49 protein-coding genes and 1 pseudogene (2 of these 50 cut by a window edge) are annotated in these 56,972 nt (G+C 68.9%); 33 read left to right on the top strand and 17 right to left on the bottom strand.

Translation table 11 applies throughout. From position 1 onward, the window contains the following. The 7 genes in view from DES41_RS19455 to DES41_RS19425 are tightly spaced (at most 43 nt apart) and all read left to right on the top strand, a layout consistent with a single transcriptional unit that may run on beyond the window. A protein-coding gene (locus DES41_RS19455; protein WP_114469305.1) for an acetate--CoA ligase family protein crosses the window boundary here: on the top strand, positions 1-409 show its end. Its footprint begins 1,733 nt before the window's first position; only the last 409 of its 2,142 coding nucleotides appear in the window; the start codon falls outside the window, past its left edge; it ends in the stop codon at positions 407-409. 8 nt (positions 410-417) lie between these two features. Then, complete coding sequence (locus DES41_RS19450) at positions 418-1,620, top strand: acyl-CoA dehydrogenase family protein (protein WP_114469304.1); 1,203 nt, start codon at positions 418-420, stop codon at positions 1,618-1,620. A gap of 2 nt (positions 1,621-1,622) precedes the next feature. Continuing rightward, positions 1,623-2,579, top strand: coding sequence for an acyl-CoA dehydrogenase family protein (locus DES41_RS19445; protein ID WP_114469303.1), 957 nt, complete (start codon positions 1,623-1,625; stop codon positions 2,577-2,579). A gap of 16 nt (positions 2,580-2,595) precedes the next feature. Then, a complete protein-coding gene (locus DES41_RS19440; protein ID WP_114469302.1) occupies positions 2,596-3,354 on the top strand; it encodes an SDR family NAD(P)-dependent oxidoreductase in 759 nt (252 codons plus the stop codon). 13 nt (positions 3,355-3,367) lie between these two features. Continuing rightward, positions 3,368-4,591, top strand: a complete 1,224-nt coding sequence (locus tag DES41_RS19435) for an SDR family NAD(P)-dependent oxidoreductase (RefSeq protein WP_114469301.1) — start codon at positions 3,368-3,370, stop codon at positions 4,589-4,591. Continuing rightward, on the top strand, positions 4,588-5,364 hold the full coding sequence (locus DES41_RS19430; RefSeq protein ID WP_114469300.1) for a carboxymuconolactone decarboxylase family protein: 777 nt from the start codon (positions 4,588-4,590) through the stop codon (positions 5,362-5,364). Before DES41_RS19435 ends, DES41_RS19430 begins: the two co-directional genes overlap by 4 nt. A 43-nt stretch (positions 5,365-5,407) precedes the next feature. Further along, on the top strand, positions 5,408-6,376 hold the full coding sequence (locus DES41_RS19425; RefSeq protein ID WP_245965778.1) for a Bug family tripartite tricarboxylate transporter substrate binding protein: 969 nt from the start codon (positions 5,408-5,410) through the stop codon (positions 6,374-6,376). 169 nt (positions 6,377-6,545) lie between these two features. Here DES41_RS19425 and DES41_RS19420 read toward each other — a convergent pair whose 3' ends face one another. From DES41_RS19420 to DES41_RS19400, 5 genes are all read right to left on the bottom strand, one after another. Continuing rightward, positions 6,546-8,780 carry a bifunctional diguanylate cyclase/phosphodiesterase gene (locus DES41_RS19420; RefSeq protein WP_114469299.1) on the bottom strand — a complete coding sequence of 745 codons (2,235 nt, stop codon included), beginning with the start codon at positions 8,778-8,780 and terminating at the stop codon, positions 6,546-6,548. 328 nt (positions 8,781-9,108) lie between these two features. Further along, positions 9,109-10,092 (bottom strand): Bug family tripartite tricarboxylate transporter substrate binding protein, encoded by a 984-nt coding sequence (locus DES41_RS19415; RefSeq protein WP_114469539.1) that lies wholly within the window; start codon positions 10,090-10,092, stop codon positions 9,109-9,111. A gap of 59 nt (positions 10,093-10,151) precedes the next feature. Then, positions 10,152-11,246 (bottom strand): Zn-dependent alcohol dehydrogenase, encoded by a 1,095-nt coding sequence (locus DES41_RS19410; protein WP_114469298.1) that lies wholly within the window; start codon positions 11,244-11,246, stop codon positions 10,152-10,154. Positions 11,247-11,533: 287 nt separating this feature from the next. Next, positions 11,534-13,270, bottom strand: coding sequence for an alkaline phosphatase D family protein (locus DES41_RS19405; protein ID WP_114469297.1), 1,737 nt, complete (start codon positions 13,268-13,270; stop codon positions 11,534-11,536). A 126-nt stretch (positions 13,271-13,396) separates the two neighbouring features. Next, on the bottom strand, positions 13,397-15,289 hold the full coding sequence (locus DES41_RS19400) for an alkyl/aryl-sulfatase (protein ID WP_114469296.1): 1,893 nt from the start codon (positions 15,287-15,289) through the stop codon (positions 13,397-13,399). Between the two features lie 186 nt (positions 15,290-15,475). Between DES41_RS19400 and DES41_RS19395 the strand changes: the two genes are divergently transcribed. Beyond that, the gene (locus tag DES41_RS19395; protein WP_114469295.1) at positions 15,476-15,682 is read left to right on the top strand and encodes a hypothetical protein; all 207 of its coding nucleotides are present in this window, start codon (positions 15,476-15,478) and stop codon (positions 15,680-15,682) included. A gap of 19 nt (positions 15,683-15,701) precedes the next feature. Here the strand turns inward: DES41_RS19395 and DES41_RS19390 are convergent, their stop codons facing one another. Beyond that, the gene (locus DES41_RS19390; protein ID WP_114469294.1) at positions 15,702-16,613 is read right to left on the bottom strand and encodes a LysR family transcriptional regulator; all 912 of its coding nucleotides are present in this window, start codon (positions 16,611-16,613) and stop codon (positions 15,702-15,704) included. A 310-nt stretch (positions 16,614-16,923) separates the two neighbouring features. On the opposite strand from DES41_RS19390, the gene DES41_RS19385 reads away from it, so the two are divergent. Continuing rightward, the gene (locus DES41_RS19385) at positions 16,924-17,517 is read left to right on the top strand and encodes an alpha-ketoglutarate-dependent dioxygenase AlkB (protein ID WP_114469293.1); all 594 of its coding nucleotides are present in this window, start codon (positions 16,924-16,926) and stop codon (positions 17,515-17,517) included. Positions 17,518-17,568: 51 nt separating this feature from the next. Then, entirely contained in the window at positions 17,569-17,889 is a 321-nt protein-coding gene (locus DES41_RS19380; RefSeq protein ID WP_114469292.1) for a hypothetical protein, read from the top strand. A 63-nt stretch (positions 17,890-17,952) separates the two neighbouring features. Here DES41_RS19380 and DES41_RS19375 read toward each other — a convergent pair whose 3' ends face one another. Together DES41_RS19375 and DES41_RS19370 are read right to left on the bottom strand one after the other, a co-directional pair. Beyond that, a complete protein-coding gene (locus DES41_RS19375; RefSeq protein WP_114469291.1) occupies positions 17,953-22,002 on the bottom strand; it encodes a diguanylate cyclase domain-containing protein in 4,050 nt (1,349 codons plus the stop codon). Positions 22,003-22,411: 409 nt separating this feature from the next. After that, positions 22,412-24,103 carry a sensor domain-containing diguanylate cyclase gene (locus DES41_RS19370; protein WP_170168229.1) on the bottom strand — a complete coding sequence of 564 codons (1,692 nt, stop codon included), beginning with the start codon at positions 24,101-24,103 and terminating at the stop codon, positions 22,412-22,414. A 492-nt stretch (positions 24,104-24,595) separates the two neighbouring features. Here DES41_RS19370 and DES41_RS39125 point away from each other — a divergent pair, with 492 nt between their 5' ends. Together DES41_RS39125 and DES41_RS19360 are read left to right on the top strand one after the other, a co-directional pair. Further along, a complete protein-coding gene (locus DES41_RS39125; RefSeq protein ID WP_114469289.1) occupies positions 24,596-25,015 on the top strand; it encodes a TraR/DksA family transcriptional regulator in 420 nt (139 codons plus the stop codon). A gap of 250 nt (positions 25,016-25,265) precedes the next feature. Next, positions 25,266-26,825, top strand: coding sequence for a cytochrome P450 (locus tag DES41_RS19360; protein ID WP_114469538.1), 1,560 nt, complete (start codon positions 25,266-25,268; stop codon positions 26,823-26,825). A 75-nt stretch (positions 26,826-26,900) separates the two neighbouring features. Here DES41_RS19360 and DES41_RS19355 read toward each other — a convergent pair whose 3' ends face one another. Next, a complete protein-coding gene (locus tag DES41_RS19355; RefSeq protein ID WP_245965777.1) occupies positions 26,901-27,452 on the bottom strand; it encodes a hypothetical protein in 552 nt (183 codons plus the stop codon). 58 nt (positions 27,453-27,510) lie between these two features. After that, positions 27,511-27,831 carry a hypothetical protein gene (locus DES41_RS19350; RefSeq protein WP_245965801.1) on the bottom strand — a complete coding sequence of 107 codons (321 nt, stop codon included), beginning with the start codon at positions 27,829-27,831 and terminating at the stop codon, positions 27,511-27,513. Positions 27,832-28,014: 183 nt separating this feature from the next. Here DES41_RS19350 and DES41_RS19345 point away from each other — a divergent pair, with 183 nt between their 5' ends. Then, a complete protein-coding gene (locus tag DES41_RS19345; RefSeq protein WP_170168228.1) occupies positions 28,015-29,394 on the top strand; it encodes an NAD(P)/FAD-dependent oxidoreductase in 1,380 nt (459 codons plus the stop codon). A gap of 159 nt (positions 29,395-29,553) precedes the next feature. On the opposite strand, the gene DES41_RS19340 is transcribed toward DES41_RS19345, so the two are convergent. After that, positions 29,554-30,072, bottom strand: coding sequence for a hypothetical protein (locus DES41_RS19340; protein ID WP_114469287.1), 519 nt, complete (start codon positions 30,070-30,072; stop codon positions 29,554-29,556). 314 nt (positions 30,073-30,386) lie between these two features. Here DES41_RS19340 and DES41_RS19335 point away from each other — a divergent pair, with 314 nt between their 5' ends. The 4 genes and pseudogenes from DES41_RS19335 to DES41_RS19320 all read left to right on the top strand — a co-directional run bounded on the left by DES41_RS19335 (position 30,387) and on the right by DES41_RS19320 (position 33,930). After that, entirely contained in the window at positions 30,387-32,390 is a 2,004-nt protein-coding gene (locus DES41_RS19335) for a S9 family peptidase (RefSeq protein WP_170168227.1), read from the top strand. Between the two features lie 212 nt (positions 32,391-32,602). After that, positions 32,603-33,110 (top strand): annotated as a pseudogene (locus DES41_RS19330) (PLP-dependent transferase); the annotation flags it as partial. 134 nt (positions 33,111-33,244) lie between these two features. After that, complete coding sequence (locus DES41_RS19325) at positions 33,245-33,526, top strand: AbrB/MazE/SpoVT family DNA-binding domain-containing protein (protein WP_114469285.1); 282 nt, start codon at positions 33,245-33,247, stop codon at positions 33,524-33,526. Then, positions 33,526-33,930, top strand: coding sequence for a type II toxin-antitoxin system VapC family toxin (locus DES41_RS19320; RefSeq protein ID WP_114469284.1), 405 nt, complete (start codon positions 33,526-33,528; stop codon positions 33,928-33,930). The genes DES41_RS19325 and DES41_RS19320 overlap by 1 nt, the downstream gene beginning before the upstream one ends. Positions 33,931-34,045: 115 nt before the next feature. Here DES41_RS19320 and DES41_RS19315 read toward each other — a convergent pair whose 3' ends face one another. After that, a complete protein-coding gene (locus tag DES41_RS19315) occupies positions 34,046-34,888 on the bottom strand; it encodes a PA4780 family RIO1-like protein kinase (protein ID WP_114469283.1) in 843 nt (280 codons plus the stop codon). Between the two features lie 257 nt (positions 34,889-35,145). Next, positions 35,146-35,811, bottom strand: coding sequence for a TetR/AcrR family transcriptional regulator (locus tag DES41_RS19310; RefSeq protein ID WP_170168226.1), 666 nt, complete (start codon positions 35,809-35,811; stop codon positions 35,146-35,148). 195 nt (positions 35,812-36,006) lie between these two features. Here DES41_RS19310 and DES41_RS19305 point away from each other — a divergent pair, with 195 nt between their 5' ends. From DES41_RS19305 to DES41_RS19295, 3 genes are all read left to right on the top strand, one after another. Further along, the gene (locus tag DES41_RS19305) at positions 36,007-36,927 is read left to right on the top strand and encodes an aminotransferase class IV (RefSeq protein WP_114469281.1); all 921 of its coding nucleotides are present in this window, start codon (positions 36,007-36,009) and stop codon (positions 36,925-36,927) included. A gap of 300 nt (positions 36,928-37,227) precedes the next feature. Beyond that, positions 37,228-38,916: a flavin monoamine oxidase family protein gene (locus DES41_RS19300; protein ID WP_114469280.1), complete on the top strand. Its 1,689-nt coding sequence runs from the start codon at positions 37,228-37,230 to the stop codon at positions 38,914-38,916. After that, positions 38,913-39,722, top strand: coding sequence for a carbon-nitrogen hydrolase family protein (locus DES41_RS19295; RefSeq protein WP_211333009.1), 810 nt, complete (start codon positions 38,913-38,915; stop codon positions 39,720-39,722). Before DES41_RS19300 ends, DES41_RS19295 begins: the two co-directional genes overlap by 4 nt. Here the strand turns inward: DES41_RS19295 and DES41_RS19290 are convergent. After that, positions 39,700-40,587 carry an AraC family transcriptional regulator gene (locus DES41_RS19290; protein ID WP_114469279.1) on the bottom strand — a complete coding sequence of 296 codons (888 nt, stop codon included), beginning with the start codon at positions 40,585-40,587 and terminating at the stop codon, positions 39,700-39,702. The two genes, DES41_RS19295 and DES41_RS19290, sit on opposite strands and share 23 nt — an antisense overlap. A gap of 132 nt (positions 40,588-40,719) precedes the next feature. On the opposite strand from DES41_RS19290, the gene DES41_RS19285 reads away from it, so the two are divergent. The 12 genes from DES41_RS19285 to DES41_RS19225 all read left to right on the top strand — a co-directional run bounded on the left by DES41_RS19285 (position 40,720) and on the right by DES41_RS19225 (position 53,477). Continuing rightward, positions 40,720-41,469 carry a RidA family protein gene (locus DES41_RS19285; protein WP_245965776.1) on the top strand — a complete coding sequence of 250 codons (750 nt, stop codon included), beginning with the start codon at positions 40,720-40,722 and terminating at the stop codon, positions 41,467-41,469. Further along, positions 41,466-42,911: an amidase gene (locus tag DES41_RS19280; protein ID WP_114469277.1), complete on the top strand. Its 1,446-nt coding sequence runs from the start codon at positions 41,466-41,468 to the stop codon at positions 42,909-42,911. The genes DES41_RS19285 and DES41_RS19280 overlap by 4 nt, the downstream gene beginning before the upstream one ends. A gap of 54 nt (positions 42,912-42,965) precedes the next feature. Continuing rightward, positions 42,966-44,558, top strand: coding sequence for an ABC transporter substrate-binding protein (locus DES41_RS19275; protein WP_114469276.1), 1,593 nt, complete (start codon positions 42,966-42,968; stop codon positions 44,556-44,558). 40 nt (positions 44,559-44,598) lie between these two features. Beyond that, positions 44,599-45,540 carry an ABC transporter permease gene (locus DES41_RS19270; protein WP_114469275.1) on the top strand — a complete coding sequence of 314 codons (942 nt, stop codon included), beginning with the start codon at positions 44,599-44,601 and terminating at the stop codon, positions 45,538-45,540. A gap of 25 nt (positions 45,541-45,565) precedes the next feature. Next, positions 45,566-46,456, top strand: a complete 891-nt coding sequence (locus DES41_RS19265; RefSeq protein ID WP_114469274.1) for an ABC transporter permease — start codon at positions 45,566-45,568, stop codon at positions 46,454-46,456. Between the two features lie 4 nt (positions 46,457-46,460). Beyond that, positions 46,461-48,128 carry an ABC transporter ATP-binding protein gene (locus tag DES41_RS19260; protein ID WP_114469273.1) on the top strand — a complete coding sequence of 556 codons (1,668 nt, stop codon included), beginning with the start codon at positions 46,461-46,463 and terminating at the stop codon, positions 48,126-48,128. Continuing rightward, complete coding sequence (locus DES41_RS19255) at positions 48,125-48,895, top strand: class II aldolase/adducin family protein (protein ID WP_114469272.1); 771 nt, start codon at positions 48,125-48,127, stop codon at positions 48,893-48,895. Before DES41_RS19260 ends, DES41_RS19255 begins: the two co-directional genes overlap by 4 nt. 213 nt (positions 48,896-49,108) lie before the next feature. Beyond that, entirely contained in the window at positions 49,109-49,882 is a 774-nt protein-coding gene (locus DES41_RS19250; protein WP_114469271.1) for a helix-turn-helix transcriptional regulator, read from the top strand. A 151-nt stretch (positions 49,883-50,033) separates the two neighbouring features. Further along, positions 50,034-51,050, top strand: a complete 1,017-nt coding sequence (locus DES41_RS19240) for a Bug family tripartite tricarboxylate transporter substrate binding protein (RefSeq protein ID WP_114469270.1) — start codon at positions 50,034-50,036, stop codon at positions 51,048-51,050. Next, entirely contained in the window at positions 51,043-51,966 is a 924-nt protein-coding gene (locus tag DES41_RS19235) for a PhzF family phenazine biosynthesis protein (RefSeq protein WP_342769670.1), read from the top strand. The genes DES41_RS19240 and DES41_RS19235 overlap by 8 nt, the downstream gene beginning before the upstream one ends. A gap of 304 nt (positions 51,967-52,270) precedes the next feature. Next, a complete protein-coding gene (locus tag DES41_RS19230; RefSeq protein WP_114469269.1) occupies positions 52,271-52,726 on the top strand; it encodes a DoxX family protein in 456 nt (151 codons plus the stop codon). 106 nt (positions 52,727-52,832) lie between these two features. Continuing rightward, positions 52,833-53,477: a response regulator transcription factor gene (locus DES41_RS19225; protein WP_114469533.1), complete on the top strand. Its 645-nt coding sequence runs from the start codon at positions 52,833-52,835 to the stop codon at positions 53,475-53,477. 23 nt (positions 53,478-53,500) lie between these two features. On the opposite strand, the gene DES41_RS19220 is transcribed toward DES41_RS19225, so the two are convergent. Further along, complete coding sequence (locus tag DES41_RS19220; RefSeq protein WP_114469268.1) at positions 53,501-54,214, bottom strand: response regulator transcription factor; 714 nt, start codon at positions 54,212-54,214, stop codon at positions 53,501-53,503. Positions 54,215-54,529: 315 nt separating this feature from the next. Between DES41_RS19220 and DES41_RS19215 the strand changes: the two genes are divergently transcribed. Next, positions 54,530-54,922 carry a response regulator transcription factor gene (locus tag DES41_RS19215; RefSeq protein ID WP_114469267.1) on the top strand — a complete coding sequence of 131 codons (393 nt, stop codon included), beginning with the start codon at positions 54,530-54,532 and terminating at the stop codon, positions 54,920-54,922. A 22-nt stretch (positions 54,923-54,944) separates the two neighbouring features. Here DES41_RS19215 and DES41_RS19210 read toward each other — a convergent pair whose 3' ends face one another. Continuing rightward, positions 54,945-56,525, bottom strand: coding sequence for an MFS transporter (locus DES41_RS19210; RefSeq protein WP_114469266.1), 1,581 nt, complete (start codon positions 56,523-56,525; stop codon positions 54,945-54,947). Positions 56,526-56,618: 93 nt separating this feature from the next. Then, positions 56,619-56,972, bottom strand: the 3' end of a protein-coding gene (locus tag DES41_RS19205) for an amidohydrolase (protein ID WP_114469265.1). It continues 1,545 nt past the right edge of the window; the window shows 354 of its 1,899 coding nt (coding positions 1,546-1,899); its start codon lies off the right edge, out of view; its stop codon occupies positions 56,619-56,621.

Here is a 56,972-nt window from a genome sequence, read left to right as displayed (position 1 = left end):
GGACGGCGTGCTGGTGGCGCCCATGGTGCGCGGCGGCGTGGAGTTGATCGCAGGCGTCTCGCGCGACCCGGTGTTCGGCCCGGTGGTCATGGTCGGCCTGGGCGGCATCTACGCCGAGGTGTTGAAAGACGTGGCCGTGCAGGTGGCCCCCGTGTCCGAAGACGAGGCGCTGCGCATGATCCGCAGCCTGAAGATGTTCGCGCTGCTGGACGGCGCGCGCGGCCAGCCCAAGGCCGACGTGGCCGCCGCCGCGCGCACCGTGGCCCGGCTCTCCGAATTCGCCTGCCGCCACGCCGCCGACGTGGCCGAGATCGACATGAACCCCATCCTGGTGCGGCCCGAGGGCGAAGGCGTCCTCGTGCTCGATGCGCTGATGGTTCCCACCTCCCGCAACCCTTCCGCCCACTGAAGCCGCCCATGCAAATGGACAAGAACCCGGCCATCCCCGACGCCGCCGCCGGCCCGGCCGTCTACCGCCAGTACGCGCGCCAATGGTTGCGCGCCAACCTGCCCGCGCACATGCGCGCCGACAGCGCCGACTACCGCACGCCCACGCTGGACGAATGCCGCGACTGGGAAGCGGCGATGTACCAGGCCGGCTTGGCCGGCATGACCTGGCCCAAGGCCTATGGCGGCCTGGGCCTGACGCTGCGCGAGCACCTGGCCGTCAACAAGGAAGTCGGTGCGCTGGCCATGCCCGAGAGCGTGAGCTCCATCGGCAAGGAACTGGCCGGGCCGATCATCCAGACCGTGGGCACGGAGCAGCAGAAGCTGCAGTTCCTGCCGCGCATCCTGTCCATGCAGGACTACTGGTGCCAGGGCTTCTCGGAGCCCGATGCTGGCTCCGACCTGGCGCGCCTGCGGACCAAGGCCGTGCCCGAGGGCGACAGCTGGCGCATCGACGGCCAGAAGATCTGGACCAGCGGCGCGGCCAAGGCGCACTACTGCCTGCTGCTGACGCGCACCGGCACCGTGGCCGACAAGCACCGCGGCCTCTTGATGTTCGCCGTGCCCATGGACACGCCCGGCATCCGCGTGGTGCCAATCAAGTCCATCGACGGCAAGGAGTCGTTCGCCGAGGTCTTCTTCGACAACGTGGTGGTGCCCGACAGTGCGCGCCTGGGCGCACCCGACGAAGGCTGGAACGCGGCCATCCGCGTGCTGTCCATCGAACGCGCGACCAACCGCATGTACCGCGCCTGGCGCTTCGAGTGCGAGCTGCGCCAGCTGATCGCGGCCTGCAAGTCGGACCCGCAACTCGCCCCGCTGCTGGACGACGGCCACACCCAGCGCCGCATCGGCGAGGTGGTGGGCGAGATCGACGCACTGAAGGGCCTGGTCGAACGCACGGTGCGCCAGATGGTGGCGGGCGAGAAGATCGGCGCGCGCGGATCGCTGACCAAGCTGTACTGGTCCGAATGCCACCAGGCCTTCGCAGCGCTGGCGCTGTCGCTGGTGTCGCACGTCACGCCGCGCTCCAGTGCGCTGGCGCAGCGCGCCCGCAAGCACTTCACCACCGGCTACCTGTTCGCCCGCGCCGAAACCATCTACGCCGGCACCACCGAGGTGCAGCTGGACATCATCGCCGACCGCATCATGAACTTGCCCAAGGACCTCTGACCATGTCGGACCAAGACCTCCAACCCGAAGAGTTCGCCCAGGCCGCGGCCGCAGCCATCGCCGATGCGCTGGGGCGCAGCGCGCGCGAAGCCGCCCAGGTGCTGGCCAGCGCCGGCCTGTGCGGTGTCTGTGCCGACGAAGATGCCGGCGGCCTGGCGCTGGGCACGGCCTTCGCGCTGCCCATCGTGGCCGAGGCCGGCAAGCTGCGCCTGCAGTGGCCGCTGCTGGAGACCATCCTCGTCGCCAAGGCGCTGGGCACGTCCCCGCTGGCAGAGGAGCTGGCCGGCGGCACACGTATCGCCACCTGGGCTTTGCAGGGCAGCCTGCAGGACGGCTATGCCGGCCAGGCGCGCCATGCCCGCACCAGCGACTGGGTGCTGGTGGCCGACGGCCAGGGCGGCGCGGCCCTGCTCGACCTGGCCACCGTCCAGATCGAGGACGACGCCGCGCTGGACCCGGAGCATCCGCAGTGCTGGCTGGGGCTGGCCGATGCCAAGGTGCTGGCCACGCTGGATGCCGCCACCTTCGGCGCGCTGCAGCGCGAGCGCGACATCCTGGTCGCCGGCTTCGTCAACGGTGCGGCCGAAGGCGCGCTGGCCACCACCGCCGCCTACATTGCGACGCGCGTGCAGTTCGGCCGCCCGCTGTCGGCCAAGCAGGCGGTGCGCCACCTGCTGGCGCGCATGCGGCTGCTGCAGGAGGCTGCCAACGCGGGCATCCAGCGCGTGCTCGATGCAGACGAAGACGGCCTGCCGCGCAACGCCCGGCCCGTGCTGGCCAACGCGCTGTCGAGCGCCGCCTTCGTGCTGGAGAAATCCATCCACCTGCACGGTGGCATGGGCTTCACCTGGGAGCTGCCGCTGCATGTGTCGCTGCGCGAGGTGCGCAAGTTCGACGCCGCCTTCGGCTCGGGCGCGCTGGCCAGCCAGGTCGGCCGCGACTTCATCGCGTCCGTGTGAACACCAGGGAACATTGATGCACCAAGACCTCTCGGGCCGCGTGGCCCTCATCACCGGCGCCGGCGCCGGCATCGGCCGCGAGACGGCGCTGCAGATGGCCGCGCGCGGCGCCATCGTCTGCGTGAACGACCTCAAGGAAGAACTCGTCGCGCCCGTGGTGGACGACATCCGCACGCGCGGCGGCCAGGCCTTCGGCGCGCCAGTCAACATCGCCAGCCGCGAAGGCATGCGCGAGGCCATCCAGCGCGCTTTTGCACACGCCCAGCGGCTCGACATCCTGGTCAACAACGCGGCCTGGGTGCGCTACCAGGCCATCCCGGAAATCATGCCGGAGACCATCGAGCGCATGCTCGACGTGGGCTTCAAGTCCGTCATCTGGAGCCTGCAGGAAGCGGTGGCCGTGATGGACCCGCAGCGCGGTGGCTCCATCGTCAACGTGGCCTCGGTCGCGGCGCTGCGCTCGGCCGCCAACTCGGTGGTGTATTCGGGCATCAAGGCCGGCATCCTGGGCATCACGCGCGCAGCGGCGGCCGAACTGGGCCCGCGCAACATCCGCGTCAATGCCGTGTGCCCGTCCGCCGTGCCCACCGAGGGCACGCAGCGCAACCGCAATGCCGAGCGCGACGCCAACCGCATCGCCCGCACGCCGCTGGGCCGGCTGGGCACGGTGCAGGACATCGCGCGCAGCATCTGCTTCCTGGCCAGCGACGAGGCGAGCTTCATGACGGCGCAGGCGCTGACGGTCGACGGCGGCATCACGCTCACCAACATCTGAGGCGGGCCGCCGAATGCAGACGGTTCTGATCACCGGCGCCGCGTCCGGCATCGGGCGCGACACGGCTCGGCTGTTCGCCGCCGCAGGCTGGCAATGCGTGCTGGTCGACCACAACGCCGACGCCCTGCTGCAGGTCGGCGCCACCCTGCCCGCGCCCGCTGACGGCGCGCACATGTTGCACGCCATCGACCTGCTCGCGCCGCAGCAGATCGCCCGGCTGTCCGCGGGCACGCCGGCGCTGGACGCCCTCGTCAACAACGCCGGCATGTCCGATGCGTCGAACACACCGCTGGCCCAGCAGAGCGCCGCCCAGATGGGCCGCCTGCTGGCGCTCAACCTGGCGGCGCCCGCCGCCGTGGTGGATGCCTGCAGCGCGCTGCTCTTGCCTGGCGCGCGCGTGGTCAACGTCTCGTCCGGCGCGGGGCTGCAGGCCATCCCGTGGCGCGGTGCCTACAGCCCGAGCAAGGCCGGGCTGATCGCGCAGACGCAGGCACTGGCGCAGGCGCACCCGGAGTGGTGCGTGACGGTGCTGGCACCGGGCTTCGTGCGCACCGAACTGGTGGAAGGATTGATCCAGGCCGGCCGGCTGCAGCCCGACGCGGCCGTCGGCAAGATTCCGCTGGGCCGCATGGCCGCGCCCGCCGAAATGGCGCAGGCGCTGTTCTTCCTGGCCAGCCGCGGCGCGCAGCCCTTGAGCGGGCAAACCCTGGCGGTGAACGGCGGCTCGTCCATCTACGGTGGCAGCCAGCGCTTCGCCCCGGCCGAGCTGGCGCCGCAGCCCCTGGACCTGCCCTTGCGGCTGGAGGTGGTGCGTGGCGACACCGCGCCATGGCAGGCCATCGCGCCAGCCAGCCCATCCGCCGCCCACTACGCCGCCTGCCTCGACCTGTCGCCGCTGCACGCCGCACCGGCCGGCCTGCTGCAGGCGGTGCATGCCGCCGCCGCCCGCTTTGCCGCGCACCACACGCAGCAGGCCAGCCTGACCGTCCTGCTGCCGCGCACGCAGGCCGCCCGCTGGCAGGACGCCGGCGACGCCGCCGCCGCCCGCATGCTGGTGGCCACGCTGGCCTGCGAATGGGGCAGCCGCGCGCTGCGCATCAACGCGCTGGAGGTGGCGCCGCAGACACCGCCGCAGTCCCTGCATGCGCTGCTGCGCTATGTGTGCGGGGCCGCTGCGCAATACCTGACCGGGCAGACGCTGGTCTGCCGGGCCACCGCAGAACAGGAGACGGCATGAGCACACACAGCACCGCAGACACCGCCACGCGCGAACAGACCAAGGCCTTCTTCATCGCCGAACGCGGCTACTGGCGCCCATGGACCGAGACCCTGCTCGACGTCAACCCGGGCTTTCTACAGCAGTACGCGCGCTACGCCGGCCACCCGGCGCGCACCGGGCCGCTGACACCGCGCATGGTCGAGCTCATCTACGTGGCGCTGGACGCCTCGTCCTCGCACCTGTTCGCCTCCGGCCTGCAGACCCATTTGCAGCGCGCGCTCGAGGTGGGCGCCACGCAGGCCGACATCTTCGACGTGCTGCACCTAGTGGCCGTGCAGGGCGTGGCCAGCGTGTGCCAGGCCAGCGACATCCTCGCCGAGTTGACCGGGTCGCCCGATGCGGCGCCCGCCATCGACACCCCGCTGCAGCAGCGCATCGACCGCGTCGGCCCCGCGCACGCCCTGCCGCTGGCCCAGCTTGCGCAGCGCGACCCGGGCTATGCCCAGGTGTTGCTGGACTTCATCGAGCACGGCCGCCCCGAAGGCGGGCTGACGCCGGCCGAGCGCAGCACCGTGCAGCTGGCCCTGCATGCCTGCTTCACCGCGTTCAACGCGCAGGCGGTGCGCCAGATCGCGGCCACCGCGCTGGCCCAGGGCGTGCCGGCGGCCGAACTGCAGCAGGCCATCCAGCTGGGCGCCCACCTGGCCGTGCACGGCACGGCCCTGGGTGCCACCGTGTTCCAGCAGGTCCAGGACGGCAAAGACGCCACTGCACCGGCAGCCGGCCGCTGACTGCGCCCTGCCCCACATTTCAAACAACCGAGGAGACACCTTCATGCGCATGCACACCTTCATCTCCGGCCTGCTCTTGTCCCTGGTCGCCACGATCGGGATGGTCGGCCCCGCCCAGGCCCAGCAACCGGCCCGCATCATCGTGCCGTTCCCGCCCGGCGGTGGCACCGACCAATACGTGCGGCTGCTGGCGGCCGAACTCACCAAGCGCGGCACGCAGGTGATCGTCGAGAACAAGCCGGGCGCCAGCGGCATCGTGGCGGCCGACCACGTGGCCCGCGCGCGGCCCGATGGGCAGACCATCCTGATGTCCTCGCTCGGCATCCTGGCCAGCAACACCGTGATCTACGACAAGCTGCCGTACGACCCGGCCAGGGACTTCGCGCCGGTCACGCAGATCGCCTACCAGCCCTCCATCCTGGTCGGCCGCATGGACCTGCCCTTTCAGAACATCAAGGAGATGGTGGCCTATGCCAAGGCCAACCCCGGCAAGATCAACCGCGGCTCGCCGGGTGCCTCCATCCTGACCAACCTGGCGCCCATGGCCTTCGAGAACATGGCCGGCATCAGCACCACGCACATCCCGTTCAACGGCGATGCGCCGGGGCTGCAGGCGCTGCTGGGCGGGCAGATCGACGTGCACGGCACCTCCATCACCGGCCCGCTGCAGCATGTCCGCGCCGGCAAAATGCGGGTGCTGGGCGTGATGGACAGCAAGCGCATGCCCCAGGTGCCCGAGGCGCCCACCTTCAAGGAACAGGGCTACGACATCGAGGCGCTGCTGTGGTATTCGCTCTCGGTGCCGGCTGCCACGCCGCGCGACACCGTTGACCGGCTGAACCGCGCGGTGAACCAGATCATTGCCGACCCGGAGTTCGTCACCCGTGCGCGCGCCATCGGCATGGAGCCGCGCGGAGGGACGCCCGAGGAGCTGTCCACGTTCATCAAGACGGAGTTCGACCGCTGGGTGCCGCTGCTGCAAAGCCTGCAGCTGCCGAAGCAGGCGCTGTGACGCAGGTGCCGGGTACCGCTGGCAAGCTCCCGCAGCGCGCGCAGTGCTGGCGCCAGGCGTTGGCTTCGTCGCCCGTTCGCGCGCGGATATGGCTGCAGGTCGCGCGAGGTTTGCATTCCCCCTCTCTCCTGCCGGCAGATGACTGACCGCTGCCCAAAGGCCCAGCGACTCAGAGACGGGTGCCGTCGGCATCTCCGGCGACGGTGATCGTTCCTTTGCCGCGGCGCTTGCCTTCCAGCATCTTGTGGTCGGCGCGGTCCATCAGTTCTTCGGCTGTCTCATCCGGAGAAGACAAGGCCACGCCCAGCGTCGCGCCCACCTGCGAAACAGCGCCGTTGACGACGAACGGCTCTCGAACGGCCAAGCTCACACGCTCGAGAATGGCCGACCATTCCTCCCCCTCGATGTTGGTCAGGATCAGGACAAATTCATCACCCCCGACCCGTGCAGCGGTATCGGATGCACGCACCTGTCTCAGCAGACGGCGTGCGACTTCCTTGAGCAGTGCATCGCCGGTTTCATGCCCAAGCGTGTCGTTGACAGCTTTGAAACCATCGAGATCCATGTAGCAGATCGCAACGCGTGTTCCCTCCCTCTGGGCCGTTCCAAGTGCTTGCACCAGCCGGTCCTTCAACAGCAGACGATTGGGCAGTTGGGTGAGCGGATCATGGAACGCCGCGTGTGCGAGATGGTCATGCGCCTCTCTCGCAGCAGTGATGTCGACGGCCAACACCAGGACGCAGTTCTCCGCAAACCGCACGGCCCCGAAATCGACCCACACTGCAGCACCATCCTTCTTGCGCATGCGCAACTGCGTGCGGTACTGCGATCCGCTCTGTAGAACGCTGTAGGCTTCTTTGCCGATGAAGTCATGGGTAGCGTCGTCCAGATAGATGACCCGGGTTGGCAATCCTGCCAATTCTCCCGATGCATACCCGAAGACGCGTTCAAAGGCTGCATTCCTCCAACTGAAATGCCGGTCCTCGATCTTGGCCATGCCCACCAGCTCGTTCTCCAACATCGCGGTCTGTTCAACCACGAGGCGCTTGATGTCGCTCACGTCTCGGGCGGAGCCAAAAACCAGGAGCTCTCCGCCAATGTTCACGGCCCTCATCTGCAGATCGACGTCGATGACGGTGCCGTCGTCGCGCCGGTGCTGGACGTCGACCCTCTGATGGTCCCTGTCCTTGAGCTTGGAGAGCCAATGGGTGACGCGCTCCCGGTTCTGGTTGGCGTCCCATTCCGAGATGTGCTTGCCCAGCAACTTCTCGCGGGTGGAGCGCAGCATTTCAGCGAAGGAGTCGCTCATTTCCACGAGCACGCCGTCGCTGTTGATGATGTGGATACCGTCGCCAGCAATCCTCAACAGGACGTTGGTGCGCTCTGTCTGGTCGGCCAGAGCTTGCAGGCCGTGGGCCACCTTGACGCCTGAGCGGTATGTCGCAAACGTCGCGAGGACGACGAGACACCACAAGAACCCAGCCAGCGCCGAGTGCGTCCACACCTGGTCGCGCCAGGCTTGGAAGAATCGGCTGTGACTGACGCCCGCATAGACGGTGAATGGCCAGTCACCGACCGCTCGGTAGGCCGTTGAGCGCATTTCACCGTCGATGGCAACCTTGGAGACGAAGAATCCACTGGCACTGTTCTGCGTCGCGGCGCGTTTCAATGCGTCAGAAACAGCCGTTTCGCCGACATCGGGAAGAACCAAGGCACCAGGAGAGTGGCGCGCCACAAGTGCCAGGTCGCGGGCGCGCAGCGTGACCGCATCCTTCTCGCCGAGGTCATACTGGCTGAACAACCTCTGGAAATGGTCCACGTTGACACTGACGTAGAGAATGCCGGCGAACTCTCCTTCGATCGTCAGCGGGCGGATGAAAACCAGGACCCAATTGCCCGAGACGCGCGAACGCACCGGCCCTGCGACGAGCGTCTGCTCACTTGGCCGCCGCTGCGCCTCCATGAAGTACGGTCTGTCCGATACGTCCATGCGCTGACCTGGCGGCAGTCCCGTTCCCCACTGGACCAGTCCGGACCTGTCGGTCAACCTGAAGGCCTCGGCTCCGGGCAACAGGTTCAAACGTGTTTGCAGTATTTCGTCGACCAGCGGCGTCGTTGCTCCAGCGCCCGGTTTGAGTCGCTGCACCTCATCTGCGGTTGCCCGCAGAACCGCATCGATCAGGTTGAGTTCGCTGCCCACGTTGGCCTGTGCGATGGTGGCAATCCCTTCCGCCAGGCTCTGTGCTTGTGACTCGTACGACTGCTTCGATGCGTTGTGCACCGCATACATCAGTGCCAGAAGAATCAGAGCAATGGCCACATTCGCGCCGACCAGCAGGGTGGATAGCTTCTTCTGCTTTTGCGAAAGGCGATCGACCAGCGCCTGTGGATTGGCTAAAGACATCGCAATAGTCCCCTGTCAACACTTCGCGGCATCAACGGCGAGCACCGCCCCGTCGACACGTTGTCCACGCACGATGCCGCAAGGCGCAGCTGCGGCCATGCCATGGCCTGCGCTTCAGCATAGCTGCAAGCAAGCAGGTGTTGAAGCGAAAGTGAAGCGCCGGCACCTCCGGGGTTCGATGCGTGGGCGCGCTGCGTGGGCAAGCGCTGCAGGACGCCTTCGGGGCAGGGGCGCGGTACGCGGGATGGCGCAGCCGTTGCGCTTGGCCGACTGGCCTGATCGGCGCCACCGCCGGCCACGCGACCGAAGCGGCGTTGCGTTTCGGTTGCTACTCGTTCGTGAGCTTGGCCATCTTCGCCAACCCCTGCCAGGTCGCGATGTCACCGGCAACCGTCGCCGCGAACTGCTCGGCCGTCAGGATCGGCGGCTTGGGCATGTTCAGTGCGGCGAACTTCTTTTGCGTCTCTTCCGTCGCCAAGATGCGGTTGATCTCCTGGTTGAGCCGCTGCACGATGGGCTGCGGCGTCCTGGCCGGGACGAACACGCCGTACCAGCCGTTCACGTCGAACTTGTAGCCCTGTTCGGTCAGCGTGGGCACCTGCAGCAGCGCCGGGCCGCGGGCGGTTCCCGTCACGCCCAGCGCCACCAGCTTGCCGGACTGGATGTGCGGCACCGGCGAGGCGATGTCCAGAAAGCCCACGCTGATGTTGTTGGCCAGCAGGTCGTTCAGTTCGGTGGCCGTGCCCTTGTAGGGCACGTGCGGCATGTCCAGCCCGTAATGGGCCTTGATGCCTTCCATGGCCAGGTGGCCGGTGGAGCCGCTGCCCCAGGTGCCGTAAGACAGCTTGCCCGGGTTGGCGCGCGCGTGGCGCACCATGTCCGCCAGGTTCTTGAAGCCGCTGGCGGGGTTGGCCATCAGCAGCACGCCGCTGGCGCCCACCTGGGCCACGGGCAGCAGGTCCTTCTGCGTGTCGTAGGGCATCCTGGGCAGCACGATCGGGCTGATCGCGATGGAAGAGGACGGCGACAGCAGCATGGTGTAGCCGTCGGGTGCGGCCTTGGCGACGAAGTCGTTGCCGATCACGCTGTTGGCGCCCACCTTGTTCTCCACGAAGACCGACTGCTTCAGCGCGTCCTGCAGCGGCCCGGCCAGCATGCGCGCGAAGATGTCCACGCCGTCGCCGGCGGCGCCGGGCGCCACCAGGCGGATCGGCTTGTTCGGCCAGGCGTCGCCCTGCGCCAGCGCCGGGGTGCCCAGCAGGGCGAGCGCGGACGCCAACAGGGTCCGCCGGTGGATCTGAACGCCGTGCATGCAAGTCTCCTCGTTGTAGAAATCGATGTCGCCAGGGCTGCGCGGCGCGCCTGCCACGCTCACCCGCCCACGCCGTCGAACACGATCACGCTGCGCGCCACCTCGCCGCGCTGCATGGCGGCGAATCCTTCGTTGATGTCTTCCAGCCGGATGCGCCGCGACACCATGTCGTCCAGGTTGAGCCGGCCCTGCAGGTACAGCTCCACCAGGCGCGGGATGTCGTCGCGGATGCGCGCCGAGCCCAAGGCGGAGCCGCGGATCTTCTTCTCCAGGAAGAACTCGCTGCCCTCGATGGAAGCCTTGGCGCCGGGCGCGAACAGGCCGACGATGGTGGCCGTGCCGCCCGGCTGGAGCATGCGGAAGCACTGCTCCACTGTGGCGGGCAGGCCGATGCATTCGAACGAGAACTCCACGCCGCCCTGTGTCATCTCCTGCACGCGGGCGACCACGTCGCCCTCGCTCGCCAGCAGCGTGTCGGTGGCGCCGAACTTGCGGGCCAGCTCCAGCTTGCCGGGCACGTTGTCGATGGCGATGATGCGCGCCGCACCGGCGATCTGGGCGCCATTGACGGCCGCCAGGCCCACGCCGCCGCAGCCCACCACCGCCACCGAGGCGCCGGCCGGCACCTGCGCGTTGCGGAACACCGCACCGGTGCCGGTGATCACGGCGCAGCCCAGCAGCGCCGCGCGGTCCAGCGGCATGTCCTTGCGGATCTGAACCAGCGCGTTGCGGTGCACCAGCATCTTCTCGGCAAAGCCGGACAGGTTGAATACCTGGCTGACCGGCTGCTCGCCATGCGACAGGCGCCGCGCCTTGCCGGGGGGCTGCTTGACCTCGGTGTCCATGCACAGCGCGAAACGGCCGCCCAGGCATTGCCGGCACAGGCCGCAAAAGACCGACAGGGCACCGACCACGTGGTCGCCGGGTTGGAGATCCCGCACGCGCTCGCCCACGGCCTCGACCACGCCAGAGACTTCGTGGCCCAGCACGCCAGGCAGCGGAATCTTGCGCATGCCCTGCATGTAGTGCAGGTCGCTGTGGCACAGGCCGACGGCGGCGGTTCTCAGCAGCACCTCGTCCGGCCCGGGCGCGGCAATCGCCACCTCCTGGATCACCAGCGGCTGGCCGAACTCCTGCAGAACTGCTGCTCTCATCAGATGCGTCTCCCATCGGTATGTCGCGGCCACGGCGGCCGGATCGCGGCGCAGTATGGAGCGGCATCTGCCCCTGCAAACCGCAGTTTCTGCAACCATGGTTTGCATGCCGCGGTGCGTTGCGGGCCGGTGCGGCGGCCGCGAAGCGGGCACGGCCGCACACCGTGGGGCGGTTGGGAGGGCGGCCGGTGCAGGCGAATGAGGACCGCTGCGCGGCCCGACGGCCTGCAGGCGCGCAGGCAAGCGCGTGGCGATCCGCCGGCCTCACTGCGCCGAAGCGCGCACCCTCAAGCGTCGAGGATGGTTCTGTTGCCGCTGCCCGGCAAGGTGCGCAGGGTCTTGACAGTGCGGGCCTGGTAGTCGCGGCTCCAGACGGTGTCGACCTCCACCCATTCACTGCGTGCCTCGGCGGGCGTCAGCGTCAGCACCACATAGCCACGGTGGCTGCACTCGGCGTAGCGCAGGTCCGGAACCATGTCGGGAAACGCGTCCTCCAGCACGGCGCTGGAGATCAGCGGCAGCGCACGCTCGAAGCCCGGCGAGCTGACCGATGCGGTGGCAAATTCCACGCCCACGTGGCCGCCCGCGGCATCCGTCAGGTCGCTGGCCCACGCGTTGTGGGTGTCGCCGGCCAGCGAGATCAGGTTCTTGTCCAGACCGCGTGCCGTGGCCAGCACCGACTCGCGCGCGGCCGGGTAGCCGTCCCAGGCATCGAGGTTGTACGGCGCGCGTCGCTGGTTCACCAGCTCCCGCTGCGAATCGCTGCGCAGCGGTTCGGGCGTGGCCTTAGCCAAGGTGAATTCGGCCAGCGTCTCCAAGGTGAACGACGAGGCGACCGACAAGGGAATTTCCATGCGCGCCATCAGCACCTGCTGGCCCAGCACCTGCCAGGTTGCGCTGGACGCCGTCATCTGAGCGGTCAGCCAGTCCGACTGCTCGGTGCCGAGCATCTGCCGCCCTGCCCCAAGCCCCGCGCCTTCCAGGAAGGCGGGCAGCGTGAGCTGCTCGTCGCGTCCGATGAGCCGGGTGTCCAGCATGTGCAGCGACGCCAGCGTGCCGAAGTCGAAGCTGCGGTAGATCTTCAAGGGGTTCGCCGCATCGGGTACGCGGATCGGCAGCCATTCCTGCCAGGCCTGCACCGCTGCGGCGCGGCGTTCGGCAAAGCCTCCTTCGGAGGATGCATCGTGGTTGCCCGCGCCCGCCGACCACGCGTTGTCGGCCACGTCGTGGTCATCCCACACGGCGATCAGCGGGACGGCCGCGTGCAGCGCCCGCAGGTCGGGGTCGGTCTTGTACTGTGCATGCCGCCGCCGGTAGTCGGCCAGGGTCAGGATCTCCTGCCGCGGGTCGGACTCGCGGTCGATGACGAAGGCCGTCTGCGACGCATAGCCCAGCAGGCCGTACTCGTAGATGTAGTCGCCCAGGTGCAGCGCGGCGTCGATGTCGCCACGCTTGGCCACGTCGGCATAGACGTTGAAGTAACCCGCGGGAAAGTTGGCGCACGACAGCACGGCCAGCTTGACCTGGCTCACGCTGCCGACGGGCAGCGTCTTGGTCCGGCCGATGGGAGAAAGCTCCGCCCCATGCGAGAAGCGGTAGTAGTACGTGCTGGACGGCTGCAAGCCAGTCACGTCGACCTTGACCGTGTAGTCCTGTGCAGGCCCGGTGGTCACGGTGCCGCGCCCCAGGATGATGCCGAAGTTGGCGTCGCTCGACAGCTCCCAGCCCACCATGAAGGTGCCCGGTGCCACTGGCGAAACGCGCGTCCACAGGATCACGCGGTCTGCGAGCGGGTCGCCACTGGCGACGCCATGCTTGAAGGCCTCGCTCGCACTTTCCGGCGGTGGCGGGTCGCCGCTGTCGTCATCGCCTCCGCCGCCGCCGCATGCCGACAGCGTGGTACCGGCGCCGACGGCCATGGCATAGAGCATGGCGCCGCGGATGAAACGGCGGCGTGACAGCGCCGCATCGGCCGTGTGGTCCGGCAGCACAGTCGCAGTCCCCTCGGGCATTTCGTGGTCCATCGGTGTTCTTCTTGTGAGGTGCGGCGGGTCGCCGGCAAACCGATGGGAGCGTTGACTGCAGATGCTGCGCACGCAGCAGGCTGGCCGGCTGAGATCGCGTCAGTCCGTTCTTACAGCCGCGCATCCCTAAGGCTCCACGATGTTGAACATCGGGTCGAACTCGTCCAGGCACTCCACGAAGCTGCGGAACAGCGCCGCATTCCCACGCACATCGAGCTCCTGTTGGTCCAAGGCCGCGAGCAAGGCGCTGCGTCCCGCCGACAACTGGCCCAGCTGCTCGCGCGACATGCGCACCACGGCATCGGCTTCAGCGCCATGGCTGCCCGGCAAATGGTTCAACGCGCCGTTGGACAAGGTCAGCCGGTGCGTGTCCACACCGGACGCATCGCTCAGCTGCCAGTCGAAGCGCGCCTTCAGGCCTTGCGCCTTCGGCCCGTTGACGCGAATACCCAGGTACTCCAGGAAGCTGCCGAAGGGCAGGATGGACACGATGTCCGGGCTGATCGACACGCCCTTGGGCGCGGAGGCGGCCGAGCGGCTGCGCAGCTCGCGTGCGGCCAGCAGGTACGAATTGCGCCAGGTGGCCGACTCGGCCTGGTAGCCCATCTGCTCCATCGCATCGGCCGACAGTTGCCGCGCCGCCTGGTGGCCGGGTTCGGCGAACACCACGTGGTTCAGCGCCTCGACCACCCAGCGGAACTGGCCGGCCTCGTAGTCCTGCCGCGCCCTGGCCACCACCGCATCGGCACCGCCCATGTACTCCATGTACTTCACGGCGGAGGCCGCGGGCGGCAGCGGGTTCAGGTTGGCCGGATTGCCGTCGTACGGCCCCAGGTAATGGGCGTAGACCGCGTGCACGTTGTGCGCCACGGCGCCGTAGTAGCCGCGCGCAAACCATTGCCTGGAGAGTTCGCTGGGCAGCATCAGCTCTTCGGCGATCTCGCGCGGCGTGCGGCCGTGGCTCATCAGGCGCAGCGTCTGGTCGTGCAGGTAGCGGTACATGTCGCGCTGCCCTGCCACGTACTGGGCGATGCGCTCGCTGCCCCACACCGGCCAGTGGTGCTGCACGATCAGCGCGTCCACCCCGGGCACGAAGGCGTCGAGCGCCTGGTCGAGGTAGCGCGCCCAGGCCAGTGCGTCGCGCGTCTTGGCGCCCCGCAGCGGGCAGAGGTTGTGCATGGTGTGGCAGGCGTTCTCGGCCAGGTTCAGCACGCGCAGGCCGGGGTAGTGCATGTTCATGTCGGCCGGCGCCTCGGTGCCGGGCGTGAGGTGGAACACGATCTCCACCCCGTCGACCACATGCCGCTCGGTCGGCTCGCGGATCAGCAGGGTCGGCGCGACGAAGCCGTCGCCGCCACGGCCCACGGCCTTGCCCAGGCCGCTGTCCACATGCGCCATCGCGCCGGGCTCCAATGACCAGCCGAACTGGAACAGCGCGCGCCGGCGCATCGGCACGCCGGCCAGGATGGATTCGGAGAACGACTCTTCGGTGAAGCCGTTGGGGGCGATGACCTTGACGCCCCGGCGCACGTCGTCCGGCCCGATCACGCCGCGCACGCCGCCGTAGTGGTCGCGGTGGCTGTGGGTGTAGACCACGGCGACGACCGGGCGGTCGCCGCGGTGGGCGCGGTACAGCGCGATGGCCGCGCGCGCATGCTCGGTGAACTGCAGCGGGTCGACCACGATCACGCCCGTGTCGCCTTCGATGAAGGTCACGTTGGCCAGCGAAAAGCCGCGCACCTGGTACACGCCCTCCTTCACCTCGAACAGGCCGTGCACGGCGTTCAGCTGCGACATGCGCCACAGGCTGGGGTTGACGGTGTCGGGCGACTCGCCGGCCAGGAAGCCATAGGGCTTCATGCTCCAGGAGACGCCGCCGCTGTCGGCGTCGATGTGCGCGTCGGGCAAGGTGGCGATGAAGCCGCGGCGCACGTCCTCGAAGTCGCCGCGGTCGCTGAAGTCGAGTTCGGCACGCACGCGAGCGTGCGCGGCCAGGGTGTCGGGATGGGCGGGTCGCATGGTGGTTCTCTCTTCTGGACGCTGGCTGACGGCTCGATGGTGTGATCCTGGGCAAGCGCTTGGTGGCAAGGCAGCACCCGGGCCTGGATCGTAGGAAGCGCCGTGCCGCAAAGCCCACCGCGTTGTGCAAAGCAACTTTGCGCCTGAGCGCGCGCCTGCACGCACCGTTCTCGCCACACTGCGGCCATGAACAAGCGCCAGATGATCCGCATGGCCGGCGCCGCAGTGCTGCTGGCGCTCGCGCACCAGGCCAGCGCCCAGACCGAGTTCCCCACGCGGCCGGCCTGCTACTTCACGCCCGGCACGCCACAGCAGTTCGCCGCCTTCCTGGCGGCCGAATCGCGCAAGCTGCAGGCCCTGGTGGAAAGCGGCGTGCGCATCGACGTCGAATGACCGGGCCCTGCCCTGCCGGTCAGCGCGCCTCAGGCTCGCGCAGCGCCTCGGCCATGAAGTCCACGAAAGCCCGCACCTTCAGCGGCAAGGCGCGGTTCTGGCGGAACACGGCGAACACGCCGTTGGAGAACTGGCGCACGGCAAAGCGATAGTCCGCCAGCAGCCGCACCAGCGTGCCCGCCTCGATGTCGGCCCGCACGGCCGGTTCGGACAGCAGCGCGACGCCCATGCTGCCGATGGCCGCCAGCCGCAGCACCTCGCCGTTGTTGGAGCTCAGCACGCCCTTGATCGGCAGCGCGTGCTGCACGCCCTGCCCGTCGATGTACTTCCACGTCGTCGACTCCTGCTCGCGCCGGTAGGTCAGGCAGGGCAGGCGGTGCAGGTCGTCCGGGTGGCGGATGTTCGGATGCCGCTTCGCGAACGCCGCACTGGCCACCAGCACCTCGTCGCTGCTCAGCAGGCGCTTGATCACGAAGCCCGAATCCGTCGACTCACCGGTGCGGATGTCCACATCGAAGTCCTGCTCGATGATGTTGACGGGGTGCTCGGACAGCTCGTACTCGACCTGGATGTCCGGGTACTGTTGGGCAAAGCGCGGCAGCAGCGGCGCGATCACGCGGATGCCGATCTGCGTGCGGGAATGGATGCGCAGCCGGCCCTCGGGCCGCTTGAGGGCGTCGCGCGCGGCCTGCTCCGCCTCGGACATGGCCTCGAGCACACGCTCGGCATGTTCCAGGAAGGCCTGGCCGGCCTCGGTCACCTTGAGATTGCGGCTGGTGCGGTCGACCAGCTGCACGCCCAACTCCTCCTCGAGCGCCGTGATGCGGCGGGAGATGGTGGCCGGCGACAGGCTCAGGCTGCGCGCCGCGGCCGAGAGGCTCCCCTTCCGTTGGGTGATCACGAAGATCCGCAGCGAGTCGAGTGATTTCATCTGGAGCGGCTTCGGCGGCGTGGTGACAGGCTTGGGCGGCGCATGTTACCCAGCGGCGCGGACCGGCTTGCAAGCCGCGATGCCGCAGGAACCTTGTAAGTCGACGAAGGCATTTCCGCTGGCTCCAGGCAGCGCTGCCGGAAGTTCATCGGAGCGCAAGGAGGTCTTGGCAGCGGGCAGACATGGAGAAAACGATCTGCTCTAGAATTACTGTGCATAACTACAGTATTACCACTAGAAGCCTGTGCGTGGCGGCGGCATTGGATCAACGCATCGTGCCCCCACCGGCGCCTCGCTTCGGCAACGCAGCATGCAGAACGACTTGTTCGCCGCCCAGGAGGTCGTGTCCATACCCGGCCTTCGGTACCAGCCCGACTTCCTGTCACGGGAGGAAGAGGCGCAACTGCTCGAGGTCATCGGAACCTTGCCGTTTCAGCCAGCGAAGTACAGGGAGTACACCGCTCGCCGCCAGGTCGTGAGCTTCGGCGGCAGCTATGACTTCGAGACGAACACGTTGCGGTCGGGAGCTGCATTGGACGAGCGCCTCGTGCCGCTGCGCGACCGCGTTGCCACCTGGCTCGGCGTGCCTCCTCGCCAACTGGTGCAGGTCCTGGTGGCCGAGTACGCACCGGGCACACCCCTGGGCTGGCACCGCGATGTGCCTGATTTCGAGGCCGTGGTTGGCGTCTCGCTCGGCAACGATGCCGTGCTGAGGTTCCGGCCCTACCCCCCTGACGACGCAGCCAAACGCCACGCCCTGCAGCTCGCCGTGGCTCCGCGGTCCATCTACAAGATGGAAGGCGCTGCGCGCTGGGGCTGGCAGCACTGCGTACCGCCCGTGAAGGCGCACCGCTGGTCCGTCACGTTTCGCACGCCCGTGGCACGCCCACTTCGACACGCGTGACCGCCGAGCGTGTGCGGCCCTGTGGGTCTGAACCGGCAGCCTTCCACCAGGTTGCTGAAGATCCGGGAAGGCTCCGAAGCTGAAACAAAGTGTGTCATCTACATTCCGGGCGTGTCGTTCCACCTCCCCTCCCAACTGCTGACGCCCGCTGAGGCGCAATGCGCCGCCGATGAACTGCTCGGGCTACGCCGGCGCGTGGAGTGGTCCGACACCGCCGTCAACATGGCCACCGTGTCATTGGCGCCCGATGGCGCGGTCGCCGTTCATCTGCTCGGAAGCATGGAACGTCACCCATCGGTGGCGGCATTCCTCCAGGCTTACGGTCTAACCATGAGCGGCAAGGACGCTTCGGAGCGGCAGCAGACGGCGTAGATCCGGCAATATGCGGCGGGCTGGCTCCGGCACGCACCGCGCACGACCCGCGCTAGCTTCGCGCTAGACCCATCTGCCCCGACCGCCGGCCTTTGCCTGGTAGAGCATGGCGTCGGCGCGCTTCACCAGTTGCTCATACCCCTCGCCCGGCGCAGCGCCAAAGGCGATGCCGATGCTTGCGGTGATGGTCAAGCTCACCTGCCCCACCGTGAATGGCTGCCCGATCACCGAAAGAACCTCCTCGGCTGCGGCATGGCACAGCGCCTCCGATGGCACGGCGGAGAGGATGACTGCGAACTCGTCACCGCCAACGCGAGCGACACCGTCGTCAGGCCGGACAACCCGGCGCAGCCTCTGCGCAAACTCGCGCAGCACCTCGTCTCCGACCGGGTGGCCGTGCGCGTCGTTCACCATCTTGAAGTGGTCCAGGTCGACATACAGCAGGCCGACGCGTTGGCCTCTGCCGCCGGCAGCTTCCATCTCCAGATAGCGTTCGAAGCCTCGGCGGTTCAGCAGGCCAGTCAGCGGGTCCCGCTCGGACAGCTGGAGCAGGCGATTCGCTTCCTCGCGGTGGCGGGTGACGTCCTGTGCGACGGTGACATAGCCATTCGCAGAACCATCGGCAGTTCTCAGGGGAATGAAGCTCACCGCCACATGAACGGCAGGAATCCGGCCGGGAAACGACTTCTCGAAACTCACCGTCTCACCGCCGAGGGCCCGTTCGATCCACGGCAAAGAACGTTCGTACTCTGTCCGTCCAAGCACTTGCAGGCTGGTTCTTCCGACGATCTCGGAGCAGTCCACCCCGAACCAGTTCTCGAACGCCCGGTTGACGAACAGATAGCGCTCGTCTGGCCCGTTGACTGCAATCATCGCGGGGACAGCCTGCGCGACCGCCGCGAGGACTTCGTCGTGGTTCGGTGCCGCGCCTGCCAGCACGGGCAGGAGGTTCGAGGGCAGCTCCGAGCTCACGGCAACGTGGCGTTGGGCAAACAGTTCCAACTCGTCCAGTGGCATGGGACGGGCAAACAGGTAGCCCTGGAAGCTGTCGCAGAAGTTGGCGACCAGGAAGGCGCGTTGATTCTCGTCCTCGACTCCCTCGGCCATCACGGTCAGTCCCAGGTCATGGCCCAGGCTGATGATGCTCCGCACGATGGCGGCGTCGTTGCTGTCGGTGATGACATCGCGCACGAAGGCCTGGTCGATCTTCAGTTGGTCCAACGGCATCCGCGTGAGGTAGGACAGCGATGAATATCCCGTTCCGAAGTCGTCGAGCGACAAGCCGATGCCCAGCGAGCGCAGTTGGCGCATCTTCTGGATGATGGATTCCATGTCGTAGACGAGCAGGCTTTCCGTCAGCTCGATCTTCAGACGCGAAGGCCGCACGCAGTGGCGCCGCAGGCACGCATCGACCTGCTCGACGAAGTCGTCTTGCCGGAACTGACTTGCGCTGACGTTGACCGACAGCGTGACCGATGCGAGGAGGTCCGCGGCCGGCGCGTCCTGCCATTTCGCCAACTGCTGGCAAGCTTCCTCCAGGACCCACGCACCGATGCTGAGGATCAGTCCCGTGTCTTCGGCGATGGGAATGAACCTCGCCGGAGAAACCATCCCTCTTTCCGGGTGCTTCCAGCGCAGCAAGGCTTCGGCGCCGGTGAACCGGCCGTCTCGTCGCAACTGCGGCTGGAAGTGCAAGACGAACTCACCACGCGCGACGGCATGGCGCAGGTCCTTCTCGAGAGCGGCCCTCTCCGATGCGGCGGTGTGCAGCCGAGGATCGTAGAACCGCACGACGCCGCGGCCCACCGATTTCGCCTGGATCATGGCGAGGTCGGCATGCTGCAACAGCTCTTCGTCGCTGAACGCGTTGCCGAAGAACGGCGCAATGCCCACGCAGACGGAGGCCATGTGCACGAACTCCTCCAGCCGGAAAGGCGACTTGAAGGCCTGGGCGATGTTCCGCGAGACCTGTCCTGCACGGGCCTGGGCGTCTTCCAGGCTGCCTTGCGTCGGGGCCAGCAGGACCACAAACTCATCGGCACCGATGTGAGCGACATAGCCCGTCGGCATCACCGCGGTCTGCAGCCTGTTCGATGCGAGCTTGAGAAGAAGATCGCCCTTGCTGTGGCCAAGGGTCTCGTTCACCAGCTTGAACCGGTCGATGTTGATGAAGAGAAGTGCCCCTGCCCCATCGGCTTTCGAGCTGCCGATGCGACTCGCGCGCAGGGTCGCGTTGAACGACTGCCGGTTCGGCAATCCCGTCAAGGTGTCATAGAACGCGAGCCGGTGAACAGCCTCTTCCGCCTGCTTGCGCCGCGTGATGTCCGTGCTGATGGACAGGACGGACTCCGGGCGCCCCGCGTCGTCTCGCACAAGGGTCCAACGCGTCTCGACCTGCACCAGGCTGCCGTCCTTGCGCGGATGGATCGCTTCTCCCGACCATGCGCCGTCCTTCAGGAGGACTGAATGGCGGGCCAATTTTTCCGCGAGGCTCCCGGAGCCGAATTCGGTCGCGTCGCGCCCGATCATCTCTTCCGCGCCCCAGCCGAAGATGCGTTCGCAACCCTGGTTCCAGGTCAGGATCCGGTGGTCGAGATCGCGCACATAGATCGCGTCCTGTGCTTTGTCCAGCAGCGACGCTTGGCTGCGAATGCGGGCATCGGACTGCAGCCGCTGCAGCTCCGCGGACGCGCGCGCTGCAAAGATGCGGAGCATCGCTTCCACGAACTTCGACTGCGGCTGGGCTGCCCGGTACAGGACCGCGATGAACCCGATGGGCTCTCCCTGCACATCGTCCAGCCGATGCATCGCGAACGCCTCGGCACCGACCTGCTGCGCCAGCCGGGCGTCGGGATACGACATCACGCCGAGCTCTCCAGCGAACAAGACCTCGGTCGTCTGCATCTGCGATGCCAGCGCGGGGGCGACATCGAAGTCGGGCAGATGGAGTTGCCCATTGCCGGAGGTCGCGCAGCGGCTTTGGCATCTGCTCAGGCTGCCAGGAAGAAACCTTGCCAGCTGGCCCGCCTGTGCCCCGGTCGCCTCGACGAGGCCTTGGACGAGGTGCTCGAAGAAATCATCGCCCGTTCTGTGCGAGACCGCGGAGCCGACCGACAGGACTGCCTGGTGAAGCCGTCGCTGCTCGTCCTGAACGCGAAGGTTCTCGATGCCGAAAGCCACGTCGTCTGCCAACGACTCCAGAAGAGACAACTCGCTGGGGCCGACATGCGCGACCGCTGCCGAGTAGAAGCACATCGCCCCGAGAACCGTGCCTCTGTGTCGCAGCGGCAGGCTGACGATCCCGCGGTAGCCGATCGCGTCAACGCTGGCCTGCCAGATGGGGAACGAGGCGTCTTCTCTCACGTCGAACGTCACGTCGGGTTTGCCGGCGCGAATGGCGCGGCCTGCCGAGTTCTTTCCGCTGTCGCCCTGTGCGGCCCAGGACAGCTCTGCCTCGAGGACGAGATGTCCGTTCACGCCGGCCACTGCTGCGGGCAGAACGGTTTTGTCCTCGTCATGCTGGGCGAAGCCTATCCATGCGAGCACATATCCACCCACCTCGACGGCCACCTCGCACACGCGCTTGAGCAATTCCTCTTCGTTGATGGCGCGGATCAGGGCCTCGTTGCAGGCGCTGAGCATGCGTTGGGCCCGGCTGGCTTGTGCAGCGAGCCGCTGCACCTCCATCTTCTTCGTGAGGTCGAGCACGTGAAGAACCCGGGCCGAAACACCCTCGTAGCCGATGGGCGTGCTCGATATCTCGACGTCCAGGGGCTGCCTGTTCTTGCGGGCGTGCAAGCGGCGAAAGAACTGCGTGGGCTGCTGGAGCGGAAGGCTGCGCACGAAGGCGGTCGCATCCTCCTTCGCGCGTTCTGCCTGTCCCGACGTGCCTTCGGACCACAGCTGTGGAATCTCCAGCTCGCGGAACTCCGCCTGCTCGTAGCCGTACAACGCGACTGCCGCACCGTTGGCAGCCAGTATGCGCAGCGTGTGCGCGTTGTAGATGATGAGCGGCCGGGGGCTGTCATGGAACAAGGCCCGAAAGAGATCCCCGACCGTGGCCGCGGGCTCCTTGGTCTGGGTGACGGCAGCGGATGCGACTGCTTGGCTCACGGTGGCGATAGGGGGTTGATACGGGCGTCCACAGCAAGCGCGCAGTGCTGCACCGCGCGCGTCGCGTGACCCGTTGCATGGGCAAGGTTCAGGTGCGCGCAGTCTAGAAGACCCGGGCCCCGAAAAGCGGAAAAAGTTCGCTCAGTGGACAAATTTTCTTTGGGATTCGCGCGAAATCCGTTCGAATGTCAGCGTGGCCGATGGGGCAGGCCCGTGCGTGGATGAGGCGCGAGGGGCCGGTCACGCCCGACCTCGCCATACGGCAAAGTGCGCGGCATCGACGTTTCATTCCGAGAGGAAGCGAACCCTGCGGCAGCTGCAAGGTCTGCCTGAGGTAGCTTCCACAGCCCCGCATTGGGCTGTGCGTCTCAAACCCGGCGCAATGCCTGTCCGGACGCGGTGGTGCAGGTCAACCCGCGCCGCCCCCTCGCTCGGCAACCACCTGGCGCGGCGCAGCCTCATACGAGGACGTCGACGCCTCGACGAATCGGTTGCGGCCCCCGTGCTTTGCCGCATAGAGCGCCCGGTCTGCCAATTCCAGCAAGGCGTCGGCCGACTCGACGGGCGAGCTTTGGTAGAGCGTTGCCACGCCGATGCTTGCCGTGACCTGTCCCGGCGCCCCGCCCACGGCCACGGCGCGAACTTCTTCCAGGATCTTCGTTGCAAGACCCACGGCACGGGCCTTCTCGGTCGCAGGCAGCACCAGCACGAATTCCTCCCCGCCCAGGCGCACCGCCAAGTCCCCCGCACGTTCGGCGAATTTCTGAAGCACGGCGCCGACAGAACGCAGGACGTTGTCGCCCTGCTGGTGCCCGTGGACGTCGTTGAAGCGCTTGAAGTGGTCGATGTCCAGCACGAGCACCGTCAACGGCATGCCCTCGCGCAGCGCTCGCCGAAACTCCAGACCGAAGACCTCGTCGAGCTTGCGCCGATTGGCCAATCCTGTGAGCGCGTCGGTCGTGGCCAAGGCCTTCAACTCGGCCTGCGCCCGCTCCAGCTTCTCCTCGACGGCTTTGCGCGCATCGATGCCGCGCAGGTTGACGATGCGCCGAGCCCCGTGCGCGTCGGCCTGTCCAGGCAGTTGCCGCACGCGTCCCTCGACCCAAACATAGGAGCCGTTCTTGTGCTTCGCACGAACGCGGTAGTCGGCCTGCATGCGCTCGCACTGCGGCGGCGCCGCAGGCGCGACGAGCAGGCCGAAGTCCTGCGGGTGGCAGAACCGCGCCACCGAGCGCCCCACGACGTCAGCGGCAGTCCACCCCAGCAGCTCTGTCAACGATGGCGAAGCGTAGGCGATGGTGCGGCCCTCGATGGACAGGATGAGGTCGCTGGAGAATTCGGCAAGCAGCCTGTAGCGGCGCTCCGCCTCCGCCAGAGCGGCCTGTTGGCGCCGCTGGTCCGTGATGTCGCTGTGCTCGAAGTACCCGCGGCCGTCGACCTCGCCACGCTGCTCCACGACGCGGACGAAACGGTCGCCAGGCAGCGCCAGCTCGAACGGAGCGCCCGAGCAGCGCTGGTTCTCGCGCAGCGCGAGCATGCTCTGCAAGAACGCCCCGTCGCCCTGCTGGCCTTGCCATGCGTCTCGGTAGATGGCCTCGAACGACAGGCCCACGGCCGTCTCGGCTGAACGCAGGCCGTAGAGTTTTAGGAAGGCCTGATTGGCCCACATGCAGCGGTCGGCCAGGTCGACGATGAGAACCCCGTTCACCAGCCTCTCCAGCACGGCCGTGGCATTCAGTTCGGCCAGCTTCTGTGTGCTCGGCACGTGGTGCGTCTGCACTGTGGCCAGCCGCGCCACCCTGCGCCACACGCGCACACGGCCGAAGCGTCCCATCTCGAGAGAGGACACCCGCACGCGGGCATCCCGGTGGTCGAACTCGTATGGGCGGCGCTGGGCCCGGTGCCTTGCAAGGCCTTCCTCGATGTAGCGGCCGATGTGCACGCGCTCCGGCTCGGTCAGGCGCCCCGCGTAGAAACGGCGCAGGTTCTCGGCGTAGGGCTCGCCCGCGTGGATCTTGCCGTCGTGCTCCGGAAAGATCTCCAGGAAGGTGGCGTTCCACGCCAGGGTGCGGTCTGCACTGTCGAAGGCGCAGTACGCCACCTCCAGGCCGTCCAGCGCCGCTCCAAAGGCATGCAACAGCGTATCCAACATCGAACGGACTCCAGGTGCCCTGCCGGCCCGTCGGCAAGGGACGCGAAAGAGTGGGAAAGAGGCGCCACCGGGCCGTTCGGCAGGCCGCAGGGTCCACGAATGCCGCGTCGAGCCCGGCCGGGCTGCAGGCACAGCACAGGAAAGGCTGAGGAGCGGGCTACCACGCCGCCCGATTGTCGGGGCGCGGACAGGCGAACTCCAGCACGCGCACGGTGCTGACACATTTCGTTGCTCGGTCGGCGAATTCCGTTTCTGACGGACGGTTGACGGTATTCGGCGCGGGGCCGATCTGCATCTGGGGCGCCAAGTCGGCCCGGTTGCTCGGCACCGGTGGTCATCGGGTCGGGTCCAGCGCGTCCTCGCGGTTTCGCCAGGTGGCGCTCGGCAGGGGTCCGCGGGGGTGGTACGCCGTTTGCCGCAGCAGGCCACAAGGAGACCGACGTGACCTCATTCACCGAAGAACAGACCGCTGAACTCGCCCGCCGCCTCGAGGAGCGCGCGGCGGAGCTGGAAGACGAGATCCGCACGCTGAGCGACGAGGCCGGCGACGCCTCGGCGCAGGCCGCGCTCAGCACCACGGGCGCGCCGAACGATCCCGCCGACGAGGCCGACCGCGGCGAGCAGGCGATCCGCACTGCCGTGCGGCACGCCGAGAAGGAGCGCGACCAGCAAGAGCTGCGGCAGATCGCCGATGCGCGCGAGCGCATGCGGGCCGGCGACTACGGCCATTGCATCGACTGCGGCGTCGACATCGCGTTCGAACGGCTGCAGGCGCTGCCCTCCGCAGAGCGCTGCATGCCGTGCCAGGAACGCCACGAGCGCGAGCGCCCGGTCACCGTGCGGATCTCGCTGACATCGTGACTCGCACGGCCGTGCGGTACGCGGCCGCGCCGTAGCGCTGCGCCAGCACGCCAGGTCCCCATCCCAGGGCCGGCTGGCCGCGGCTGCGCTGCGCACGGGGCGAGACACGGGCGAGAAAGCAACCACCCGCACCGGCATGGCTGGCTGGCTGCAAGAATTTCCGCTGGCCCGGGAGATGCGCGTTCGCCGGTCGGCGCGGCGCAGCGGCCTGGGCTGCCCGCTGCGGGAACGTGCCTTGCCCCGCCGGCGCATGCCGCCAACCACCTCCTCCGCCGCAGCGCCCCGCCACGGGGTCGGACAGCTCCAGGCCTGGGACAGCACGCTGGCCTTCGCCGCCGATCCCTACCGCTTCATCGCGCGCGCCTGCGCGGCACAAGGCACGCGCGGCGTGCGCGGCCGCCTGCTGCTGCAGCCCACGGTATTTCTGACCGGCGCGGCCGCAGCGCGCGTGTTCTACGAATCGCCGCAGCTGCTGCGCCACGACGCCGCGCCCGGCGCGCTGCTCGCCACACTGATCGGGCGTGGCGGCGTGCAGACGCTGGACGGCGCTGCGCACCGGCACCGCAAGGCGATGTTCCTGCACCTGCTGCGTGGCCCGGCGGTCGGCGCGCTGCTGCAGGCGGCCGAGGCCCGCTGGACGCGCTGCGTGCAGATGGCGCACCACGGTGACACCGCAAGCGGCCAGGCGCTGTACCCGCTCATGCAGCACTGGCTGTTCGAGACGGCCATGGCCTGGGCCGGCGTGCCCATGCCGCCTGCGGACGAGCGCCCGCGCTGCGAGCGCGCCATGGTTGACCTGTTCGACAGCGCCGCATCCTCCGTGCCCGGGCACCTGCGGGCGCGCGCGTCGCGCCGGTGGCTGCAACGCTGGCTGGGCCGCTGCATCGAGGATGCACGCGACGCCAGGCCGGTGTTCCGCGCCGACGGCGCTGCGCTCGCCATCGCGTTGCACCGCGACCCGGACGGTTTGCGGCTGCCCACCGAAGTGGCGGCTGTTGAGCTGCTCAACGTGCTGCGCCCCATCGTCGCCGTGTCGGTCTTCGTCACGTGGTGCCAGCACGCGCTGTTGCTGCACCCGCATGCGCGTGCGCTGCTGGACAGCGACAGCGGCGTCCTCGCGTTCGTGCAGGAGGTGCGCCGCTTCTATCCGTTCTTTCCTGCGGCGACGGCGCGCGTGCACGGCGCCTTCGACGCGGACGGCCTGCACTTCAGGGACGGCGAGCGCGTGCTGCTGGACCTGTACGGCACCAGCCGCGACCCGCTTTGTTGGGAGCAGCCGGACGAATTCCGCCCCGCGCGCTTCCTGCAGGCGGCGCCGGGCCGCTACAGCTTCGTGCCGCAGGGCGGCGGCGATGCCGCGCTCCACCACCGCTGCCCCGGCGAAGACTTTGCCGTGGCCTTGATGGCGCTGGCCGTGCGCCGCCTGGCCGGCACCCGCTGCAACGCCGCCACGGACGACCTGTCGATCGACATGCGCCGCCTGCCGGCCCTGCCGCGCATGGAACTGTGCGTGCGCGGCCTGGGTCCCGTGCCCGACACCGACACGCCGCCCGGCGAGCCGACGCAGACCCTGCACACCAGCGTGCGGCTGGGTCGCGCCCGCGTCTTCGTGCAGATCCGCCCGGTGCCACCGCTGGACTGGCGGGGCATGCTCGACACCACGGCCCAGCAACGCGTGGCCATCACCCGGTACGCTGCGGCGGCGCTGCGCGAGGGGCGCCACAGTGTCTGCCTGCGCGCTGTGCCGGGCAGCGTCTCGCTGGACGATGCGCCAACAGCGCCAGCGCCAGGGCCTGCACGCCGGCGCTGAGCCCGGTCGGCCGATCGCGGCCCGGGCCAGGCCGCTCGCGCGCACCCGCCGACGGGCGACGCCCCGCAGCGCCGCTCATGGGCCCGTGCCGGCACGCCGGTGGCGCACGCAGCGCCACAGCTCTTCCAGCAGCGGGCCGACATTGAGCAGCAGCACCGCACCGATGAGGGCAGCCAGGTAGGAGCCCGGCAGCGGATGCCGTCGCCACCGCAGGCCGCCCTCGCCGCCGTCGACTCCCCCGCCACTGGCAGCGGATGCGAGGGCCAGCAAGAGCAGGCCCGCGACAGGCAGGACCTCCAGGAAGCTGTGCACCATCTGTTCGAACGGCGCCACCGCGCGGCGGCCGACGACGAAGCGCAGCTCCAGCCAGACCGTCAGCTCGTGCGTGGCGATCAGCAGGGCGAAGATGGCGAGCACGGCCACCGTCGGTTCCAGCAACAGCCCCATCAGGGCGGCACCGCCCATTTGCGCGAACATCGCCAAGTGGAACGACGACTCGCGCACACCGCCGGTGCGTTCGATCGCCGTGCGCCGGTGGCAGCACCAGTCGAGGAAGCCGGCCGCCACCCACAGCGGCAGGACCACCACCATCCACAGCGCCAGCGCCGGGTTGTCGACGGGGGTCATGGCCGCGCGCCCGGCAAGCCGGCGTTGCAGATGCCGCAGATGCCGCGCAGCATGCGGCTCAGCCGCTGCCCCGGGGCGTGCGGCCGGCGCCGCCGCCGCCCTTGCGGGCGGAGACCTGGTTCTGCGGCCCTGCGCCCATGGTCTGCCGGTCGTGCCGGCTGGCCGGGGTGCGTCGGCCCTGGTTGGTCTGCGATGGCGCCTGCTGCCCGGTCTTGTTGTGGTCGTTGGCCAGCTTGCCCGTGCCGGGCTCCTGCGCGTCGGGCCGATGGCCTTGCTGCCCGGCGCTGGCCTGCAGGTCGGCCGGACTGCCGACCTGGTGCTTTTCCGGGTGTTTCTGGCGCGACTGCTCATCGCGCAGGAAATCGTGCTTCTTGGTCATGCGCATCTCCATGAAAGGGTTTGGGCGTCCACACCGCTTGCAGACGCCACCCACGACTGCGGGGCAATTCCGATGCCGCGGCACGACAGCCGCTGCCGGCCGGGCACCCGGATTGCCACCGCCAGTGCAGGCAGTGCCAGGTCCAGATCCGTGCGGAAAAGTCGGCTTGCCATGGAAGGAGCCATGACCTTGCATCCCTTGCTGCGCCAGCGTGCGCCCGTGCCCGCCGGCGTACCGCCCCGCGCCTCGGCGCCCGTTCCTGCATACGGCCTGTCGCCCACCGTGGTCGTCGGCGGCGGTGCTGCTGGCCTGGAACTCGTCACTCGGCTGTCCCGGGCACGGGCCGGCGCGGCGCCAGCGCCGGTCGTGCTGGTCGACCATGGCCTGGGCCATGTCTGGAAGCCGCGGCTGCACGAGATCGCCACGGCCATGCAGAGCCGGGCAGGCGCAGAGACTTCGTACCTGGGCCATGCGCGTGCGCACGGCTACCACTTCGAAATCGGCACGCTGCAGCAGGTCGACCCGGTCCGGCGCAGCGTGCGGTTGGCGCCGCTGATGGGAACCGATGGCCGGCAAGTGCTGCCGGAACGCGCCATCTCGTACGGCAGGCTGGTGCTGGCCCTGGGCAGCGACGAGAACGACTTCGGCACGCCGGGCGCGCGCGCGCACTGCCTGTTTCTCAACAACACGGCACAGGCCCTGCTGCTGCGCGACGCCCTGCTCACGGCGGCCTTCCGCATCGCCCGCCACGAGCAGCCGGAACTCTCGGTGGTCGTGATCGGCGGGGGGGCCACGGGGGTCGAACTCAGCGCGGATATCCACCATGCGCTCGACGCGCTGTGGGAGCACGAACCGGGGCTGGACCGCTCCAAGGTGCAGCTCACCCTCGTCGAAGGCGCCGACCGCCTGCTGAGCGCCAATCCGCCGCAGGTGTCGGTCTACGCCGCCGGCGCGCTGAGAGCACGCCGGGTGGAGCTGGTCCTGGGCGACCGCGTGGCACGCGTGGACGACGCGGGTGTGGTGCTGACGAGCGGCCGCCGCATCGATGCGCAGCTGCGCATCTGGACCGCCGGCATCCAGGGGCCGCGCGTGTTCGAGCGGATGCCCGCCCTGCGGCGCACGCGGTCCGGCCGGGTGCAGGTGGACGAGCGCCTGCGCTGTGCCGGGCTGGAGCATGTCTACGCCATCGGAGACTGCGCTGAATGGACCGATCCCGCCAACGGCCGCCCCGCCCCCTATACGGCACAGATCGCGTCTGCCCAGGCCGCGTACCTCGCTGGGGCGCTGCACGACGAGGCGCGCGGACGCCGCCCGGCGCCCTTCCGTTTCGCCAGCGCGGGGGCCATCGTGTCCCTGGGCGACCGCGGCGCGGCTGGCAACCTGACGACCCGTTTCGGGCGCCACAGCCGCGAGCAGATCGTGCAGGGGCTGAGTGCCAAGCTGGTCTACGCCTGGCTGTACCGCCGGCACGAACTGGCGATCCACGGCTGGCGCGGCATGCTGGCCAGGCTGCTGGGCGACTGGCTGGAAAAGACCTACCAGCCCACACTCAAGCTGCACTGAGGACATGGCGCGGCGGAACGCAGCGCAGCGCGGCGTGCGGCCGGTGCCTGTCCGCCCAGCGGGTACCGAAGTTGCGGCAAGATTTTCCGCCGCAGCGCAGCGGCCAGCCCGTTCCGGCACCGCGCTCCTGCCTTCGCGGCCTCTTTCATGCGCGTGCGCTCAGCGGCGATCGCGGAAATGTGCCGGGTCCATCCCCGTGTGCGCGCGGCGCACCACACCTTGCCCGTCCAGATACACCGAATAGACCTGATCGACACCGCCACCCCGCCAGCGGTAGGTGAGGATCGGTCCGTTCCAGGACGCCACGTGGCCGACCGAGGCCGGAGGGCCGAACTCGCGTTCGACGTCTGCGCGCGTCCAATCGCCGGCGGTGCCGATGCGGCCGAGGTCGGTCTCGTTCAGCACCTGGCGGGACTGGACCACACGCCCGTCCGGCGCCAGATCGACCATGACCGCTTGCTGCCCTGCGGGCTGGGAGGAGTACTGCAGGCGCTCGCCGCCCATGGGCAGTGCAACGCTGCGGGTTGGCGAGCCGAGGCGTGACACGACGTCGCCGCGTGACATGCCCGGCTGCACACCGCCTGCACAGGCGAGCAGCGCGGCGGTAGCCCCTGTGGCGAGCGCTGCGCGGATCAGCCGCTGGAACAGGCGCGCGCGGCGCACACGCAAGAGTTTCATGAAGACCTGCCGGTTGTTGTTGCGCTGCCATGGTGTCTCACCCGACGGGTGAGGCGCAGGATGGATCGCAGAAGTCCTCCCGGCAAGCCGGGTTCCCGGAAATTGCCGCGTTCACAGCCCGGGCCTCTCGACAAGGGCCGAGATGTGCCCGGCAATCTGCCCGGGCAGTGCTCCCTGCTTCGCGGGACGGAGCAACTGCTGCAACTTGTGCGGCTCCCCGCTTGCGATGGCCCGGCCCGAAAGCCCGTCCGCGCACGCGGGCCGGGAACGCCGAATGCCCGGGTGGGGGCCTACCAGCTCTTGCTTTGCACCGCATGTCGACACAACCGTTCGCGGTCCCTGACCTGTTCCTGAACCACCACGTGACGGAGATCCAGTGCTCGGCCGCGACAGCCGCATGCACCGTCAAATCCGTCGATGTTGAACAGGACCAGCATGTCTCGTGCATCTGGACTTTTGCGCTGGACGGATCGGCTGCCAGGCAACTCACGCGCGGGCCCGGGCAGGACAGCGCGCCCCGGTGGTCGCCCGACGGCACACAGCTCGCCTTCATCTCCACCCGGACCGGCACCTCCCAGGTGTTCGTCATCGACCCTGCCGGGGGCGAAGCCCGCCAGGTCGGGACGTTCCCCCAGGGCATCTCCGATCTGCGGTGGTTTCCGTCGGGCACGGCTCTGCTCGTCTGCGCTGCTGTAGAGGTGGACCCGGACCTCCGCGGAGCGCGTGCGCTCGGGCGCAAGCCGACCCAGAAGAAGTGCCGGCCAGAGCTGGCATGGCGGCTGCCGTACAAGGAAGACGGCGTCGGCTTCCTTCTCCAGCGGGAGTTCCACCTGTTCCGGCTCGCGCTGGACTGCGGCGAACGCAGCCAGCTGACCGATGGCGCCTTCGACGTGCTGGCATTCGACGTGTCGGCCGACGGCAGCCAGATCGCCTACGCGCGGACGAGGGAAGGCCGATTCGCGCACTGCAACGACCTGTGGGTCTGCGCTGCCGACGGAGGCCGGCCCCGGCGCTTGACCGCCCACCACGCCATCGTCATGCAGCCGCACTGGTCGCCCGACGGCCGCAGCATCGCCTTCACCGGTGCCACGGATGAAGGGGATGCGGAGCCAGTGCTGTGGCTGTTCGATGTAGACAGCGCCGTGGCCAGGCCGCTGTGCCAAGAGACCGTCGATGTGGCCGATCCGGTGTCCATGTGCTGGGACGACGATGGCGCGAGCCTGGTGTTCAGCCGGGCGCACAGGGGCTGCCACCAGATCGCGGCGCTTCGCGTGCAGGATCAGTCGGTGACCGTGATGGCAGGCGGCGACCGGCAGCTGAGTGCGTTCTGCGCGACACCATCGCACCTGGTCTATGCCGTTGACCACCCGTCGCAGCCCAGCGAGGTCTGGGTGATGCCACGGTCGGGCGCAGCGGCGGTCCAGAACGAACGGCAACTCAGCCGGCTCAACCCATGGTGGGATGCACGCGACCCGATCGAGACGAGCTCCATCTCGTTCGAGGTGCCAGACGGCCGAGGCGGCAAGGAGACGGTGCAGGGGTGGCTGCTGCGGCGGCGCGGCAGCACCGGCCCCCAACCGCTGCTCTGCGACATCCATGGCGGCCCGGCCAGCTACGCACTGCTGGACTTCGATACCAATGTGTACTGGCACACCCTGTGCGCAGCGGGATGGTCGGTGCTGGCGCTGAATGCAGTCGGCTCGGCCAGCTTCGGCCGGGAATTCTGCAAGCGTCTGGCGGGCCGTTGGGGTGAACTGGATCTGCCCCAGTACCTGGCTGCGATCGGGCAATTGCGCGAGCAGGGCCTGTGCGATGAACGCGTGGCTGTCTCGGGCAAATCGTATGGCGGCTTTCTGAGCGCCTATGCGACGGGCAACAGCGGGGTGTTCCAGGCGGCGGTGGTCATGGCGCCGGTCGGCAACATCGAAACCCACTACGGCACCTCCGATGGCGGCTACTACGCCGATCCCTTCTACATGGGGAGCCAGCCCGTGTTCGACCGGGAACTGGCGCGCAAGCTGTCGCCGCTGCAGCACATCGAGAAGTCGTCCACGCCCACACTGTTCATGCAGGGCAAGGAAGACGAACGCTGCCCCAAGTGCCAGTCCGAGGAGCTGTTCGTCAGCCTGGCCCGGGCCAGCGAAGTGCCGACCGAACTGGTGCTCTACCCGGGCGAAACCCACGGCTTCCTGGCCAGCGGCGCGCCGTCTTGCCGCGAAGACGCGGCGCTGCGCATCGTGGACTGGCTCGAGCGCCATGTGCGGCACCGGTACATCGACCCGGCCACGCGGGCGCAGCCGCTCGCGACGACCGCGTGAGACGATGCCCTGCCGCCTGCGGCCGGAGCGAAAGTCGATCGGCACGGTGGACCCACAGCCGCTGCCGTGCGTCCACCAAGGCCCGCGATGGGTCGCGATAGGACAGTCCCTGGCCGAACGCATTGGCTCGCGATCGGCATGTTGTTCGGCGGCCTGCAAATCCACACACGGCGCCAGCCAAGGTCGCGGCTTGGCTATACGTTGCTTGCAGGCGCCGTGTGGACGCCACGCTGTTGCAGCCCCTGCGGATCACGCTCGAATACCTATCGCCCTCGCGAGACCACCTCGCCGCGAAGATCCGGCCCAACACCAAGCTGGTGTACCTGGAGTCGCCCAGCTCGCTGCTCCACGAGGTGCTGGACCCTGCCTGCGCTGGCGGTCGTGGCGCGCGCACGGCATCCCCGTGTCGGCCGACAACACCTGGAGCGGCGGCTGCTCGGATGTGATGCAGGGCATCGTCGTGGCCGACACGCCGGCCCTGGCCACCAAGCCCACCACCGCCTACGGGACCCTGGGCCTGACCATCGGTGCCGACGACGCTTACCTGGCCTTGTGCGGCTTGCGCACGCTGCCCGTGCGCCTGGCGCAGAACCGCCCCATGCGACCGAGGTCGCGCAGTGGCTGCAGCGCCGGCCGCAGGTGGGCCGTGTGTTCTACCCCGCGCTGGCGGACGACCCGGGCCACGCGCTGTGGCAGCGCGACTTCAGCGGGGCGAGCGGGCAAGCGGTGGCGGTGTAGGGAAGGCCGAGGGTCAAACGGACAGCACGCGCCTGTCGGCAGCGGCCCCGGCCAAAGCACGTGTTGCCTCTACAACAGCGCATCGGTAAGATGACCGCCTTACCAGGGGCATCAGCATGGCCAACACGACGTCCACGACGCACATCTCGAGCAAGGGGCAGGTCATCATCCCCAAAGCGCTGCGGGACGCCAAACGCTGGCCGGCGGGCACGGCCTTGGTGGCAGAGCAGACGGATGAAGGCATCTTGCTGCGGCCGGCCTCAGCGCAGCACAAGCAGGATGCCAGTACAACGCTGCGGAGCATCCAGGAACGTATCGGCTATCAGGGCAAGGCCGTGAGCGCCGCGGAAATGAAGCAGGCGATTGCCGACGAAGCAGAGCGGCGCGGCGGACGCTGATGGCCAGACCGCGCGTCTGGCTGGATACCAACGTGGTCGTCCGCCTTCTGGTGGGGGACGACCGCGCCCAATTGGCGCGGGCGATGAAGCTGCTGAACACCCACACATGCACCGTCTCGGCAGCGGTGCTCATGGAATGCGAATGTGTGCTGCGCGGCTTCTTCAAGCTTGATGTTCAGACGATCGCGTTGAGTCTGCAAGAGTTCCTGTCGATCGACCACGTGGCTGCTGAACATCCGACGCAGGTGCAGGCGATCCTGGCGGCATATGCAGCAGGTCTCGATTTCGCTGACGCAGTGCATGCTTACCAGCGCCCGGAAGACGAGTCCTTGGTCACCTTCGACAAGCAGTTTGTTCGCCGAGCAGCCAACGTTGGCGTCCGCGGCGTGCGTGTGCCCGGTTAGCACGCACGGCAAGCATCGTTGATCACACGACGCGACCCGAGCCACAGGCAGTAGCCCATGGCAGACCGTCATCGCGACGGGCTGAAGCCATGTTCACCAATGCCCGTGGCTCTGGCTAGCGCCCCATCCGCAGCTGCCGCGCCGCCTCCTCGTCCCGCGCCGCATCGATCTCGCGCAGCACGCCTCCCATGTCCACCGCCGCAGTGCTCTGCACGAACCGCCCCGTCAGCGGGCTGTCCACCTGCAGCAGCCCCGCCTGGTACAGGCCCCAGATCTCCGGCCCATAGGCCGTGGCCCGCAGTTCCGGTGCGAACTGGCCGAAGAAGTCCGCCAGGTTGCGCACGTCGCGCAGCAGCATGCGTTGCGCATGGTTGTTGCCCGCCGCATCCACGGCCTGCGGCAGGTCGATGACGACGGGGCCGTCTGCGGCCAGCAGGATGTTGAACTCCGACAGGTCGCCGTGCACGACGCCTGCGCACAGCATGCGCACGACCTCCGTCACCAGCGTGGCGTGGTGGCGGCGCGCATCCTCGGGCGTGAAGGCCACGTCGTTCAGCCGCGGCGCGGCGTCGCCTGCAGCGTCGGTGACCAGCTCCATCAGCAGCACGCCCTCGAAGAAGTTGTAGGGCTTGGGCACGCGCACGCCGGCATCGGCCAGCCGGTACAGGGCATCCACCTCGGCGCTTTGCCAGGCGGCCTCCTGCGCCTGCCGGCCGAACTTGGTGCCCTTGGCCATGGCGCGGGCCTGGCGCGAGTTCTTCACCTTGCGGTTCTCGGTGTAGTCCACCGCCTGGCGGAAACTGCGCTGGGTGGCCTCCTTGTAGACCTTGGCACAGTGCGTGTGGTCGCCGCTGCGTACCACGAAGACCATGGCTTCCTTGCCGCTCATGAGCTGGCGCACCACGGTGTCGATCAAGCCTTCTTCGATGAGCGATTGCAGGCGGGCGGGCGGTTTCATGGGGCAGTCGGAAGCGGAGCGGCCCCGACTCTAACCGGCCGGCCCTGGCCGGCGTGCGCGTGGCCGGCCGCGGCATGCGGCTTCTACACCGCGGCCAACAGGCGAATCCCCGTCGTGCCTTCGTGTTCCAGCTGCGCCACCAGGCCCAGCTCCCAGTCCAGGTCGTGCTGGAATCCCAGTGGTCGCCGTCGCCGGTCAGCACGCCGTCTGCGCCCTGCGCCACGGGCCGGCCGCATTGAGGTCGCCAGCCCGCGCGTCTACACGCGTGGGAGACGTCTCAGCATTCGGCTCCGCGATTCGAGCCCCCGGACCACCACATCCACCCACGCCTCGAAACCGCTGTCGAGCGGCTGCTCGCTGCCGTTCGACCAGCGCAACATGAACGCACGGTCGCGCAAGCTCCCGACGTGCCGCGCCAGGCGCGGATGGCGCACCGGATCGATCGCGTCGATGTGCCCCCGGCAGGCCGCCTGCCATTCGGCCGACGAGCCGGCAGGCGCTGTCGACAGCTCCAGCGTGGCGAATCCGCACATCGCAGCGATGACGACGTTGAAAGCATCGACCAGCGCGGCCCCTTCGAAGCCCGCATCTTCGAGCGCCGCCAGCACGTGGTCGAGCAAAAGGGCATCGAAGTTGGCGTTGGTCGCAAGTTCACTCGCCACCGCAGGCGCCAGGAACGGGTGGGCCCGCAACGCCGCCCGAAACCCGCGGATCACCGCAGCCAGCCGAAGCTGCCAGGTGCCTTGCGGCAGGTGCGCGGCCACACCGTCCAGAGCCAGTGCAATGGCGCCCGCCACCAGGGCATCGCGGCTTGGCACATGCCAATAGATCGCGGCCGGATACACGCCCAGCGTCGTCGCGAGCGCACGGATGTTGAAGGTCGCCAGGCCCTTCTCGTCGATCAGTGCCAGCGCTGCCTGCACGATCCGCTCGCGTCCGAGGGCCGAGGCGGCTTCAGCGGCCGACCGGGGCTTGCGTGGCCGGCCAGGACGCGCTGGCGCTGGCGCTGTCTTCCTGTCCGCGGAACGCGTGGGTGTCATGGGCCGATTCTAGGAACACTTGTTCAGTGTTCAATTTTTATTGAACGCCGTACAATTTATGCCGAAGGAGACCGCACCATGCCCGTTCCACCATCCCCGCCCGTGAACCAGTTCGAAGGCGGCAGCGTCTTCCTCGACGGCGCTTTCGCGCCCTTGTCGGAGGCCAAGATCTCGATGTTCGACTGGGGGTTCACCCGTTCGGACGTGACCTACGACGTCGCGACGGCCTGGCAGGGCAGCTTCTTCCGGCTGGACGCGCACATGGACCGCTTCTTCCGCAGCCTGCAGAAGATGCACCTGGCGATTCCCTACAGCCGCGCCGAACTGCGCGAGATCCTGCATGGCTGTGTGCGTGCCGGCGGCCTGCAGGACGCCTATGTCGCCATGGTCTGCACACGCGGTGTGCCGCCCAGGGGCGCGCGCGATCCCCGCCAGGCGCAGAACCGCTTCTACGCCTATGCGCTGCCGTACGTCTGGATTGCCTCGCGCGAGAAGCAGTTGGCCGGCATCGACCTGCATGTCAGCGAACGCATCCGCATTGCGCCCGAATCGGTGGATCCGACGGTCAAGAACTACCACTGGATGGACCTCGTGCAGTCGATGTTCGATGCCTACGACCGCGGCCGCGACACCAGCTGCGTGGTCGACGCACAAGGCCACATCATGGAGGGCCCCGGCTTCAACGTGTTCGCGGTGAAGGATGGAGTTGTGCACACGGCCGATCGCGGCGTGCTGGAAGGCATCTCGCGTCGCACAGCCCTCGAACTCTGCGCGCATTTCGGCATTCCGGTGCGCGTGGCGCCGCTGCCCGTCGCCCGGCTCCGCGAAGCGGACGAGGTCTTCCTCACCTCCAGCGGCGGCGGCGTGCTGCCGATCGCCAAGCTCGATGGCGTGCCACTGAAGGCATTTCCCGGCCCGGTGACGACGCGCCTGCACGACGGCTACTGGGCCCTGCACGACGATCCGGCCTATCGGGACCCCGTGTCCTACGCGCCCTGATCCGGTCGAAGCAGACGGGTGCCTCTCAGGGCAGCGGTGTCGTGCACGGCATCTTCAGGCCCATGCAGTCATGCAACGGCACGCCTGGCCCGGGCAATCAAAACCTTGGGCCCGTTCGAGCCCATCTCCGGTCAGTCCGGTCCATAGACTGAGCCCCGTCCATCCCCTGCGCAAGCTCGTCGCCTTTCGAGGCGCCGCACGCGCTCCAACCGCCTTGGCTTGTGGCTTGGACCGGTCGAACGGGCAAGACGTACCTTCCTGAGCGACCGAAACGCCGTCCCTTTGGAAGACTCCTCGACCATGTCCCTTTCCGCCACGGCCACGGCAACGCATGCCGGTCGCCCTCCTGTCACCGTCTTCGGACCCGACTTTCCCTTCGCGTTCGATGCGTGGATCAGCCACCCTGCAGGACTGGGGGAGCTGCCGCCGCAACGGCATGGTGCCGAGGTCGCCATCGTGGGCGCCGGCATGGCGGGCATGGTGGCGGCCTATGAGCTGATGAAGCTCGGGCTCAAGCCGGTGGTCTACGAGGCGTCGAAGCTGGGCGGCCGCCTGCGCTCGCAGGCCTTCGAAGGCGGCCAGGGCGTTGTTGCCGAGCTTGGGGGAATGCGCTTCCCGGTCTCCGGCACGACCTTCTACAAGTACGTCGACGCGCTGGGTCTGGAGACGCGGCCGTTCCCCAATCCCCTCACGCCGGCATCCGGCAGCACTGTGGTGGATCTCGAGGGCTTGACGCACTATGCAGAGAAGCTGTCGGACCTGCCGCCGATGTTCAGGCAGGTGGCCGATGCATGGCGAGAGGCACTCGAGGATGGTGCGCAGTTCAGCGCGGTCCAGGAAGCGATCCGCCAGCGCGACGTGTCGACGCTGAAGACGCTGTGGAATCGGCTGGTCCCCTTGTGGGACGACCGCACCTTCTACGACTTCGTGGCCACCTCCAAGGCATTCGCCAAGCTGTCGTTCCAGCACCGCGAAGTGTTCGGCCAGGTTGGATTCGGCACCGGCGGCTGGGACTCCGATTTCCCCAACTCGATGCTGGAGATCCTGCGCGTGGTGATGACCAACTGCGACGACGCGCAGCGGCTGATCGTCGGCGGCGTGGAGCAGGTACCGCTCGGCCTGTGGCGCCACGCGCCCAGCCAATGCGTCCACTGGCCGGCGGGCACCAGCCTGGCCAGCCTGCACGGCGGCGCCCCTCGGGCCGGCGTGGCCGCCATTCGCCGGCAGCAGGACGGCCGCCTGGCAGTGATCGACCGCTGGGGCGGACAGCAGTCGTATGCCGCGGTGCTGGCCACCTGCCAGAGCTGGCTGCTGACCACGCAGATCGATTGCGACGAATCCCTGTTCTCGCACAAGATGTGGATGGCGCTGGACCGCACGCGCTACATGCAGTCGAGCAAGACCTTCGTCATGGTCGACCGACCCTTCTGGAAGGACAAGGATCCTGCGACCGGCCGCGATGTGATGAGCATGACGCTCACCGACCGGCTCACGCGCGGCACCTACCTTTTCGACAACGGCCCGGACAAGCCCGGCGTCATCTGCCTGTCCTATGCGTGGATGGGCGATGCGCTGAAGATGCTGCCGCAGTCGCCCGAGAAGCGCGTCAAGCTCGCGCTCGGCGCCTTGAAGAAGATCTATCCGAACGTCGATATCGCCAGCCACATCGTCGGCGACCCGATCACGGTCTCGTGGGAGTCCGATCCGCATTTCCTTGGCGCGTTCAAGGGCGCGCTGCCCGGCCACTACCGCTACAACCAGCGCATGTTCGCGCACTTCGTGCAGGACGACATGCCGGCCGCGGAGCGTGGCATCTTCATCGCAGGCGACGACGTGTCCTGGACGCCGGCATGGGTGGAAGGCGCGGTGCAGACCTCGCTCAACGCGGTGTGGGGCATCCTGCGGCACTTCGGCGGGCGCACCCACAGCGCCAACCCTGGCCCCGGCGACGTGTTCGGCGCCATCGGGCCGATGGTGCTGCCGGAATGAACGAGCTGCGCCTGGCCTTGCTGCAGTGCACATCTGCGCCGGGCGATGTCGCGCGGAACCTCCAACGGCTGGACCGCGCATGCCAGCACGCGGCGGCCGCAGGAACGCACTTGCTCGTCACGCCGGAGATGTTCCTGACGGGCTACAACATTGGTGGCGCAGCCGCCGCCGCTCTCGCCGAAGCGCCTGGCGGCGGCCGCACAGCGGCAGTGGGTGCCTTGGCAAGGCGGCACGGCATCGCGATCGTGTTCGGCCACCCCGAGCGCGACGAACGTGGCGGGATCGGCAACATGGCCGTCTGCGTCGACCGCGACGGCCGCGTCGTGGGTCGCCACCAGAAGACGCAGCTGTTCGGCGAACTCGACCGCAGCATGTTCACCGCAGGCGGGGGAGACACGCTGCCGTTCGCGCTGCATGGCTGGATGGTCGGCATGCTGGTCTGCTACGACGTGGAGTTTCCAGAGAATGCGCGCCGCCTCGCGCTGCAGCACGCCGACCTGGTCGTCGTTCCGACGGCGAACATGGAAGGCTACGACTTCGTGGCGCAGCACCTGGTGCCGACCCGCGCGTACGAGAACCAGCTCTTCGTCGCCTATGCGAACTTCTGCGGGCAGGAGGCTGGCATCGCCTACAACGGGCTGAGCTGTGTGGCCGCGCCCGATGGCGCCGTGCTTGCGCAAGCCGATCGCCAGCCGTCCCTGCTGTTCGCGCGGTTGCAGCGCAGCATGTTGGCCGCTGCCCGGGAGCGCCTCGGGCATCTCAGCCAGGTCCGCGCGCAGCGGCTCAGCCCGGACGCCCCGCACTGACGGTGCGCCGCGGTGACGCCTTGCGCACCTCGGACGGCGAGCAGCCATCGACGCGGCGCATGGCATGGCTCAGCGCAGTGCCGCTGTCGAAACCGACCCGGAACGCGACCTCGCCGATCGGCAGATCGGTGCCACCCAGCAGCTCGCGTGCCGTCTGCAGCCGTACACGCTGCTGGAACTCGCCCACGGAGAGACCGGTCGCCCTGCGGAACAGGCGCGTGATGTGGCGCCGCGATGCGCCGAAGCGCTCGCCCAGCGCGTCGAGCGGGATGTCTTCGTCGGCGTGCCGTGCGATGTAGTTCTTGAGCTCGGCGACGAGCGCCATGCCGTGCTCAGCCCGGGAGACGGCCGACAACACCGGCCCCGCCATGACCTCCGCGATGCATTGGATGAGCAGTGCGACCGCCAGGGAGCGCGTGATCCCGGCGTGGCCATAGCCGCCGTGTTCGGCGCCGGTGGCAAGTGCCTGGAGCGCGCGGACGCGCGGCGTGCGCTGCACCAGAACGGCGGCGCGCGTGCGGCGGTGAAACTCGCGCAGGGAGCCGAGCTCGCTGTCGAGCCGGCTCAGCATCGATTCCGTCGCGTAGAGCGCGACATGGTGGGCCCCTGCTCCGGCCCGCGTCATGTGCGCCCGGTTCGCCGGCACGACGGCAAAGCGGTCGTGCGTCAGCCAGGTCCCTTGGCGGCGATCCTCGTGCTGCAGCTCCACCGCGCCACAGCTCGGCAGGATCAACATCACGCAGTCGTGCCAGTGCCAGGGCTGGGCGTACGCACCGCTGTTGGCCTGCGCGGCATGGCCATCGTCGGCGGCGATCTGCCAACCTTCAACCGTCTCCTGGCAGAGCTGTTCAAACGATCGCAGCATGGTCGGGCAGGTGCTTGGGCTTGTGGGATGCGATGCGCTGCAAGGTGCACGCGTGGCGCGCAATTATGGGACGGCGTGGCCGTCCGCATGCGGCAGTCTGCAGCACCGCGGCCATGCTTTCAAGGCAGGCGCATGGCAGCGGCGCACCGTGTCGCAGAAGGGTTCGCGCGGTGTCGCGTTTCGGTTGGTCTGGCGCGCGACGCGCTCCTAGCATGGGCGCAGATTCATGTTCATGGAACCCATGCCGTCGCTCCCACTCCTCTGGTCTCCAGGCCATCACGCGCCGGCCTGCCAATCGCCCGCCCTGTCCTGCACGAGGAGCGCCGCGGGCGGTCCCCGCAACGCCTGCCGCAGGATGCTCGCGCCATGAACGCGGCGACACCCGAACAGCGCCTGGAGGCCGCTGGCCACCGCTTGCCCGCCACACCGCAGCCGCGGGGCCACTACGCGCCCTTCTATCTGCGACCTGTGGCGGATGGCAGCAGCCAGCTCGCCATCAGCGGCCAGACCTGCCGCATCGACGGCGTGGCCATGGAGGGCAGCTGCGAGCCAGGGCAGGCGCTGGAACCCGCCCGGGCCGCAGCGCAAGTCGCGATGCTGAATGTGCTGGCCGCTGTGGCCGCCGCATGCGGTGGTGCGTTGCCCTCTCATCTCGACGTGTGCCGCCTGCGCGGCTTCGTGCGGAGCAGTGCCGACTTCACGGCCCACAGCGCCGTACTCGATGCGGCCTCTGACGTGCTGTGTGCCGCCTGGCCCGAAGCACCGAGGCCCGCGCGAACCGCAGTCGGTGTGGCAAGCCTGCCAGACCGCGCCTTCATCGAAATCGAACTGGACGCCGTGTTGCCTCAACTGGCCGGCCATGACCCCAAGGTGCACGCATGAACACCCACGAGTACGAGAAGCTCGACGGCCTCGCGCTGGCCGACCTGCTCCATCGCCGCGAGGTCACGCCCGCCGAGCTCATGGACTGCGCGATCGCGCTGGCACAGGCGCGCAATCCGGCGCTCAACGCCATCACCTATCCGCGCTACGAGGAATCGCGCGGCATCGCGGCCGACTGGGCGCTGCGCGGCCCGTTCGGCGGCATCCCGTTCCTGCTGAAGGATTCCGGCCTTGCCCATCGGCGCTTCCCGTCCAGCGTCGGGGCGCGGCTGCTCAACGACACGGCCTACGACTACAACGCCACGGTGGCAGACCGCTTCGAAGCGGCCGGACTGATCCCCTTCGCGCGCACCACCGTGCCGGAGCTGTGCATGGCCGGCACCACCGAGGCGCTGCGCAACGGCGGTGCCACGCCGAACCCCTGGGACCGCGCACGCTCGGCCGGCGGCTCCAGCGGCGGCGCGGCATCGGCGGTGGCTGCGCGCATCGTGCCCGTGGCGCATGGCAGCGATGGCGGTGGTTCGATCCGCATCCCGGCCGCGTGCTGCGGCGTGTTCGGCCTGAAGGCTTCGCGCGGACGCGTCACGGCCGGCCCGAAGCGCGGCGAAGGCTGGGCCGGCATGGCCACGGACGGCGTGCTCAGCATGAGCGTGCGCGACACGGCGGCAGCGCTCGACGCGATCGCGGGCTATGCGCCGGGCGCGCCGTACGCCGCGCCCCCGCAGGCGGGCTCGTACCTGGATGCGGTGCGCGCGTCCGATGTGCGTCCGCTGCGCGTCGGCATCTTGCGCCAGGGTTGGAACGGCATCGGCATCGCGCCGGAATGCCATGCCGCGGTGGACCACACGGCTGCGCTGCTGCGTTCCGTGGGCCACGAGGTGTTCGAGGCCACGCTGCCGGACATCGACTACGACGCCTTCGTCCATGCGCACGGCAGCATCCTGGCCGCCAACGTCGTGGTGGCGGTCGACGCACGCCTCAAGGCGCTGGCCCGGCCGCTGCGGGACGACGACCTCGAGTCGGTGCTGCTCGACGGCTACCACGTCGGCCGCGGCTTGTCCGCCGCGGCGTATGTGGAAGCAGTGACCTGCCTGCATGCCGTGGGCCGCGCCTTCGCGGCCGCCATGGCCGACCTGGATGTGCTGCTCACGCCCACGCTGTCGCAGCTGCCGGCCAAGCTCGGCCACCTGGCGCTGCACTCGCCGGACGGGCTTGGCTTTCGCGCCTACCGCACGCGTGCCGCCAGCTACTCCACCTTCCTGCCGGTGGTCAACGGCGCCGGCCTGCCGGCCGTCAGCCTGCCGCTCTCGGCGACCGCCCAAGGCCTGCCCGTGGCAACCCAGTTGATCGGGCATTTCGGCCGTGAGGACGTGCTGCTCACGCTGTCCGCCCAGCTCGAGCGTCTGGCGCCCTGGTCTGGCAGGAAGCCCCTGTTCGCGTGAACGGGCGCGATGCCCGCGCTGCCTTGTCTCCACTTTTCAAATGAAGGAACCGGTATGAGAAACCTGACGACCAAGCTGGCCCCCACGCTGCTTGCTGCCGCCGCTGTCGTCGCCAGTGCGATGGTGCCGTGCGCCACCGCACATGCGCAGTCGACGGTCAAGATCGTGTTCCAGGCGCCCTTGCGTGTGCTGGACCCGGTCTTCACCAACGCCTACATCACGCGCAACCATGCCTATCTGGTGTACGAGACCTTGTTCGCACTCGACGCCGCCGGCAAGCCGCAGCCCGCGATGGTGGAGAGCTGGAAGGAGTCGCCGGACAAACTCAGCGTCACGCTGACCTTGCGCAAGGGCCTGAAATTCCACGATGGCACGCCCGTGACCGGCGAGGACGTGGTGGCCTCGCTCAAGCGCTGGTCCGATCGCGATGCCGTGGGCCAGCGCATGATGGCCGCCACCGCGAAGATCGAAAGCCCGGATGCCGCCACCGTGGTGATCCAGCTCAAGCAGCCGTTCGGACTGCTGTTCGAGGCCCTGGCCAAGCCCAACCTGCCGGCGCCGTTCATCATGCCCAAGCGCATCGCGGCGACGCCGGTCTCGCAGGCCATCACCGAGGTGGTGGGCTCGGGGCCTTACCGCTTCGTCGCCGCCAACTTCCAGCCCGGCGTGAAGGCCTCGTATGTGAAGTTCGCCGACTACCTGCCGCGCGCCGAGCCGTCCAGTGCGTTTGCGGGCGGCAAGCTGGCCATCGCCGACCGCATCGAACTGGTCAACATCCCCGATTCGCAGACGGCGATCAACGCGTTGCGCAATGGCGAGGTCGACTTCGTCGAGGACGTGCCGCCCGATCTCATGCCGCAGCTCGAAGGTGCCAAGAACGTCGCCCTCAAGCCCTACGGCAAGAGCACCAACATGTTCACGATGAAGATGAACTGGCTGCAGCCGCCATTCAACAACGTGAAGGTGCGCCGCGCCGCGCTGGCGGCGCTCAACCAGACCGACTACCTCGACGCGCAGATCGGCGACGCCAAGCTCTACCAGTTGTGCGGGGCCGTGTTGTCGTGTGCATCGCCGTACGCGTCCGAGGAAGGCGCCACGCAGACGAAGAAGCCCGACATGGCACGCGCCAAGGCACTGCTCAAGGAGAGCGGCTACGACGGCGCCAAGGTCGTGATCCTGCACCCGACGGACCTGGCGACCCTGGGGGCCCTGGCGTCGGTCACGGCGCAGGCCCTGAAGGAGATCGGCATGAACGTGGAGATCCAGTCGATGGACTGGGCCACGCTGCTGTCGCGCTACTCCAAGAAGGACCCCGTCGCGCAAGGCGGCTGGAGCATCTTCCAGACCGGCTTCGCCAGCCTCGACCTGATGAGCCCGCTGACCAACCCGAACCTGGACGGGCGCGGCGAGACCGGTTACGTGGGCTGGGCCAAGAGCGAGGAGACGGAGAAGCTGCGCGGCCAGTTCGCCGAAGAGAGCGACGTGGCCAAGAAGAAGCAGATCGCCATCGCGATCCAGAAGCTCAACTACGAGCAGGTGCTGTTCGTTCCGCTCGGCAGCTACTCCAAGTTCAAGGCCTACAACCCGGCCAAGCTGGAAGGCATGACCGAGGCGCTGGTTCCGTTGTTCTGGTCCGGCAAGAAGTAACGGCACCGGTCGCGGTCAACCCACCAGGGCGAGGAAACGCATGCTCGAACTTGTACTCAAACGCCTGCTCGCCGCCATCCCGGTGATGCTGATCGTGGCCACCGTCGTGTTCCTGCTGTTGCGGCTGGCGCCGGGCGACCCCGCCCGTGTCATGGCCGGTGACATGGCGAGCGAGGAGACCATCGCCGCGATCCGCGCGGAGATGGGGCTCGACCAGTCCATCGCCACGCAGTACCTGCGCTGGATGGGTGCGCTCGCCCAGGGCGACCTCGGCCACTCCATCCAGTCGAAGCTGCCGGTCACCGAGCTGATCAAGACGCGGCTGGGACCCACGTTCGCACTGGCCGCCTGGGCCATCGGCCTGACCATCGCGCTGGCCATTCCGCTCGGCGTGCTGGCCGCCTGGCGCCACCGCAGCCTGGCCGACCGCGGCATCATGGCCGTGGCGGTGCTGGGCTTCTCGGTGCCGGTGTTCGTGGTGGGCTATGTGCTCATCCTGGTGTTCTCGGTCAAGCTGAACTGGCTGCCGGTGCAGGGCTACGCGCCGCTGGCCGACGGGCTGGCCGCGCACGCTGCGCACATGCTGCTGCCCACGCTGACGCTGTCCATGGTGTTCGTGGCCCTGATCACGCGCATCACACGCGCCAGCCTGCTCGACGTGCTGGGCGAGGACTTCGTGCGCACCGCACGCGCCAAGGGCGTGACCGAGCGCTACGTGCTGTTCCGCCACGCACTGCGCAATGCGGCGATCCCGATCGTCACCATCGTCGGGGTGGCGCTCACCGCGCTGATCAGCGGCGTGGTGGTGACCGAGACCATCTTCAACATCGCCGGCGTCGGTCGCCTGATCGTCGACGCGGTACTGGCGCGCGATTACCCCGTCGTGCAGGGAACGATCCTGTTCTTCTCGTTCATCTATGTCCTGGTCAACCTGCTGATCGACATGAGCTACGTGCTGCTCGATCCACGGATCCGTTACTGAGCCGCGCCCGCCCCGGAGCCCTTCCATGCCATCGTCCATCGCCCCCTCCCTCCCGCTCGCCGCGCCGCCCTCGCGGCTTCGGCAAGGCGCCAGCGCCGTGCTCCAGGACCCCGTCATGCTGGGCTCCCTGGTGCTGCTGCTGGTACTGGTCGCCATCTCGGTCGGCGCGCCGCTGCTGGCCCAGCACGACCCGGCGGCACTCACGCCGCGCGCTCGGCTGCAGCCCTCCTCCCCGGTCTACTGGCTGGGAACGGACTCGCTCGGGCGCGACCTGCTGTCCCGCGTGCTCTACGGCGGGCGCCTGTCGATCACGCTGGCGGCGCTGGTCAGCCTGATCTCGGTGATCGTGGGCCTGGCCATCGGCCTGGCCGCGGGCTACTTTCGCAAGCTGGACGCGCCGGTCATGCGCGTGATGGATGGCGTGATGGCCATTCCCGGCCTGCTGCTGGCCGTGGCCATGGTCTCGCTCGGCGGGGCCAACATCGCCACGATGGTGATCGCCATCGCAATCCCGGAGGTCCCGCGCATCGCGCGGCTGGTGCGCGGGGTGGTGCTGTCGGTGCGCGAAGCGCCCTACGTGGAGGCGTCCGTCGGCTCCGGCACGCCGACGCTGAAGGTGCTGTGGCGCCACATCATGCCCAGCACCATCAACCCGCTGGTGGTGCAGGCCACCTTCGTCTGCGCGGCCGCCATCCTGACCGAAGCCGTGCTCGGCTTCCTGGGCCTGGGCTTCCCGCCCGAGATTCCGAGCCTGGGAACCATCATCTCCGAGGGCCGCCCGTTCTTCCAGCGCGCCCCGTGGATCGTGCTGTGCCCTGGCATCTTCCTCGCGCTGCTGATCCTCGCCGTCAACATGTTCGGCGACGCGCTGCGCGACCGGCTCGATCCGCGCTTCTCGCGCAAGAACAAGGTCTGATGCCATGAACGCGACCACCCGCCCCGCCTCCACCGGCCCCATCCTCGACATCCGCCACCTGAAGGTGCGGCTGCCCGGCGGCGGCGACCGCCGCTATGCCGTCGACGATGTCTCGCTGACCGTCGCGGCGCGCGAGATCGTCTGCATCGTCGGCGAATCCGGCTCTGGCAAGTCGGTCACGTCGAGCGCCATCATGGGCTTGCTGCCCAAGGGCGTGCTGACGCTGGAAAGCGGCCAGATCCTGCTGGCCGGCCGCGACATCACGCATGCCGGCCTCGACACGCTTCAGAAGCTGCGCGGCGACCGCATGGCCATGGTCTTCCAGGAGCCGATGACCGCGCTCAACCCGCTGATGCGCGTGGGCGAGCAGATCGCCGAGGTCTTCGAGTTCCATGGCAAGGCGCTCGAGCGCGACGCCGTGCGCCAACGGGTGCTGGCCCTGCTGGGCGATGTGCGGCTGCCGCATCCGGAGACGCTGCAGCACGCCTACCCGCACCAGTTGTCCGGCGGCCAGCGCCAGCGCGTGATGATCGCCATGGCCCTGGCGATGGAGCCCGGCCTCATCATTGCCGACGAGCCCACCACGGCGCTGGACGTGACCTCGCAGGCCCAGGTGCTGCGCCTGCTCAACGAGCTGCGTGGGCGCCATGACAACGGCGTGCTGTTCATCACGCACGACTTCGACGTGGTGGCCGAGATCGCCGACCGCGTGGTGGTCATGCAGTCGGGCCGCATCGTCGAGCAGGGCACGGCGGCCGAGGTGCTGCACCATCCGCAGCACCCCTACACGCGGCAGCTTCTCGACGCGCGCCCGCGTGGCGACTTTCGTGCCGTGGCGCTGCAGACGGCCGCGGCCCCGGCGCTCGAGGTGCGCGATCTCGGCATGCGCTTTGAAACCAAGTCGATCTTCCAGTCCAAGCGCCGCCGCGTCGATGCGCTGGCGGGGGTTTCCCTCCAACTGGCGCGCGGCGAGACGCTGGGCATCGTCGGTGAATCGGGTTCGGGCAAGACCACGCTGGGCCGCTGCCTGGCGCGCTTCGCCGTGCCGACCTCGGGCGACATCCTGATCGACGGCGCGCCGGTCGGCGGATTGACCGGCGCCGCTGCGCGCAGCTACTGCAAGCGGGTACAAATGGTGTTCCAGGATCCGTTCCGCTCGTTCAACCCGCGCCGCAGGATCGGCCTCACGCTGGCCGAAGGGCCGCTGAATTTCGGTGCCGACGCAGCCGAGGTGCGCACCCGGATGCTGAAGATGCTGGAACTGGTCAGCATGGATCCCGGTGCGCTCGACCGCTTCCCGCACGAGTTCTCGGGCGGCCAGCGCCAGCGCCTGTCGATCGCACGCGCGCTGATGATGGAGCCCGAGATCCTGATCGCCGACGAGGCCGTCTCCGCGCTCGACGTCTCTGTGCAGGCGCAGATCCTCGACCTGCTGGAGTCGATCCGCGAGCGGCTCGGCGTGAGCATGGTCTTCATCACGCACGACCTGCGCGTGGCGGCGCGCCTGTGCCACCGCATCGCCGTGATGCAGCGCGGCCAGGTGGTCGAGATCGGCCCGGCGCAGGACGTGTTCCTGCGGCCCGCCAGTGCTTATGCGCGCGAGCTGGTCGCCGCCATTCCCGGCCAGGCCGCGGCGCACGCTGCCGCGGCCCAGAGCCCTTTCACCGCATGAGCCAGCGCCACATCTACCCGCAGGTGCGGGAAAGCGTCAGCGACGCGGAATGGACGCAGCGCGTCCACCTGGCAGGCTGCTACCGCCTGCTCGCGCACTACCGCATGACCGACCTGATCTACACCCACGTCTCGGCACGGGTGCCCGGCACGGCGGGCGAATTCCTGATCAATCCCTACGGCCTGATGTTCGACGAGATCAGCGCCTCCAACCTGGTGAAGGTCGACCATGAAGGCCGGGCCCTGCTGGACCCCACCGGCCTGGGGTGCAACCCAGCAGGGTTCGTGATCCACAGCTGCATCCATCGCGCCCGCGCCGACCTGCACTGCGTGATCCACACGCACACGGCAGCCGGCATCGGCGTGGCGGCCCAGGAGCAAGGCCTGCGCATGCTGTCGCAGCACGCGATGCGCTTCCATGGCGCGCTTTCTTACCACGACTACGAGGGCGTTGCGCTGGACGCCGACGAACAGCCGCGCCTGGTGCGCGACCTGGGGCCGTTGAACAAGGCGATGGTGCTGCGCAACCACGGCCTGCTGACGGCGGGCGAGACCGTGCGCGCGGCCTTCGACCTGATGTTCTACCTGGAGCGCGCCTGCCAGGCCCAGATCGCGGCACTGGCGGGCGGCGCCGCGGTACGGGAATGCAGCGAGGCGGTGGCCGCCAAGGTCGCCCGGCAGTTCTGCGAGCCCGACGGGAGCGAGCTGCACGACTGGCCTGCACTGATGCGCATGCTCGACAGGCTGGGACAGGCTTACAGCGACTGAAGGACCGCCCTGCGCACCCTTTCGGGGTGGGCCGGGATTTGCGGCGGGCCCGAACGCGCGATCCGTGTGCGCCTGCGAGGCCTCTGCAGGCGCACGGTGTAAGCTTCACCGTGGCTGCAAGCGGCACGGCCGCTGTGTTCGGAGTCCTCCGGCAGCACGGACGACGAACGGGATGGCCCGGAAATCGCTTGCCCAGCCTCCATGAGGAACGCCATGGCCATCTCCATCCCACTGTCGTCGAAGCTGGCCGACACCGCTGAGCAGGGCTACTTCCTGCGGCAGAGCAGCCAGCCCAACTACCACTTCGACTGGCACATGCACGACTGCGCGATGCTGCTCTGGCCACAGGTCGGCGCGCTCGACAGCCGCTGGATGACAGAGCCCGGCACCGACCCGCAGGCGCTCCAGCTCGTGCGCCACTCGGCCTTGCTGCTGCCGGTGTCGGCCGCGCACAGCACGCGATCGGCGGCGTCCCGACAACGCCACGGCGAGCTGTACCTGCGCCCAGAACTGCTCGGCAAGGGCAGCCGCTTCGGCGTGTTCAGGCTGGATGCGGCAACCGTCGCGATGCTGGATGCGCTGGCCGCGCCGACGCTGGCACCGGCCGGCGCCGAGCCGCTGGTGCAGGCGCTCGTGGCGCAACTGGCCGCGCGCCAGCCGTGCCAGTGGCTGCATCCGGCGCGCGCCGACCAGGCCGAGTCGGTGGCCCAGCGCATGCTCAAGTGCTATGCCCGCGCCCTGGACCTGGAGACCGCCATGCCCACGGTGGAAATGGTGGCAGGCGAACTCGGCGTGTCGGTGCGCCGTCTGCAGCGCGCCTGCGCCGTCGAGCTGGGCAGCAGCCCGGTCGCGATCCGCCGGCTCCTGCTGGCCGCCAAGGCCCGTGAGCTGATCGCCCAGGGCATGGCGCCCTCCAGCATCAGCCCGCATCTCGGCTTCACCCACAGCGGGCACCTGAACCGGCTGCTGCGCGGCGTGCCCGGCTGACATTGCCGCGGCGCGGCGTGCGGCGTGCCGCGCGCCATCCGCCGTGTGGCGCGTGTCGCGTGTCGCGTGTCGCGTGTCGCGAATGGGTTGCCGTGCTGTCGTGTTTGGGTTCGCACATGTGCGCCGCTGTTCCTAGCATGGGGCGATCGTCATGCCCTGTGGATCCTCCGTGCCACCAACACCCCCACCTCACGCGCGCCGGCGTTCGCTGGCCACCACCGCAGCAGCAGTCTTGCTTGGCGCCTGCGCTGCCCCCCTGGCTGCCGTGGCGCAAAGCTGGCCGAGTCGGCCCGTCACCATCGTGGTGCCCTTCCCTGCGGGCGGCGGCACGGATGTGGCCATGCGCAGCATCCAGCCGCAACTGCAGCAGGAGCTGGGGCAGCCCGTCGTCATCGACAACCGCGCCGGGGCCGGCGGCACCATCGGCTCGGCCTACGTCACCAAGGCGGCCCCCGACGGCTACACCGCCCTGTTGGCCACCACGAGCACCCACGCGGTCAGCGTGAGCGTCTACCCGAAGCTCCCCTACGATCCTGCGCGCGATTTCGTCTACGCCGGCTTCGTCGCCACGTCGCCCTATGTGCTGGCGGTCCAGCCGTCGCTGGGCGTGACCGATGTCAAGGGGCTGGTCGCCGCGCTGAAGCGCGACCCGGAGCGCTACAGCTTCGCCTCGGTGGGCGCAGGCACCGTGTCGCATCTGCTGGGCGAGCAGTTCAAGGCCCATGCGGGCGTGCCCCTGGTGCACGTGCCCTACCGCGGCGCGGCCCCGGCCTACACCGACCTCATGGGCGGCCAGGTGCAGCTGATGTTCGACAACCCGGCCGGGCTGGTGCCGGCCATCCGCAGCGGAAAGCTGGTCGCCGTGGCGACGACCGCGCCCAACGCACTGCTGGCCGGCGTGCCGACCTTCGCGCAGCAGGGCATCGCCAACTTCACGCAGTCGCTCTGGTATGGCGTGGCATTCCCCAAGGGCACGCCCATGCCGGTGGTGCAGCGTTTCAACCAGGCGCTGAACAAGGTGCTGGCCGACCGCGCGGTCTCGGCCGATCTGGCCGCCAAGGGCATCAACGCCCGCCCTGGCACCCCGGCCGAACTGCAGGCCGCCGTCGCCGCGGACATCCCCTACTGGGGCCGCATCGCCAAGGCCGTGGGAGCGAAGATTGATTGAGCGCCAGGCATCCACGTCGCCCGCAGCGCCGCCATCGGCGGGTGAACTGCGGCAGGTCGATGTGTTCATCGGCGGCCATGGCGGCGGCAACCCGGTGCCGCTCGTTGCCGATGCGTCGGCGCTGTCCTCGCAGGACATGCTGCGGATGGCGCACGCCACCGGCCACGAGTCGGCGTTCGTGCTCAAGCCCGTGGCCAGGCGTGCCGACTGGCGCTTCCGCTTCTTCGTGCCGCAGCACGAGATGGAAATGTGCGGCCATGCGACGGTCGGCACACTGTGGGCCCTGCGGCAATGGGGCTGGTGGACATCGCCCACGGCCTGCGTCGAAACCCTGAGCGGCCTGGTCGAGGCCGAATGGGACGAGGCGAGCCAGCGGGTATGGGTGTCGCAGCCGGCCGTGCAGGTGGCGACGCTGAAGGGAGAGGAGGCACTGCGCGTGGGCGCCGTGCTGCGGCTGCCCGGCACCGGCATCCCAGCGATGACCAATGCGCGCACCAGCCGCGTCAAGACCCTGGTGCCGATGCACGATGTGGCGTCGCTCCAGGCACTGCGGCCCGACTTCGCAGCGATGGAAGCGCTGTGCGCCTCGATCGACTCCACGGGCCTGTATCCCTATGCGCTGGACGCGCCGGGCGCGGCGGGCGAGCCCACCGTGGCCGCGCGCCAGTTTCCCAAGGCGTCTGGCTACCCGGAAGACGCCGCGACCGGCATCGCCGCAGCGGCCCTGTGGGGCCATCTTGCCGCGCAGGGCAGCATCGCGGTCGGCACGGCCGCTGCGCCGGTCACCTGCACCGTACGGCAAGGTGAAGCGATGGGCCGGCCCTCCGCCATTGCCGTGCGCGCGCGCTTCGACGCCGCCGGGGCGGTCATCGGCTGTTGGTTGAGTGGCGCGGTCGCGTGGAATCGCCCGGGATGAGCCGGATGGCGCAACCACTGCCCACGCAGCGCCAGAGCCGCACCGATGGATTGCGGCTTTCGGCCCCGCCGCTGGCGGCGCGGCAACAACGTTCCAGAAACAGCACGTCCGTTCAAGACCGGCGCCAGTGCATGCCTTAGCGTCGACTGCCCCATGCACGCCATCTCCACCTTGACCCGCTGCCCCCTCTCCCGCCGCGGCCGAAAGAACCCGGTCCACGCCGGCGACTCCCTCCGACGGAAGATGCCAGGCGGCGACAAGCCATGCAGACTGGTGCGGAAGCCATCCGATTCCCACCACCGCCATGCACACGACCACCCGCACCGCCAGCACCCCATCGACCGCCCCCGCAACGACGGCCGCGCCACCGAGCGCCTTGTGGGCCGCGCTGCGCTGGCTCGCGTTGCTGGCCCTGTGCGGGGCCTATCTGCAGGGCGGCCTCGTCAAGGCACTGGACTTCCCTGGTGCCGTGGCGGAGATGGTCCATTTCGGCATGGCACCGGCCCCGCTCTTCGCGCTCGCGGTGATCGTGCTCGAACTGGGCTGCAGCGCGATGGTGCTGCTCAACCGTTTCCGCTGGCTGGGCGCGCTGGCGCTGGCCGCGTTCACGCTCATGGCCAGCCTGCTGGCCAACCGCTTCTGGGCCGTTCCTGCGGCGGAGAAGTTCGCCACCATGAACGCCTTCTTCGAGCACGTCGGCCTGGCGGGCGCGTTCTGTTACGTCGCCTGGGTCGACCTGCAGTCCCGGCGCACAGGCTGAACCGCCCGTTCCGCCGCAGCGGTGCCGCCGGTCGCGGCCACGGCACCAAGGCACAATCCGCGTGGGCATGCTCTCCTGCCGCCATGGAGGCCGCCCGCACGTGAACATGCCCTTCTCCTTCACCGTTCACATCGTCGAGGACGATGCCTCGTTGCGCGCCTCCATCGCCTCGCTGCTGCGCTCCGTCGACATGGGTGTGCAGGTCTACTCCTGTGCGGAAGACTTCCTGCGTGTCGCCGAGCCAGGCACGCGCGGCTGCCTGCTGCTGGACGTGCAGTTGCCGGGCAGCAGCGGTGTCGACCTGCAGGCTCGCCTGAAAGACATGGGCCACGACCTGCCCATCGTGTTCCTGACCGGCTACGGCACGATTCCGATGACAGTACGCGCCATGCGCGCCGGTGCCGTCGAGTTCCTGACCAAGCCGTTCGTCCAGGAAGACTTGTTCGCCGCCATCGAGACCGCCATGGCCCGCGACAGCGAACGCTGGGAATCGCGCCAGCGCGACATCGGCCTGCGCGAGCGTTTCGCCTCGCTGTCGCCGCGCCAGAAGGAAGTGCTGGCCCTGGTGGCAGCCGGACGCATGAACAAGGTCATCGCAGCGGAGCTCGGCATCACCGAGATCACCGTCAAGGTGCACCGCCGCCAGGTCATGGAGCGGCTCGACGTGCGCACGCTGGCCGATCTCGTGCGGGCTGCCGAGCGGCTGGGCGTGACGGGCGCGCCGCGCGCGGGCCACCCAGAGCCGCGCTAGCCTGGCTCCGCCGTCCTGGTTCCCTAGGCCGCCAGGGACATCTCGTAGCGCAGGGGCCCGGACCGCAGCGCCAGTGGCGAGGCCGTTGCGGCGCCCGCGTCGGGCATGACGAGCCCGCGCCGCATCGCCACGCTCGCGGCCTCGGTCCGGGTGCGCACGGCCAGCTTGCCGAGGATGGCCTTGACGTGGCTCTTCACCGTGCCTTCGGTCACGCCGAGCCGGTTGGCCACCATCTTGTTGCTCCAGCCCACCGCGACGAAGCGCAGCACCTCGTCCTCGCGCGGCGTGAGGGCCTCATAGCAGATGCGGTCCGCCACGCGCTGCGCCGCCGAGGCCGACAGGAAGCGCTGGCCACGGCTCAGCGCAAAGACACCCTCGACCACTTCGTCCAGCCGGCAGCCGACCAGCAGATAGCCCTGCACGCCGCGCGCCAGGGCGCTCTGCACATCGGCTTCGCGGTCGCGCTGCGTCACGACCATCACGCAGGGCGCGCCCTGGTAGCGTCCCATGCCCTCGGCCAGCGCCGCGCCGGTCTCGTAGTCGCACACCACGACAGCACCGCCGGGGGCCGTGTCGCGCCACCGCGCCATGGCGTCGAAGGAGTCGATGGCGCGCGCGTCGAGCCGGGGAACGTCCTGCAGCGACGCGAGGATGCCAAGGCACAGCAGCGGGTCGCGGTGGTACACCGCGACCGGCACGCGCCCGTGGTCGAGAAAGCTGTCGGCGATTTGCACCATGATCTCCAGGCAAAGGTTCAGACTGGCCCCGACGATAGGGAGCGCCGCCTGTTCTGAACATTGAGCCTTGGTATAACGATGCGCACCGCGCCGCCTGCTGTGGCTTCGATCGGACGGTGGCGCCCGCCCCCGCGCCACTGATGCTTTGGTATAGGTGGCCACCGCGTGTCGAACGGTTACGATCTTTGCACGCCGTTCGATGCCGAGCGGCCCGCTCTCGCTGCGCTTCGCCGCGCAAGCCCCGCACCGCCTGCTTTCCCCCGTGCCCGACCTGTGGTGTCGGGTGGGCAGGCTCCAACGTGGAGACTCCGCTTGATGGCCGGTCCTGTCGTCGCCATCGTCGACGACGATGCATCCCTGCGCGAGGCGATCGGCAGTCTGCTGGCGTCCTTCGACATCGGTTCGCAGAAGTTCTGCGATGCGCACGCGCTGCTCGCATCGCCGATGCTGGCCGACTTCTCCTGCTTCCTCAGCGACGTGGTCATGCCGGGCTTCAACGGCTTTGCGCTGGCCGAGCGGCTGCGGGCGCTCGGCCATGTGCAGCCCATGATCTTCATGACGGCGCACCAGGGCGCGCATTACGCCGCACGCGCCCAAGCGCTCGGCGCCTGCTGCCTGCTGACCAAGCCCTTCACGACCGACGCGTTGATGGCCTGCATGGCGCAGGCCCTGGAAGCCGGCGGCAGCCCGCAGCCCACCCGGCCGTGATGCAGGCCGGGCGCGCCGCCCGCTACACCGACAAGAAGTGCCGCACCGCCGGCTTGCCCGGTCCGATGTGGAACTTCAGCAGCGCGCCCTGCAGGTCGGCGTCGGAGTTCGACACGCGGTGGTGCTGGCGCAGATGCTCGGCCCAGGACTCGACCAGGAACCACTCCATCAGCAACTCGGGCTGCGCCGTGTCCTCGGTGATGCCCCAGGCGTAAGCGCCGTCCTTGCGCCGCCCGGCCGACAGGCCCCTCAGCGTCTTGAGGAACTCGGTGCGGTCGGCCGGACGCACGCGGTACTCGATCTGCACCATCACCGGCCCGCGGTCGTTGGCGGCCGGCTCGGCCAGCAGCGGCTCGGGCCAGTGCTGCGAGGGTTCCAGGTCGGTCTCGCCGGTCGGCAGCCGCAGGCGGTGGAACAGCAGCGCGGTGATCGCCAGGCCGCAGGCCGCCAGCAGCATTGCGGTGGGCAAGCCCACGGCCTGCGCCACCATGCCCCAGCTGAACGCGCCCAGTGCCATGGCGCCGTTGAACACCATCAGGTAGATGGCCAGGCCGCGGCCGCGCACCCAGTTCGGCAGGATGGCCTGGGCCACGCCGTTGAGCGTGGTCAGCGCGATGATCCAGCCCGCGCCCAGCACCAGCAGCAGCGCGATGGCCAGCCAGCGCGGCGGCGCGAACAACAGGCCGCCGATCACGCCGGCCGACAGCAGCGCAGCCAGCAGCACCAGCCCGTCGGCGCTGAGCCGCGCGCGCAGGCGCGGCAGCAGCACGGCGCCGCCGATGGCACCGGCGCCCACGGCGCCCAGCAGCACGCCGTAGAAGCTCGCGGTGCCGCCCAGCATCTGGCGTGCGATCAGCGGCAGCAAGGCCCAGACCGCACTGGCGAACAGGAAGAACACGAAGGTGCGCACCAGCACCCGGTGCAGCTCGGCACTGGAGCGCGCATAGCGCAGCCCGGCGCGGAAGGCGCTCAGGAAGTCCTCCGACAGCGCGTTCTCGGTCTGCGGCGCGCGGCGCCACAGCAGCAGCGCCGTGACCACGAACACATAGCTCAGCACGTCCATGCCGTAGGTGACGGCCGCGCCGAAGCTGGCCAGCACCAGGCCGCCTGCCGCGGGCCCGATGGCGCGCGCGATGTTGATGCCCAGCGAGTTCAGCGCCACGGCGTTCTTGAGGTCGGACCGCGGCACCAGCTCGGGCACGATGGACTGCCAGGTCGGCCCGACCAGCGCGGCGCCCACGCCGCCCAGGAAGGTCAGCGCGATCAGCGATTCGACCGACTGCATGCCCATGGCGGACAGCGTCAGCAGCCCGGCGCTGACCGAGGCCAGCAGGATCTGCACGCCGATCAGGAAGCGCCGGCGGTCCAGGATGTCCGACAGCACGCCCGCGGGAATCGCGAGCAGGAAGACCGGCAGCGTGGCCGCCGTCTGGATCAGCGCCACGGCCGTGGGGCTGGCGGACAGGTCGGTGATCAGCCAGGAGCTGGCCACATCGCGCATGAAGCTGCCGATGTTGCCCAGGATGGTGGCGGCCCACAGCATCAGGAAGACGGGCTGGCGCAGCGGCGCGAAGCTGCTGGCCGCCTTGGCCTGTGTGTTCATGGAATGGTTCTCAGGGTGTGCGATGGATGGAAGCGGCAACGGCCGCCTTCCCGCGGGTGGCGAGAAGGCGGCCGGTGCCGGGAGGCGCAGCGCTCAGACCGCCCAGCAGGCGCAGCCCAGCGCGCCCCAGAAGGCGCGGAAGTCCGACACGGGCGCATCGCCCGACCACGGCTTGCTGTGCTCGTGGCCGTGCACCTGGCAGGCCGTGGCGCAGGCGCACGCGGCCGCCGCCTGGCGCAGCACCTGGTTCTGCAGGCCCGCCTGCATGGGCTTGCCTTCGTTCTCGCCCCAGGCGCCGTAGCCCTTGAAGGTGCGCACGGGCGACCAGTCGGGCATGGCAGGCGGCGGTGGCGATTCGTCGTGCGTGCTGAAATCGCCCGCGCCCCAGACGACCTTGCCGCCGACCACGGTCAGTACCGAGGTGGTGTCGATGAGGTCGCTCTCGGC

Origin of the sequence: Pseudorhodoferax soli, assembly GCF_003337555.1 — a bacterium.
In the GTDB taxonomy this organism is placed as follows: Bacteria; Pseudomonadota; Gammaproteobacteria; order Burkholderiales; family Burkholderiaceae_C; genus Pseudorhodoferax; species Pseudorhodoferax soli.
This window is presented reverse-complemented; position numbering and strand designations above follow the sequence as displayed.

Excerpts from the sequence above, each read along its gene's own strand:
- DES41_RS19255 (WP_114469272.1), top strand. The coding sequence starts at position 48,125 with ATGAGCCAGCGCCACATCTACCCGCAGGTGCGGGAAAGCGTCAGCGAC.
- DES41_RS19435 (WP_114469301.1), top strand. The coding sequence starts at position 3,368 with ATGCAGACGGTTCTGATCACCGGCGCCGCGTCCGGCATCGGGCGCGAC.
- DES41_RS19220 (WP_114469268.1), bottom strand. The coding sequence starts at position 54,214 with ATGGTGCAAATCGCCGACAGCTTTCTCGACCACGGGCGCGTGCCGGTC.
- DES41_RS19355 (WP_245965777.1), bottom strand. The coding sequence starts at position 27,452 with ATGACCCCCGTCGACAACCCGGCGCTGGCGCTGTGGATGGTGGTGGTC.
- DES41_RS19350 (WP_245965801.1), bottom strand. The coding sequence starts at position 27,831 with ATGACCAAGAAGCACGATTTCCTGCGCGATGAGCAGTCGCGCCAGAAA.
- DES41_RS19345 (WP_170168228.1), top strand. The coding sequence starts at position 28,015 with ATGACCTTGCATCCCTTGCTGCGCCAGCGTGCGCCCGTGCCCGCCGGC.
- DES41_RS19425 (WP_245965778.1), top strand. The coding sequence starts at position 5,408 with ATGCGCATGCACACCTTCATCTCCGGCCTGCTCTTGTCCCTGGTCGCC.
- DES41_RS19430 (WP_114469300.1), top strand. The coding sequence starts at position 4,588 with ATGAGCACACACAGCACCGCAGACACCGCCACGCGCGAACAGACCAAG.
- DES41_RS19395 (WP_114469295.1), top strand. The coding sequence starts at position 15,476 with ATGAACAAGCGCCAGATGATCCGCATGGCCGGCGCCGCAGTGCTGCTG.
- DES41_RS19315 (WP_114469283.1), bottom strand. The coding sequence starts at position 34,888 with ATGAAACCGCCCGCCCGCCTGCAATCGCTCATCGAAGAAGGCTTGATC.
- DES41_RS19265 (WP_114469274.1), top strand. The coding sequence starts at position 45,566 with ATGCCATCGTCCATCGCCCCCTCCCTCCCGCTCGCCGCGCCGCCCTCG.
- DES41_RS19300 (WP_114469280.1), top strand. The coding sequence starts at position 37,228 with ATGTCCCTTTCCGCCACGGCCACGGCAACGCATGCCGGTCGCCCTCCT.
- DES41_RS19340 (WP_114469287.1), bottom strand. The coding sequence starts at position 30,072 with ATGAAACTCTTGCGTGTGCGCCGCGCGCGCCTGTTCCAGCGGCTGATC.
- DES41_RS19405 (WP_114469297.1), bottom strand. The coding sequence starts at position 13,270 with ATGGACCACGAAATGCCCGAGGGGACTGCGACTGTGCTGCCGGACCAC.
- DES41_RS19240 (WP_114469270.1), top strand. The coding sequence starts at position 50,034 with ATGCCCTGTGGATCCTCCGTGCCACCAACACCCCCACCTCACGCGCGC.
- DES41_RS19270 (WP_114469275.1), top strand. The coding sequence starts at position 44,599 with ATGCTCGAACTTGTACTCAAACGCCTGCTCGCCGCCATCCCGGTGATG.
- DES41_RS19335 (WP_170168227.1), top strand. The coding sequence starts at position 30,387 with ATGTCGACACAACCGTTCGCGGTCCCTGACCTGTTCCTGAACCACCAC.
- DES41_RS19415 (WP_114469539.1), bottom strand. The coding sequence starts at position 10,092 with ATGCACGGCGTTCAGATCCACCGGCGGACCCTGTTGGCGTCCGCGCTC.
- DES41_RS19280 (WP_114469277.1), top strand. The coding sequence starts at position 41,466 with ATGAACACCCACGAGTACGAGAAGCTCGACGGCCTCGCGCTGGCCGAC.
- DES41_RS19420 (WP_114469299.1), bottom strand. The coding sequence starts at position 8,780 with ATGTCTTTAGCCAATCCACAGGCGCTGGTCGATCGCCTTTCGCAAAAG.
- DES41_RS19450 (WP_114469304.1), top strand. The coding sequence starts at position 418 with ATGCAAATGGACAAGAACCCGGCCATCCCCGACGCCGCCGCCGGCCCG.
- DES41_RS19360 (WP_114469538.1), top strand. The coding sequence starts at position 25,266 with ATGCCGCCAACCACCTCCTCCGCCGCAGCGCCCCGCCACGGGGTCGGA.
- DES41_RS19215 (WP_114469267.1), top strand. The coding sequence starts at position 54,530 with ATGGCCGGTCCTGTCGTCGCCATCGTCGACGACGATGCATCCCTGCGC.
- DES41_RS19400 (WP_114469296.1), bottom strand. The coding sequence starts at position 15,289 with ATGCGACCCGCCCATCCCGACACCCTGGCCGCGCACGCTCGCGTGCGT.
- DES41_RS19320 (WP_114469284.1), top strand. The coding sequence starts at position 33,526 with ATGGCCAGACCGCGCGTCTGGCTGGATACCAACGTGGTCGTCCGCCTT.
- DES41_RS19440 (WP_114469302.1), top strand. The coding sequence starts at position 2,596 with ATGCACCAAGACCTCTCGGGCCGCGTGGCCCTCATCACCGGCGCCGGC.
- DES41_RS19250 (WP_114469271.1), top strand. The coding sequence starts at position 49,109 with ATGGCCATCTCCATCCCACTGTCGTCGAAGCTGGCCGACACCGCTGAG.
- DES41_RS19295 (WP_211333009.1), top strand. The coding sequence starts at position 38,913 with ATGAACGAGCTGCGCCTGGCCTTGCTGCAGTGCACATCTGCGCCGGGC.
- DES41_RS19275 (WP_114469276.1), top strand. The coding sequence starts at position 42,966 with ATGAGAAACCTGACGACCAAGCTGGCCCCCACGCTGCTTGCTGCCGCC.
- DES41_RS19305 (WP_114469281.1), top strand. The coding sequence starts at position 36,007 with ATGCCCGTTCCACCATCCCCGCCCGTGAACCAGTTCGAAGGCGGCAGC.
- DES41_RS19230 (WP_114469269.1), top strand. The coding sequence starts at position 52,271 with ATGCACACGACCACCCGCACCGCCAGCACCCCATCGACCGCCCCCGCA.
- DES41_RS19210 (WP_114469266.1), bottom strand. The coding sequence starts at position 56,525 with ATGAACACACAGGCCAAGGCGGCCAGCAGCTTCGCGCCGCTGCGCCAG.
- DES41_RS19285 (WP_245965776.1), top strand. The coding sequence starts at position 40,720 with ATGGCAGCGGCGCACCGTGTCGCAGAAGGGTTCGCGCGGTGTCGCGTT.
- DES41_RS19260 (WP_114469273.1), top strand. The coding sequence starts at position 46,461 with ATGAACGCGACCACCCGCCCCGCCTCCACCGGCCCCATCCTCGACATC.
- DES41_RS19225 (WP_114469533.1), top strand. The coding sequence starts at position 52,833 with ATGCCCTTCTCCTTCACCGTTCACATCGTCGAGGACGATGCCTCGTTG.
- DES41_RS19390 (WP_114469294.1), bottom strand. The coding sequence starts at position 16,613 with ATGAAATCACTCGACTCGCTGCGGATCTTCGTGATCACCCAACGGAAG.
- DES41_RS19445 (WP_114469303.1), top strand. The coding sequence starts at position 1,623 with ATGTCGGACCAAGACCTCCAACCCGAAGAGTTCGCCCAGGCCGCGGCC.
- DES41_RS19325 (WP_114469285.1), top strand. The coding sequence starts at position 33,245 with ATGGCCAACACGACGTCCACGACGCACATCTCGAGCAAGGGGCAGGTC.
- DES41_RS19410 (WP_114469298.1), bottom strand. The coding sequence starts at position 11,246 with ATGAGAGCAGCAGTTCTGCAGGAGTTCGGCCAGCCGCTGGTGATCCAG.
- DES41_RS19290 (WP_114469279.1), bottom strand. The coding sequence starts at position 40,587 with ATGCTGCGATCGTTTGAACAGCTCTGCCAGGAGACGGTTGAAGGTTGG.
- DES41_RS19385 (WP_114469293.1), top strand. The coding sequence starts at position 16,924 with ATGCAGAACGACTTGTTCGCCGCCCAGGAGGTCGTGTCCATACCCGGC.